The organism is Maricaulis sp. (assembly GCF_017643475.1).
Taxonomy (GTDB): domain Bacteria; phylum Pseudomonadota; class Alphaproteobacteria; order Caulobacterales; family Maricaulaceae; genus Maricaulis.
In genome coordinates this window covers 335682-390100 of record NZ_JAEPNI010000002.1, presented here as the reverse complement: position 1 = coordinate 390100, position 54419 = coordinate 335682, and the positions used below count along the sequence as shown (strand labels likewise).

General features: G+C 61.2%; 58 protein-coding genes (2 of these 58 cut by a window edge). 25 read left to right on the top strand and 33 right to left on the bottom strand.

Translation table 11 applies throughout. From position 1 onward, the window contains the following. Together JJ889_RS09200 and JJ889_RS09195 are read right to left on the bottom strand one after the other, a co-directional pair. Positions 1-1906, bottom strand: the 5' portion of a protein-coding gene (locus tag JJ889_RS09200) for a phosphoenolpyruvate carboxylase (protein WP_291894121.1). 875 nt of this gene lie to the left of the window's left edge; the window shows 1906 of its 2781 coding nt (coding positions 1-1906); it begins with the start codon at positions 1904-1906; its stop codon lies off the left edge, out of view. A gap of 131 nt (positions 1907-2037) precedes the next feature. Further along, entirely contained in the window at positions 2038-2478 is a 441-nt protein-coding gene (locus JJ889_RS09195) for an Rrf2 family transcriptional regulator (protein WP_291894120.1), read from the bottom strand. A 445-nt stretch (positions 2479-2923) separates the two neighbouring features. On the opposite strand from JJ889_RS09195, the gene JJ889_RS09190 reads away from it, so the two are divergent. After that, complete coding sequence (locus tag JJ889_RS09190) at positions 2924-3184, top strand: hypothetical protein (RefSeq protein WP_291894118.1); 261 nt, start codon at positions 2924-2926, stop codon at positions 3182-3184. Between the two features lie 37 nt (positions 3185-3221). On the opposite strand, the gene JJ889_RS09185 is transcribed toward JJ889_RS09190, so the two are convergent. Together JJ889_RS09185 and cutA are read right to left on the bottom strand one after the other, a co-directional pair. Further along, the gene (locus JJ889_RS09185) at positions 3222-3533 is read right to left on the bottom strand and encodes a hypothetical protein (protein WP_291894116.1); all 312 of its coding nucleotides are present in this window, start codon (positions 3531-3533) and stop codon (positions 3222-3224) included. A 52-nt stretch (positions 3534-3585) separates the two neighbouring features. Then, positions 3586-3924 carry a divalent-cation tolerance protein CutA gene (cutA, locus tag JJ889_RS09180; protein WP_291894114.1) on the bottom strand — a complete coding sequence of 113 codons (339 nt, stop codon included), beginning with the start codon at positions 3922-3924 and terminating at the stop codon, positions 3586-3588. Positions 3925-3959: 35 nt separating this feature from the next. Here cutA and queC point away from each other — a divergent pair, with 35 nt between their 5' ends. Further along, on the top strand, positions 3960-4679 hold the full coding sequence (queC, locus tag JJ889_RS09175; protein WP_291894112.1) for a 7-cyano-7-deazaguanine synthase QueC: 720 nt from the start codon (positions 3960-3962) through the stop codon (positions 4677-4679). After that, positions 4676-5308, top strand: a complete 633-nt coding sequence (queE, locus tag JJ889_RS09170; protein ID WP_291894110.1) for a 7-carboxy-7-deazaguanine synthase — start codon at positions 4676-4678, stop codon at positions 5306-5308. The genes queC and queE overlap by 4 nt, the downstream gene beginning before the upstream one ends. A gap of 76 nt (positions 5309-5384) precedes the next feature. On the opposite strand, the gene JJ889_RS09165 is transcribed toward queE, so the two are convergent. The 8 genes from JJ889_RS09165 to JJ889_RS09130 form a co-directional block, all read right to left on the bottom strand. After that, on the bottom strand, positions 5385-5891 hold the full coding sequence (locus JJ889_RS09165; protein WP_291894108.1) for a hypothetical protein: 507 nt from the start codon (positions 5889-5891) through the stop codon (positions 5385-5387). Between the two features lie 116 nt (positions 5892-6007). Then, positions 6008-6208 carry a hypothetical protein gene (locus JJ889_RS09160; protein ID WP_291894106.1) on the bottom strand — a complete coding sequence of 67 codons (201 nt, stop codon included), beginning with the start codon at positions 6206-6208 and terminating at the stop codon, positions 6008-6010. A 68-nt stretch (positions 6209-6276) separates the two neighbouring features. Further along, positions 6277-6975, bottom strand: coding sequence for a pirin family protein (locus tag JJ889_RS09155; protein WP_291894104.1), 699 nt, complete (start codon positions 6973-6975; stop codon positions 6277-6279). 98 nt (positions 6976-7073) lie between these two features. Further along, positions 7074-8432 (bottom strand): mechanosensitive ion channel domain-containing protein, encoded by a 1359-nt coding sequence (locus tag JJ889_RS09150; RefSeq protein ID WP_291894103.1) that lies wholly within the window; start codon positions 8430-8432, stop codon positions 7074-7076. Between the two features lie 59 nt (positions 8433-8491). Further along, entirely contained in the window at positions 8492-10543 is a 2052-nt protein-coding gene (locus tag JJ889_RS09145) for a hypothetical protein (RefSeq protein ID WP_291894101.1), read from the bottom strand. Continuing rightward, positions 10540-13251 (bottom strand): DUF4159 domain-containing protein, encoded by a 2712-nt coding sequence (locus JJ889_RS09140; protein ID WP_291894100.1) that lies wholly within the window; start codon positions 13249-13251, stop codon positions 10540-10542. Before JJ889_RS09140 ends, JJ889_RS09145 begins: the two co-directional genes overlap by 4 nt. 3 nt (positions 13252-13254) lie before the next feature. Continuing rightward, entirely contained in the window at positions 13255-14151 is an 897-nt protein-coding gene (locus JJ889_RS09135; protein ID WP_291894099.1) for a DUF58 domain-containing protein, read from the bottom strand. Positions 14152-14154: 3 nt separating this feature from the next. Beyond that, positions 14155-15153, bottom strand: coding sequence for a MoxR family ATPase (locus JJ889_RS09130; protein ID WP_291894098.1), 999 nt, complete (start codon positions 15151-15153; stop codon positions 14155-14157). A gap of 82 nt (positions 15154-15235) precedes the next feature. Between JJ889_RS09130 and JJ889_RS09125 the strand changes: the two genes are divergently transcribed. From JJ889_RS09125 to JJ889_RS09110, 4 genes are read left to right on the top strand one after another with little or no spacing between them, the layout of a single operon-like run. Next, complete coding sequence (locus JJ889_RS09125) at positions 15236-15811, top strand: DUF1285 domain-containing protein (RefSeq protein WP_291894097.1); 576 nt, start codon at positions 15236-15238, stop codon at positions 15809-15811. Continuing rightward, positions 15798-16415: a CoA pyrophosphatase gene (locus JJ889_RS09120; protein WP_291894096.1), complete on the top strand. Its 618-nt coding sequence runs from the start codon at positions 15798-15800 to the stop codon at positions 16413-16415. The genes JJ889_RS09125 and JJ889_RS09120 overlap by 14 nt, the downstream gene beginning before the upstream one ends. 3 nt (positions 16416-16418) lie before the next feature. Next, positions 16419-16757: a DUF6111 family protein gene (locus tag JJ889_RS09115; protein WP_291894095.1), complete on the top strand. Its 339-nt coding sequence runs from the start codon at positions 16419-16421 to the stop codon at positions 16755-16757. After that, a complete protein-coding gene (locus JJ889_RS09110; RefSeq protein WP_291894092.1) occupies positions 16754-17992 on the top strand; it encodes a CCA tRNA nucleotidyltransferase in 1239 nt (412 codons plus the stop codon). The genes JJ889_RS09115 and JJ889_RS09110 overlap by 4 nt, the downstream gene beginning before the upstream one ends. 75 nt (positions 17993-18067) lie before the next feature. On the opposite strand, the gene JJ889_RS09105 is transcribed toward JJ889_RS09110, so the two are convergent. The 5 genes from JJ889_RS09105 to JJ889_RS09085 all read right to left on the bottom strand — a co-directional run bounded on the left by JJ889_RS09105 (position 18068) and on the right by JJ889_RS09085 (position 22683). Beyond that, positions 18068-18493: a hypothetical protein gene (locus JJ889_RS09105; RefSeq protein ID WP_291894090.1), complete on the bottom strand. Its 426-nt coding sequence runs from the start codon at positions 18491-18493 to the stop codon at positions 18068-18070. A 160-nt stretch (positions 18494-18653) separates the two neighbouring features. After that, the gene (locus tag JJ889_RS09100; protein ID WP_291894089.1) at positions 18654-19361 is read right to left on the bottom strand and encodes a CPBP family intramembrane glutamic endopeptidase; all 708 of its coding nucleotides are present in this window, start codon (positions 19359-19361) and stop codon (positions 18654-18656) included. A 69-nt stretch (positions 19362-19430) separates the two neighbouring features. Beyond that, positions 19431-20243: an AraC family transcriptional regulator gene (locus JJ889_RS09095; protein ID WP_291894087.1), complete on the bottom strand. Its 813-nt coding sequence runs from the start codon at positions 20241-20243 to the stop codon at positions 19431-19433. A gap of 109 nt (positions 20244-20352) precedes the next feature. After that, the gene (gene hemF / locus JJ889_RS09090) at positions 20353-21231 is read right to left on the bottom strand and encodes an oxygen-dependent coproporphyrinogen oxidase (protein ID WP_291894085.1); all 879 of its coding nucleotides are present in this window, start codon (positions 21229-21231) and stop codon (positions 20353-20355) included. A gap of 48 nt (positions 21232-21279) precedes the next feature. After that, positions 21280-22683, bottom strand: a complete 1404-nt coding sequence (locus JJ889_RS09085) for a DEAD/DEAH box helicase (RefSeq protein WP_291894083.1) — start codon at positions 22681-22683, stop codon at positions 21280-21282. Between the two features lie 303 nt (positions 22684-22986). Here JJ889_RS09085 and JJ889_RS09080 point away from each other — a divergent pair, with 303 nt between their 5' ends. Beyond that, positions 22987-23841, top strand: a complete 855-nt coding sequence (locus tag JJ889_RS09080; protein WP_291894081.1) for a hypothetical protein — start codon at positions 22987-22989, stop codon at positions 23839-23841. On the opposite strand, the gene JJ889_RS09075 is transcribed toward JJ889_RS09080, so the two are convergent. Beyond that, a complete protein-coding gene (locus tag JJ889_RS09075) occupies positions 23838-24284 on the bottom strand; it encodes a TrmH family RNA methyltransferase (RefSeq protein ID WP_291894079.1) in 447 nt (148 codons plus the stop codon). The two genes, JJ889_RS09080 and JJ889_RS09075, sit on opposite strands and share 4 nt — an antisense overlap. Before the next feature lie 177 nt (positions 24285-24461). Here JJ889_RS09075 and petA point away from each other — a divergent pair, with 177 nt between their 5' ends. From petA to JJ889_RS09040, 7 genes are all read left to right on the top strand, one after another. Further along, positions 24462-25091, top strand: a complete 630-nt coding sequence (gene petA / locus JJ889_RS09070) for a ubiquinol-cytochrome c reductase iron-sulfur subunit (protein ID WP_291894077.1) — start codon at positions 24462-24464, stop codon at positions 25089-25091. Then, positions 25088-26398 carry a cytochrome b/b6 gene (locus JJ889_RS09065; RefSeq protein ID WP_291894074.1) on the top strand — a complete coding sequence of 437 codons (1311 nt, stop codon included), beginning with the start codon at positions 25088-25090 and terminating at the stop codon, positions 26396-26398. Before petA ends, JJ889_RS09065 begins: the two co-directional genes overlap by 4 nt. A gap of 13 nt (positions 26399-26411) precedes the next feature. Continuing rightward, a complete protein-coding gene (locus tag JJ889_RS09060; RefSeq protein ID WP_291894072.1) occupies positions 26412-27233 on the top strand; it encodes a cytochrome c1 in 822 nt (273 codons plus the stop codon). A gap of 74 nt (positions 27234-27307) precedes the next feature. Then, positions 27308-28180: an S-methyl-5'-thioadenosine phosphorylase gene (gene mtnP / locus JJ889_RS09055; protein ID WP_291894071.1), complete on the top strand. Its 873-nt coding sequence runs from the start codon at positions 27308-27310 to the stop codon at positions 28178-28180. Between the two features lie 72 nt (positions 28181-28252). Next, positions 28253-28651: a lysozyme inhibitor LprI family protein gene (locus JJ889_RS09050; protein ID WP_291894070.1), complete on the top strand. Its 399-nt coding sequence runs from the start codon at positions 28253-28255 to the stop codon at positions 28649-28651. Continuing rightward, a complete protein-coding gene (locus tag JJ889_RS09045) occupies positions 28652-29293 on the top strand; it encodes a glutathione S-transferase family protein (RefSeq protein ID WP_291894069.1) in 642 nt (213 codons plus the stop codon). Between the two features lie 8 nt (positions 29294-29301). Next, complete coding sequence (locus JJ889_RS09040; protein ID WP_291894066.1) at positions 29302-29829, top strand: adenine phosphoribosyltransferase; 528 nt, start codon at positions 29302-29304, stop codon at positions 29827-29829. Positions 29830-30074: 245 nt separating this feature from the next. Here the strand turns inward: JJ889_RS09040 and JJ889_RS09035 are convergent, their stop codons facing one another. Further along, a complete protein-coding gene (locus JJ889_RS09035; protein WP_291894064.1) occupies positions 30075-31550 on the bottom strand; it encodes a peptidase S10 in 1476 nt (491 codons plus the stop codon). A gap of 118 nt (positions 31551-31668) precedes the next feature. On the opposite strand from JJ889_RS09035, the gene rlmJ reads away from it, so the two are divergent. Together rlmJ and JJ889_RS09025 are read left to right on the top strand one after the other, a co-directional pair. After that, entirely contained in the window at positions 31669-32562 is an 894-nt protein-coding gene (gene rlmJ / locus JJ889_RS09030; RefSeq protein ID WP_291894062.1) for a 23S rRNA (adenine(2030)-N(6))-methyltransferase RlmJ, read from the top strand. Between the two features lie 45 nt (positions 32563-32607). Then, positions 32608-33513 carry a PhzF family phenazine biosynthesis protein gene (locus JJ889_RS09025; RefSeq protein ID WP_291894060.1) on the top strand — a complete coding sequence of 302 codons (906 nt, stop codon included), beginning with the start codon at positions 32608-32610 and terminating at the stop codon, positions 33511-33513. On the opposite strand, the gene JJ889_RS09020 is transcribed toward JJ889_RS09025, so the two are convergent. From JJ889_RS09020 to JJ889_RS09005, 4 genes are all read right to left on the bottom strand, one after another. Further along, a complete protein-coding gene (locus JJ889_RS09020) occupies positions 33510-34079 on the bottom strand; it encodes a hypothetical protein (RefSeq protein ID WP_291894058.1) in 570 nt (189 codons plus the stop codon). The genes JJ889_RS09025 and JJ889_RS09020 overlap by 4 nt on opposite strands. Before the next feature lie 43 nt (positions 34080-34122). After that, the gene (locus tag JJ889_RS09015) at positions 34123-35010 is read right to left on the bottom strand and encodes a crotonase/enoyl-CoA hydratase family protein (RefSeq protein WP_291894056.1); all 888 of its coding nucleotides are present in this window, start codon (positions 35008-35010) and stop codon (positions 34123-34125) included. Positions 35011-35034: 24 nt separating this feature from the next. Next, positions 35035-36285, bottom strand: a complete 1251-nt coding sequence (locus JJ889_RS09010; RefSeq protein ID WP_291894054.1) for a multidrug effflux MFS transporter — start codon at positions 36283-36285, stop codon at positions 35035-35037. An 81-nt stretch (positions 36286-36366) separates the two neighbouring features. Next, entirely contained in the window at positions 36367-36801 is a 435-nt protein-coding gene (locus JJ889_RS09005; RefSeq protein WP_291894052.1) for a group III truncated hemoglobin, read from the bottom strand. A gap of 141 nt (positions 36802-36942) precedes the next feature. Here JJ889_RS09005 and JJ889_RS09000 point away from each other — a divergent pair, with 141 nt between their 5' ends. The 3 genes from JJ889_RS09000 (at position 36943) to JJ889_RS08990 (ending at position 41663) form a co-directional block, all read left to right on the top strand. Further along, positions 36943-37488 carry a TetR/AcrR family transcriptional regulator gene (locus JJ889_RS09000; protein WP_291894050.1) on the top strand — a complete coding sequence of 182 codons (546 nt, stop codon included), beginning with the start codon at positions 36943-36945 and terminating at the stop codon, positions 37486-37488. A 144-nt stretch (positions 37489-37632) separates the two neighbouring features. Further along, entirely contained in the window at positions 37633-39390 is a 1758-nt protein-coding gene (locus tag JJ889_RS08995) for an alpha/beta hydrolase (protein WP_291894048.1), read from the top strand. A gap of 701 nt (positions 39391-40091) precedes the next feature. After that, positions 40092-41663: a polysaccharide lyase gene (locus JJ889_RS08990; protein WP_291894046.1), complete on the top strand. Its 1572-nt coding sequence runs from the start codon at positions 40092-40094 to the stop codon at positions 41661-41663. A 53-nt stretch (positions 41664-41716) separates the two neighbouring features. Here the strand turns inward: JJ889_RS08990 and ychF are convergent, their stop codons facing one another. The 3 genes from ychF to JJ889_RS08975 form a co-directional block, all read right to left on the bottom strand. Continuing rightward, positions 41717-42817, bottom strand: a complete 1101-nt coding sequence (gene ychF, locus JJ889_RS08985) for a redox-regulated ATPase YchF (RefSeq protein WP_291894044.1) — start codon at positions 42815-42817, stop codon at positions 41717-41719. Positions 42818-42822: 5 nt separating this feature from the next. Next, complete coding sequence (gene pth, locus JJ889_RS08980; protein WP_291894042.1) at positions 42823-43431, bottom strand: aminoacyl-tRNA hydrolase; 609 nt, start codon at positions 43429-43431, stop codon at positions 42823-42825. Between the two features lie 98 nt (positions 43432-43529). After that, positions 43530-44180: a 50S ribosomal protein L25/general stress protein Ctc gene (locus JJ889_RS08975; protein WP_291894040.1), complete on the bottom strand. Its 651-nt coding sequence runs from the start codon at positions 44178-44180 to the stop codon at positions 43530-43532. A gap of 179 nt (positions 44181-44359) precedes the next feature. Between JJ889_RS08975 and JJ889_RS08970 the strand changes: the two genes are divergently transcribed. After that, the gene (locus tag JJ889_RS08970) at positions 44360-44530 is read left to right on the top strand and encodes a hypothetical protein (protein WP_291894038.1); all 171 of its coding nucleotides are present in this window, start codon (positions 44360-44362) and stop codon (positions 44528-44530) included. A 216-nt stretch (positions 44531-44746) separates the two neighbouring features. Here the strand turns inward: JJ889_RS08970 and JJ889_RS08965 are convergent, their stop codons facing one another. From JJ889_RS08965 to lgt, 3 genes are all read right to left on the bottom strand, one after another. Further along, entirely contained in the window at positions 44747-45679 is a 933-nt protein-coding gene (locus tag JJ889_RS08965) for a ribose-phosphate pyrophosphokinase (RefSeq protein WP_291894036.1), read from the bottom strand. Between the two features lie 70 nt (positions 45680-45749). After that, a complete protein-coding gene (locus JJ889_RS08960) occupies positions 45750-46829 on the bottom strand; it encodes an SAM-dependent methyltransferase (RefSeq protein WP_291894034.1) in 1080 nt (359 codons plus the stop codon). Beyond that, positions 46826-47725 (bottom strand): prolipoprotein diacylglyceryl transferase, encoded by a 900-nt coding sequence (gene lgt, locus JJ889_RS08955; RefSeq protein ID WP_291894031.1) that lies wholly within the window; start codon positions 47723-47725, stop codon positions 46826-46828. Before lgt ends, JJ889_RS08960 begins: the two co-directional genes overlap by 4 nt. Before the next feature lie 105 nt (positions 47726-47830). On the opposite strand from lgt, the gene JJ889_RS08950 reads away from it, so the two are divergent. The 3 genes from JJ889_RS08950 (at position 47831) to proC (ending at position 49589) form a co-directional block, all read left to right on the top strand. Beyond that, complete coding sequence (locus JJ889_RS08950; protein WP_291894029.1) at positions 47831-48139, top strand: accessory factor UbiK family protein; 309 nt, start codon at positions 47831-47833, stop codon at positions 48137-48139. Between the two features lie 95 nt (positions 48140-48234). Continuing rightward, complete coding sequence (locus JJ889_RS08945; RefSeq protein WP_291894027.1) at positions 48235-48738, top strand: YbjN domain-containing protein; 504 nt, start codon at positions 48235-48237, stop codon at positions 48736-48738. 8 nt (positions 48739-48746) lie between these two features. Beyond that, positions 48747-49589, top strand: coding sequence for a pyrroline-5-carboxylate reductase (proC, locus tag JJ889_RS08940; RefSeq protein WP_291894025.1), 843 nt, complete (start codon positions 48747-48749; stop codon positions 49587-49589). On the opposite strand, the gene JJ889_RS08935 is transcribed toward proC, so the two are convergent. Then, positions 49586-50902: an ATP-binding protein gene (locus JJ889_RS08935; RefSeq protein ID WP_291894023.1), complete on the bottom strand. Its 1317-nt coding sequence runs from the start codon at positions 50900-50902 to the stop codon at positions 49586-49588. The two genes, proC and JJ889_RS08935, sit on opposite strands and share 4 nt — an antisense overlap. Positions 50903-50911: 9 nt before the next feature. After that, positions 50912-51613 carry a response regulator transcription factor gene (locus tag JJ889_RS08930; RefSeq protein ID WP_291894021.1) on the bottom strand — a complete coding sequence of 234 codons (702 nt, stop codon included), beginning with the start codon at positions 51611-51613 and terminating at the stop codon, positions 50912-50914. A gap of 465 nt (positions 51614-52078) precedes the next feature. Between JJ889_RS08930 and JJ889_RS08925 the strand changes: the two genes are divergently transcribed. Continuing rightward, positions 52079-53368 (top strand): hypothetical protein, encoded by a 1290-nt coding sequence (locus tag JJ889_RS08925; RefSeq protein WP_291894019.1) that lies wholly within the window; start codon positions 52079-52081, stop codon positions 53366-53368. Positions 53369-53701: 333 nt separating this feature from the next. Here JJ889_RS08925 and JJ889_RS08920 read toward each other — a convergent pair whose 3' ends face one another. After that, entirely contained in the window at positions 53702-54313 is a 612-nt protein-coding gene (locus tag JJ889_RS08920) for a CDP-alcohol phosphatidyltransferase family protein (protein WP_291894017.1), read from the bottom strand. A 3-nt stretch (positions 54314-54316) separates the two neighbouring features. Then, positions 54317-54419: the 3' end of an excinuclease ABC subunit UvrC gene (gene uvrC / locus JJ889_RS08915; RefSeq protein WP_291894014.1), read on the bottom strand. The gene runs 1790 nt beyond the window's last position; only the last 103 of its 1893 coding nucleotides appear in the window; the start codon falls outside the window, past its right edge — the gene reads right to left on this strand; its stop codon occupies positions 54317-54319.

The following is a 54419-nucleotide window of genomic DNA, read 5'->3' as shown; positions in this document are numbered from 1 at the left end:
TTTCGAACAGGTCTTCGTGCCAGTCCCGGATCTCGCGATAGACGTCCCAGACCAGGTTAGTGTCGCTATAAAAGGGGTCATCGGGCAGGGGTGGTGTCGTCAGTGCGTGAACGGCAAGCGTCGCAACGGTGCTGTCAGAGAGCTGTGGCCGTGCGAAATGCAACAGGCCGTCCCCGCCCTGGAAGGACACTTCATTGCGCAGGGCGATTGTCTTGGCGGCGCAGCGGGCTTGTGTCCAGGGGGACAGGACATAATCCAGCCGGTCTTTCAGACTGCCGGGATAGGCGCCGCGGCCGATGGATTCCCCGTGTGTGTTGAAGACCAAAAGCGCGATGCCCGGCAGTTCCCGGGCGAGCGACTGCGCGATCAGGTTCTGGATTCGCTCGATCGCCATTCCGGCGGCAATCTGGCCAATAAAACGTCCAGCATCGGAGAAGCCGAACTGCACACTCAGCTGGCCGCGTGTCTTTACATGATCGGCAAAGGCACTTGAGCGGATAAGGCGGGTGATGAAGCGACCACCGTTTTTAAGGGCGGCCGGCGTCTCGAACAGGGGTGAAATGTCGAGATGGTCGGCAACCCCATACTGTTTGGCCAGGTAAAGCGCGCCCATGACGGTTGCCGGATTTTCGCTCTCTGCAATCAGGAAGCGGATCGGGGTGTGCGCGTCGACATGTTTGAGGATCTGCGCGCACAACATCATCTGGCGCCGAGCGGTGGATTGTTCGGTGACGAGATCACCAAAATTGATCGCGACCGGCTCAATATTCTCGGCGCGTTCATTGAGCGTTTCCAGAGCGACCCGGCCCAGCTGCGCATCATTGGGCTGGATGCCGAGGTCGCGGCGGATGACAGAGCCGATCTGGATGGCGTTGAGCCGCAGATGGATGCGCGCGGTGCCCAGGCCATAACTCTGCATTTCCGCCGCCAGAATAGCACAGTCCAGACGGGCCTGGTCGTCGAGTGTTGCGTCGGCAGCTGCGGTCCTCAATATCTCACGGGCCCGCTCCAGATCGGTAATGCGATCCGGGTGGGCCGTGGTGAGGAGGTTGGCTGCCTCGACCTGGCCAGCGAGGTCGTCCCCGGCGGCATCGAACGCTGCAGCTTCACGGCGCGAAAGCGCGAGTGCCCGGCTGAGATCGTCGCGAAGTGTGCCCAGTTCCGAGCGTGCGGAATGCGCTAGACTGTCCAGCGCGGTGCAATATCGATCGAGCTGCTCGGCTTTTTCTCTCAAGCGATTGGCGAAGGATTTTGACCAGCTGATATCGGAGCGGCCGTCCAGATCATATCCCACCCACGACGCGATGCTCGGTGCATTGGGGCGCAGTGTGTGCCAGTCATCAGGGTAGGCATCCCTGGCCTTGGTGAGCACGCGGGAGAGGTAGTTGCGGGCGGAGGCCTGGGCGTTGGCGATGCCGGCCTGGGTCGCAGAGTGTTCGTCATCCAGAGTGACCGAGGTGCGCGGCCGGGAGGGTTTAAGCGCTGAGTCGGCGCCTAGCTCGCCAACAGATAACGCGGCCAACTGGTCATAGGTCGCCGGGTCATAGGCAAAGGTCGGATGGGCTGTGAAGACCAGACCTCCGAGCGGTTTCTCGACCGTGGCCCGCAGGAGTTCAAAATCCCGGGCAAGCGTATCCAGCTTGCCTTCGAGTGCATGCCAAGGGTCGTCTCTATCCAGCCTGTGTTGTTCGCGCAGCCGCTGAGCGCGCGAACGCGTAAGGTCGCTGCCGATCTCTTGCGCCAGTTCAACCAGCCTGGCAGGTGCGGTTTCATCCTTGCCGAGCCCGAAGAACAGGTCCTGAGCCAAACGAAAAACCGAATTGGTCTGGGGGTTGGTCGCGATGAGGTCGGCATGGGCACGCAGCGTGCTGTAGAGGTTCTGCTTGTTGTCCAGCGAGTTTCCCATCGATCCGTGCCCTCCCGGCCTTGTGCTGGAGCATAGCGTGCCAAAGATGGTTGGCGAGTGCTAGCGTTAACTTGTGCGCTGCAGCATTTTGGTGCGGCCGCCTGTGCTTTCAGTGAAGGAAGCCCTGAATTCTATTCCGCGGGCAGGGCGATGATATCTCGCGCCCGAGCCGGATCCAGCAAGAGATCGACCAGCGTGTACTGGTCCAGGACGGCCTGGAAGGCCCGACCGGCTTCGCTGAGTATTCCGTTGAGGCCGCAAACCGGGAGCAGGCAGCAATTGCTTGTGCGTGGTGGATGGCATTCGGCAAACGAGAAATCGGGCTCGATCTCGCGCACGACTTCGCCCAGGGAAATCTCGCTGGGCTCTCTGGCGAGTTCCAGGCCACCGCCCTTGCCCCGGATAGACCTGACATAGCCAGCCTTCACCAGCGCCTGGGCGACCTTCATCAGGTGATTGCGGGAAATCCGGTTTCGTTCGGCCATGTCGGGAACCGTGACGCGCGCGCCAGGGCGGGCTGCCAGCATCATCAGTAATCGCAGGGCATAGTCGGTGTGCAGGGTCAGTCGCATGGTCAGCTCATTAAAGATGCATATGAAATATTAGTATTGCACGCGACATTTGAAACCGGTAATTAGAATATTAGTTATGGGGGTGGATATGCAAATCCTGATGACGATAGTCAGGCTGTTCGCGGGCGGGTTCACGCTGTTCTGGTTTTTCGCCTATGCGAGCCTGTGACGGGAGAATTTCCGTTTCGCGGCCCGGGCCGGGCACACGCCGGCTGACCGTATGGAAACCGAAATCATTCGGGCTGCCCGCGCGGCCTTTCCGATCGGGTTGGGTACGCTTTTCCTGGCGCTTCTGGCGTTGGCTGTCTTCAACGGGATCTGAGATGAAAAACGAATTCGAACGCTATTTACCGCTGGCCCCGTGGCTCTTTGTCGCCATTGCGGTTCCGGCCCCGCTGTATATATGGGCGGTTTTGGCAGTCACCCTCTAGGCGCGGAGATATTCATGAAAAGCAAGGCAAGCATTCTCTCACTGATTGCCCTGGTCATCGCCATCCTGATGGGAGTTGCCTATCTAGTGGCTGGCGTAGGTCTTTTGCCGGAAATGACCATGAGCCGGCATGGCTGGATCGCGCTCGGCCTGGGTACATTCCTGTCGGTTGTTGTCGGTGGAGGCCTGGCGGCGATCCTGATCATTTCCCGGCGCGACGGTTATGACGAGGCCGCTCACGAGGTTTTCAAGAAAGTCGATGGGCGAGAGGACTAGGCGCACCCGTTGCGGTGCGCCTAATCCGGACACTCATCTAGTAACAGCCGAACCGCGCGTCGCGGCGGTCTTCGCGGCGGTCACGCCGGTCCTCGCGGCGATCGCGGCGATCTTCAGCGCGATCCGCGACATCCTCCAGCAAATCCCCAAGCCCCGTGAAGCGCCGTGCATCGCGGCGATCCTCCCGGCGGTCAGCGATATCTTCCAGCCGGTCGAGCGTGTCCTCGCGCCGATCCCTCACATCCTCCGCACAATCCCTGACCAGGCGGGCCGAGGCATGCGGATGGGCAAAGGCCGGGGTGCTGATGCCGGCAACGAGAATACTTACAGCAATAATGCGTCCAATCATGGCAGCGTCTCCATCTAGGGTCCCACGCTTGCCTTCAACGCATGGCGCGGGATTATCCGTCGCGTGGTGAGGCCTGTTCCGTCAGCCAGGCCAGGAATCCGGGGGCACTGGCATCGCTGATCACGGGCAGGGCAATGATGCACGGCGTCGTGTAGGGGTGGAGTTCGGCGATGCGTTGGTTCAGCGCCGTGGCATTGCCCGCCGGTGCTTTCAGGATGACCACGATCTCGGTATCGTTCTGGACAGTGCCCTCCCAGTGATAGAAGGATTCCACGCCTGGCAGGATATTGGCACAGCCGCACAGGCGTTCATCGACCAGATGCCGCGCGGCGGAACGGGCTGCTTCCAGATCCGGCCAGGTGGTATAGATCCAGTGATGTTCAACGCTCATGGCTATCTCCGCTGCGGGCCTTTATATACCGGCTGATGACTGAAAAGACGCAAGACAAATCGGCACTGGTCCTGTTCTCCGGCGGGCAGGATTCAGCGACCTGCCTGGCCTGGGCCCTGGAACGTTTTGATCATGTTGAGACGCTCGGCTTCTACTATGGCCAGCGCCATGATGTGGAGATGCAGGCGCGTCTGGATGTCCGCGCGGCAATGGCGCAGCAGTCTGCGGCGTGGAAAGCGAGATTGGGCGAGGACCATACGGTGGATATAGCCGGTTATGGCGCCCTGGCCGAGAGCGCGTTGACGGCTGACCGTGCAATCGAGATGCAGGAAAACGGTCTGCCCTCGACCTTTGTACCGGGCCGCAATCTTGTTTTCCTGACCATTGCGTCGGCGCTCGCATATCGCCGTGGTCACGGCACCATGGTCGGCGGCATGTGCGAGACGGATTATTCCGGTTATCCCGATTGCCGCCAGGACACGCTGAGCGCCCTGCAGAACGCCATTTCGCTGGGGCTGGACGAGACGATCGAGATCGTAACGCCGCTGATGTTCCTGGACAAGGGGGAAACCTGGGCGCTGGCGTATGAACTGGGCGGCGATGCCCTGGTCGAACTGATCCGCTCGCGCACTCACACCTGTTACACGGGCGACCGGTCTCGATTGCATGACTGGGGATATGGCTGCGGTGCCTGCCCGGCGTGTGAACTGCGCGAAAAGGGCTGGCAGGCCTGGCGCGAAAAGGGGGCGGCATGACGACGTATTCCGTCAAGGAAATGTTCCTGACCGTGCAGGGCGAGGGCGGCCAAACCGGACGCCCAGCGGTGTTTATCCGCTTCGCCGGCTGTAATCTGTGGAACGGTCTGGAACGAGACCGCGCTGAGGCGGTTTGCAATTTCTGCGACACTGACTTTATCGGCACAGATGGTCCCGGCGGCGGCAAGTTCACGACGCCGAAAGCCTTGGCCGAAGCGGCACGAGGACACTGGCCTGGCGGTGGCAATCCGCTGGTTGTGTTTACAGGTGGTGAGCCGCTGTTGCAGCTCGATCTGCCATTGATCGATGCAATCCATGCGGCCGGTTTCGAGATCGCCGTAGAGAGCAATGGCACGATCACAGCGCCCGCCGGAATCGACTGGCTGACAATTTCGCCAAAGGGTAATTCCACCGTCGTCCAGCGCAGCGGCAGCGAGCTCAAACTTGTCTTCCCTCAACCGGAGCTGGATCCGTCTCAGTTCGAGGACTGGCAGTTCGAGCGTTTCCTGCTTCAGCCCATGGATGGTGATGACATGATGGGCAATGCCCAGGCAGCGTTCGAATACTGTCTGGAACACCCCAAATGGTCACTCAGCCTGCAAACCCATAAATGGATCGGCGCGCCCTGAGCCCGACGACCTTACAAGCGCGCAAAAAAGAAGGGCCGGAAAACCGGCCCTTCCGTGATTGCAAGCTTTCGACGATCTAGCTGTCTGCGCCTGAGCGTTCTGCGACCGTCTCACCGATCTGTCGGGCAAAGCCCTGCATGGTGCGGCGTGCATCGCTCCATGTCGACGCCCCGATCACGTCACGGATATTGTGCGAGCGGCGCGAATACTCGAACCGTTCGAGCACGTCTCCATCGGCGCTGACGAGGACTGCTTCAAGCTCGGCCCCACCCAAGCTGATGCTGGCCATCGACAGGCCAGGCGTGTCCCGCATCTGTTCCATCGTCGGGCGGTTCGGATCGGCATCCACGATCGTCACTTGCAGAACTGTCCCATCAGCCATTTCCAGGCCTTCCAGGCGGTTCTCAAGCTGACGCTCCAAATAGCGAGCCAGACGGCCGAACTCGCGTTCGCCATACTCGTCCGCCTTCTCCATCAATTCCTCGCCAAAGGAAATCGGAGCGATGGTGACCGGTTCGTCGGCCAGTGCCGCGCCCGAAATCATCAGTGATCCTGCCAGTACGGCAGTCATAGTGCGCATCATGGGGGTATCTCCTTACGCTGATAGCCCGCGTCCCTCGTGGGGAAGGCTAACAGAGGTTACGCCGGCCTGTCACGTTACACTCGGGCTTTTCGCAAGGATTTCGAGCGAGCGAGGGTCTAGTCCTCATCCTCGTCATCATTGCCGCCCGGAAGGACAGCGCCGACCGCCGCACCGCCGACCTTTCCAGCCGTACCGACAACTGTGCCGGCGGTTCCAACCGCGACATCGGTGACCAGGGCTGCAGCGCCGATAGCCAGGCAACCGCTCAGCGAGGGTGCAATCAACAGGGTCAGAAGAAAGAGGCGAAGCCGGCGCATGATGATCTCCAGGAGTTCTATTGCGCAGACTTCGCCGATAGGCGTTTCAGAAGTGTGAAACCGGCTGACTAGTTTGTCTCAACCAGGACGATTTCCGTATCTTCCAGGGCGGTGATGGTGATCTCGCCGATATCACGGATGGCGGCGCCGTCGCGCGCATCCAGCTCGACATTACCGACTTTGGCCTTGCCCTCGGCCAGAACCAGATAGGCCTGGCGGTTCTGGGGCAGGGGGTGGCGAACGCTTTGACCCCTTGTCAGGGTGGCGCCCAGGACCCTGGCGTCCTGGCGGATCATCAGTCCCCCATCGCGCTCGGGATTGCCCGACGCAAGGACGATGAAATCACCGGCTCGGTCGGCCTTGGGGAACTCCATCGCATCCCAGCGTGGCTCTCCGCCCTCGGTTTCCGGCACGATCCAGATCTGGAAGATCCGTGTCAGCTCGTCCTCGCGGTTGAATTCGGAGTGCATGATTCCGGACCCGGCCGACATCACCTGGACATCGCCTGCTTCCGTCCGGCCTTCATTGCCCAGATTGTCGCGGTGAGTGATAGCCCCATTGCGGACATAGGTGATGATTTCCATGTCGCGGTGCGGGTGGGGCGCGAAACCCTCGCCCGGCTGGATTTCGTCATCATTCCACACGCGCAGCGCGCCCCAACCCAGGCGGGCCTTGTCGAAATATCCCCCGAAGGAGAAATGGTGTTTGGCATTCAGCCAGCCATTCTGGAAATGGCCGAGGCTGTCGAAAGAGCGTTTCTCAATCATTTTTTGGCTCCCTTGTATTGCTGTGTTGAGGGCAATGTAGGGAGTGGCAGGCGCGGGATTAATCGGCCTGCTGGATTGTCATTAATTCCAGATGGGAATTAATCTGGGTTGGCTATTTCCACCTTGATCGTATCGCTGCCAACCAGATGAACATCGCGCTGTGGGAAGGGGAATTCGATACCGTGTTCCTGGAAGGTATCCCAGATCGCCAGCAGGACTTCGGATGTGACGTTATAGACGCCGTTCTCCGGATCGCGGATCCAGAAGCGGATCTGCAGGTCTACGCTGTTGTCACCGAAACCGATCAGGTGGCAGCGAGTGGCGGGCGACGCCGCGACACGTGCGACGCTTTCTGCAGCCTTGACCACAAGCTCCCGGGCGAGGCGAACATCGCTGTTGTAACTGATACCAATGGTTCGCTTGATGCGGACAGACGGGTCGGAATAGGACCAGTTGATGACTTTCGAGGTGATAAATTCCTCGTTCGGGATCAGGTGTTCGTGCCCGTCGCGTGTCTTTACCGAGGCAAAGCGCATGCCCAGGGTCGAGACCTTGCCATAGGTCTCATCCACCGTGACCACATCGCCCGGCTTGATCGAGCGGTCGAGCAGAAGGATCACGCCGGAAACGAGGTTGGAGAAAATCTTCTGCAGGCCAAAACCGATGCCCAGACCAATGGCGCCACCAAAGATCGCCAGGGCAGAGAGATTGATACCCAGCGCAGACAGGGCCATCAGGCCTGCTGTGGCCATCAGGACGATCTGGGCCGCCTTGGTGATCAGGATGCGCGCCGATGGGTTGAGGCTGGGCAGGTGCTCGACACGCGTTGACAGCAGGCGGGAGAGAAAGCTCGCCACCCAGTAGAACACCGCCAGCACGATCGCGGCCCGGATGACGGTGAGGGCAGAAATGCGCCGGTCATTGCCCTCTGTGTCCGCCCCAAGGGAGAAGCCCAGCCCGTCCAGGAACAAAGCTGTCGGGTCCAGCCAGCCCAGAATGTTCAGCGCCGCGAGTGTCCAGGCGATCAGCGCGACCGTGCGTGACCAGAAAGGCTCTGAGATGAAGCTGGAGAGCAGGCGGATCGCCGCCCAGGCGCCCATGAGATTGCTTGCGGATCGCAGGAGATAGACGTCGAAGCCGGTCGTGCTGTCGAGCACGGCAAGCGCGGCTGACAACAGGATCCACGCCATGGCCGGCCCGGCGATGGGCTGGATGAAACGCACGGCCTGGCGCTTGAAACGCTGCAGAGCGTCAATGTGGAAGATACGCGCAAAAACCGCTGTAGTCTGACGCTTGGTTGCAAAGGCCAGCAGCATCGCGGCCCCGACCAGCACAAGCTGGAGCCCGAAATCGACGCTCAGCGCCTCGGCGCGGGCCCAGTCGATTGCCGCCTCGATCCGCGACTGGATGGCAGCAAGATCAAGCTCGAAACCGGCGGCGGGCTGGGTCTGGGACATCGAATCTCCTGTTAGAAGAAAACGAGCCTATCGCAATCGGCGGATGTGGGGGAAGAGGCTTAGCGCCCCTCGCGCCACCAGCCCAGCCCCAGAAGGCCGGTCAGGATCAGGACGATCAGCAGGCCCGGCAGCAAAGGCGTGCGGGTCGTCGCACGGACGACATAACGCTCGTTTGATCTCAGGCCCATCCAAGAGCGGCCGGAATGATCTGCATTGGCGCGGGTCCGGCGGATGCCGGGCAGGCGGGCATTCTCACCTTCACCAATCGTATAGACACCGCCACCACTGGCATTGACGAAAGGATCGAGGGTCGCGTCTGTCGGGCGCAGGTCGGCATATTCCAGCGGGTTGAGCGGCCCCAGGGCCGCAACGGTCGTCAGCGCTCCGGAGCGAAGGCGGACAAGGCCAGTGCCTTCAGCCGGCAGGCGTGCGGAGAAACGCCCGGATTCATCCGTGCTCATGCTGGCGACTTCCTGGCGGCCATCGGGCCAGGTGACCTGTAGCGGCGGCGCGGTATCGGCCAGCGTAACGCGATCCACCAGTAATTCACCGTCCATGGCCACGGCCGTCAGACGTTCCTCGTCGAGCTCCGGCTCCTTCATCAGCCAGTGCGCCACACGGCGGAACATCTCGCCATAGGGGCCACCGCCCTCGAAACCTCGCGACCACAACCAGGTCTGGTCACTCATCACCATCGCCGTACGGCCTTGCTGGGAGTGCTGCAATACCAGAAGCGGATCACCGTCCTCGCTTTCCAGCAGAACCTGGCCACCCAGGGTGATGCCCTCGATATTGCGCATCCAGCGACCCCATTCCGGATCCTCGCCGCCGCCTTCCAGCCCGGCGGTGACCGGGTGGCGCAGGCCGAGATCGGACATTTGCGGTGTGAAGGCTTCTTCCGACAACGTACCGGACGGACGTACCGGCAGAACGCTGGACAGTTGTGAGCGGAACAGGCTTGGCGGGCCGGCGAAGGGCGGCCCCGTGGTGACCAGTAGTGCGCCGCCATTTTCAACATAGCGCGCCACATTACCGAAATAGCCCTGCATGATATTGCGGCGGCGATAACGGTCAAAGATCACGAGATCGAATTCCTCGAGGCGCTCGTAGAAGAGTTCCTGGACCGGGAAGGCAATCAGCGCCAGCTCGTCGGTCGGCGTGGAATCGCGACGGTCTGGCGGACGCAGGATGGTGAAGTGGACCAGGTCGACGGACGGGTCGGACTTCAGCAGGTCACGCCAGGCGCGCGCGCCATTGTGCGGTTCACCGGTGACCAGCAGCACACGCAGGCGATCCCGCACACCGTTCACGGAGACAGCGGCCCGGTTATTGATCAGGGAAAGCTCCTGTGGACCGGCCTCGACTTCGATCTCGACGACGTTCTGGCCACGCTGTTCAACGGGCACGTCAATGCGGATGGAGCGACCGATCGGTATGCGGTGCACTTGCGGTTCACCACCTTCGAAGCGGAAGGCGACCTGGGCATTGCCGGTCACGGCCGTGTCCTCGACACGAATGGTGAAGCTCGCACCCTGTCCCACAATGCCGTAACGCGGGCTTTCTTCGATGATCAGGCGACGATCACCGGCGGATGTATCGCCGGGCATGATCTGGTGCAGTGGCGCATCGATATTCAGCGCATCAATAGAGGCGGGCGCGTCATGGATCTGGCCGTCGGTGGTGACGACAATACCGGCCAGGCGATCCTGGGGCACGCTGGCAAGCGCTGAGCTGACAGCGGAAAAGACCTCCGTGCCATCCGCGCCTTCACCAGCTTCCACCTCGACAAGATCAAGCAACGGGTCATTCTCGGCCTGGCGGCGCAGGGCCTCGGCCATGGCGTCGGCCGCTTCGGAGCGACCGCCAATATCCATCGAAGAGCTGGTGTCCGTGACCAGGATGGCGACATCGGCGAGCGGATCACGCTCTTCCTCGACCAGCGATGGATTGGCCAGGGTCACGCCCAGGGCCGCCAGCCCCAGCCCGCGCCACAGCCAGCCGGACAGCTTCTGGATCGCGCCAAAGATGAGCACGGCATAGCCAATCGCCAGGAGCGCAATCAGCGGGCTCCAGGGAATGAGCGGCGAAAAGTCGATCGAGGCGGCCGTCATTGTCCGAGACGCTCCAGGATATCAGGGATGTGGACCTGGTCGGCCTTGTAGTTACCGGTCAGGGCGTACATGGCGATATTGATGCCGAAGCGCAGGCTCAGCTCGCGCTGGCGCTCGCCACCATCAACAGTAGCCACCGGACGTCCGTTTTCATCGACCGCCCAGGCGGCTGCCCAGTCGTGGGCGCCGATAACGACGCCGGAGGTTCCGTCACGCGATGCACCGTCCGGATTGGCTTCAACCCAGACCGGGTCGCCGCCGAAACGGCCCGGGAATTCCTGCAGCAGGTAGAAGGAGCGTGTCAGCACATGATCGCCGGGGATACGTGCCAGGGGCGGTACATCAATGCTTTCCAGCACCGTGACCAGCCCGCGATGCGGTTCGCCTGCGCGCAGCATGGACACGTCAGCATCCTGGGTGTCGAAAATGATGAGGCCACCGCTTTGCAGATAGGTCGAGACACGCGCTGAAGCCTCTTCGGAGAGTGGCTGGGCGTCGTCGATGATCGGCCAGTAGATCATCGGGAAGAAGATCAGCTCGTGCTGTTCCGGATCAACCGCCATCGGATTGGCCGGTTCAATCGCCGTGCGTCGGGTCAGCTCGTTGGCCAGACCGATCAGGCCCTGGCGGGAGCGGTTGTCCAGATTGCTGTCGCCGGTCTCGACATAACCGAAATGCAGGTCCAGCGAGGCTTCCAGCACAAACGGGTCAACCTCCTGCGCCTCCAACCGTCCGGCCAGCGGCACGAGGGCGAAGGCCAGCACGACCGCAGCAGCGGCGCGGCCCGGCAGGGGCAGGCGGCCGGCCAGACCGAGCGCGATGAGGACGTCGAGGATCATCATGACAAGGGCAATCACCAGCAGAGGTGTCTGGAACAGGATCGGGCGGATGCCGTCAAAGCCCTGATAGATCACCGAGGGCAGGTCGCGCGGCAGGGCTTCGACCGTGGTGTCCGCAGCGATGACGTTCAGCGCGGCGCTTCCCGTGCCCAGGCGATAAAGACCGGCCGGCACACTCGGCGACACAACTGCGGTTTCGAAAATCTCGGCCGGGACGGGGCGGGCAGTCGAGGGCGGGCTGGTCAGCTGACCCTGCCAGTCGAGCGCCTGATCAACGACCCAGGCCCCCGTGGCAGGTCCGGTGGCTTCGCCGTTCTGGGCCAGGCCCATGACACGTTCCAGCATGCGCGGGAACAGGCCGGAGAGCGGCAGGTCGGACCAGGTCGGGCCGGCGGTCACGTGGAAGAGCACGATCCAGCCACGACCCCGACGCTGGGCGGTGACCAGCGGGGTGCCGTCCTCGAGACGTGCCCAGACACGGTCAGGCGTCGCTGTGCCCGGCTGGGCGAGAACCTGGCGGTCCACCGTGGCTGTTGGGTCGGTGGGCAGGCCGGCAAACGGACTATCGAGCGAGAAACCGACAATACGCTGGGGTTCTTCCCAGTTCAGAGCGCCACCAAAGAGGCGGCCACCTTCGCGCAGGTCTACCGGCAACAGCTCGTCACCGCGCGCTGCGAGGCGTGGTCCGGCGAAACGCAGGAGCAGGCCGCCATTGGCGACAAACTCACCGATGCGCTCGTCATCCGTGCGTGCATCATCGACCATGACCAGGGCGGCGGGTTCTTCCTCAAGCAATTCCTCGAGTGTGCCGCGGCTGGGCGTGGAGATCGGATTGATCGCGCTTTCAACATAATGCAGGTCAGAGAGCAGCGGCTGGCCGTCTTCGGATGTCGCCTCGATCAGGCCGACACGCGGACGACGCCAGCGATCGCCCATCAGGCGCACAGAGGCCGCGCTTGAACGCCCCTCGATGCGGATGCTGGCAATGCGATTGCGAAGATCCAACGGCAGACTCATCTCGACACGTGTGCGGCCCTCATCACCGGCAAACCCGGCATCGGCGCGGGCGATGGCGCGGCCATCTGAACCCAGGGCCACAATGCCGATGGTCGCCGGCAGCTCCCGCATGGAGCGCAGGACATCAACCGCCAGACCGTCTGTGGTGACTTCCGGCGGGGCGAGGGCATAGGCACTGCGTCCCGCATCCGGTTCGATCAGGCGGACGGTGCCGATATCGTTGAGCGTGTCTGCCAGTGCGCGGGCACCGGAACTGTCCGTGCCGTCGCTGAGCCAGGTGATGGCCAGGTCATCGGCCAGGGCGTCCTGGGAGATGGCATCTTCCAGGCGCTCGGCGGCAGAGCTTCGATCCACCGGCCAGGCTTGCGGGCGGGCGCTCTCGAGCAGGCGGCGGGCGGTGTCGGCGCTATCCAGGCGGATTGGCGCAGGCGCGGTTTCGCCCGGCGCTGTAAACAGGAGAGCGACGAGACGGTTGTCCCGCTCCGCATCGCTGATCAGTAGTTCGGCACGACGTTCGGTTTCCGGCCAGGAATTGGCCGCCGCCCAGCCATTGTCGACGACGATCAGCGCCGGGCGCTCCTCGTCTTCAACCGCGGGCGGTGTCCAGATCGGGCGCGACAGGCCAATAATGATCAGCGAGGCAATCAGCAGGCGGAAGAGGATCAGCCACCAGGGCGCGTGATGTGGGGTCTCGGTGTCGTCCGGTGCACCCAGCAGCAGGCGCAGCGGCGGGAAAATCGCGCGTTTCGGTGCCGGCGGTGTCGCCCGCAGCAGCAGCCACAGCGCCGGCAGTGCCAGCAAACCGGCCAGCGCCAGCGGTGCGCCAAAGGAAAGGGGCCCCAGTCCAAACATCAATCAGACATCCCTTGCCAGTGCACGATAAAGCGCCAGCACGGCACTCGTTGCGGTCTTGTCGGTGCGGTGGGTGACAATCGTCCAGCCATACTGGCGGGCGAGGTCGGCGAGTGCATCACCATGTTCCCGCCAGCGCTGGCGATAGGTCTTGCGGGCTTCCTCGGCACGACCGAACAACAGGCTGTCATTGGAATGCGGGCGCTCGAAACGGGTGCGGCCGGAATAGGGGAAATCCTCTTCCGCCGGATCGACGATGCGCAACATCACACCTTGGGCTTCCAGCACGGCAAAACGCGACAGCCGGGCGGCCCAGGTCTCGATCGGATCGAGGAAATCACTGGCCAGGACAACCCGGCCAAAACGGCTGATCTCCGGCGCTTCCACGGCGTTTTCAGCACCCGGTCCCAGCACAAGGCGACGGGAGACGCGTTCAAGGCCAAGCGCGCCGGTGCGTGGAATCGCGCTTTCACCCAGCACGGAGACGCGTTCACCGCCCTGGGTCAGAAGGGCTGCGACGGCGATCTGACACACCGCTGCGCGGTCCAGCTTGCTGGGCGTGTGTTTGCCCGACGTGTATTGCATCGACGTGGAGCCATCGCGCCACAGCCAGATCGTATTGGCGGCTTCCCACTCGTTCTGACGCACAAACAGCTGATCGGACCGCGCGGACTGGCGCCAGTCGATGGCGGCACGACCGTCTTCTGGACGGTGATGGCGGTATTGCCAGAAGGTCTCGCCAATGCCGGACCGCCGACGGCCATGCACACCCTGGGCGACGGTCGCAGCAATGCGCTCCGCCTCCGCCAGCAGGGAGGGCAGGCTGGCCGCCGCCTCTTCGCCTTCATGGCGCAAAGAGACGATGCGGACTTCCTTATGGCGATCGACGCCCTGGCTCATGACCTAGGCGGCCTGGTCCGCAAGGGTCTGGATCAGACCTTCCAGCGTGTGGCCATCCGCACGGGCCGCGAAGGACAGGGCCATGCGGTGCTTCAGAATGGGTTCGGCCAGCGCCGCAACATCCTCGGTGGACGGAGCCAGGCGGCCCTGCAGCAGTGCACGGGCACGACAGGCCAGCATCATCGCCTGGCCGGCACGCGGTCCTGGCCCCCAGGACACACCTTCACGAACCGCCTCGATCTCGCTTTCATCCGGACGGGCCAGACGCAGCAGGTCAAGAATGGCTTCAAGGACTTTTTCGCCTACCGGAAGGCGGCGAACGAGGCTTTGCAGCTTGATGATCTCTTCCGCGTTGAGGACTTCGATAGCTTCCGCAGAGGTCGCGCCGGTCGTGGCGAGCAGGACCTGGCGTTCCGCATCACGATCCGGATAGGGCACGTCGACACGCAGCAGGAAACGGTCGAGCTGGGCTTCCGGCAGTGGATAGGTGCCTTCCTGCTCGATCGGGTTCTGGGTCGCCAGCACGTGGAAGGGGTGCGGCAGGTCATGGCGCTCACCGGCGACGGTCACGTGACCTTCCTGCATGGCCTGCAACAGCGCGGCCTGGGTGCGCGGGCTGGCGCGGTTGATCTCGTCAGCCATCAGCAGGCGACAGAAGATCGGGCCGGGCAGGAAGCGGAAATGACGCTTGCCGTCATCACTTTCTTCCAGGATCTCCGAGCCGAGAATATCAGCCGGCATAAGGTCCGGTGTGAACTGGATACGCTTGGTGTCGAGGCCGGTTGCAACGGCGATGGTTTCCACCAGGCGTGTCTTGGCCAGGCCGGGCGCGCCGACCAGCAGGGTGTGGCCACCGGACAGGAGTGCGGTCAGGCAAAGCTCGACCTCTTTTTCCAGGCCGAAAATGACGCGTCCGATACTGTCTTTTACGGCCGCCAGGCGCTGGGTCGCTGCATCCGCTTCGGCGATCAGGTCTGCACCGGGTTCAATCGTGTCGGTCATCGTCCTAAATTCCTCTCCGAAACAGATGACTTATATGTCTTTCAACGTGCGTCGAGCATGGCGTTGCAGGAACGAGGTGTCCATGCCTACCGATACCGAAATGGCCAACGGATTACAGTCGCTGCTCAAGGCAGCAGAAAGCGCCGGCGAGGGATTGCCTCCCGTCGATCGCTGGAATCCGGAGTATTGCGGCGAGATGGACATGGTCATCAAACGGGATGGCTCCTGGTGGCATGACGGCACGCGTATAACCCGGGAACGTCTGACACGCTTGTTTTCGACAATCTTGCGTAAAGATGACGACGGCGTTCATTATCTCGTCACGCCGGTCGAGAAAATCGGTATCCGGGTCGAGGTCGCGCCTTTCCTGGCGGTGCGAGTCGACCGGGTCGGCGAGGGCCGGGACCAGCAACTGCTTTTCACAACAAATTTCGGTGATGTGGCCGCTGCAGGTCCGGATCATCCCATTGAAATCAGCTGGGATGGCGATCGCGAGGAGCCGGTGCCCCTGGTGAGGATTCGCGGACAGCTCGATGCGCTGATGTCCCGACCGGTCTTTTATGAGCTGGCTGACATCGCCGTGGAACATGACGGCGTCACCGGTGTGTGGAGCCAGGGGGAGTTTTATCCGCTGGAGGTTGATGGTGCAGACGCCTGAAGCCTTTCTCCAGCGCCTGCAGGACCGGCTGGACCCGGTCGACAGCCAGGGCGCCCTGCCTGTGCGCGGGGATGGTGACCTCAATGGCGCGCCTTCACCGACGGGGCGGGAACTTCGGTCTGCAGCCGTGATCGCGCCGTTGTTATTGCATGACGGTCCGCCGCGTTTCCTCTTCACCGAGCGCGCTGCCCACCTCAGCCAGCATGCGGGCCAGGTCAGTTTTCCCGGTGGTCGTGTTGATCCGACTGATCTGACACCCGCCGATGCCGCGGTGCGCGAGCTGCATGAAGAGGTCGGGATTGATCCGGTTTATGTCGACATGATCGGCCGGTTCGACAGTTATGAGACGGTCACGGGATATGAGGTCCAACCCTTTGTGGGAATTGTGCGTCCCGGATACCGCTTGTCGATTGACCCGAACGAGGTTGCCCTGACCTTCGAGGCGCCGGTGGATTTCCTGATGAATCCGGTCAATCACGAACGTCATAGCCGCACCTGGCAGGGGCGGGAGCGGCATTTTTATGCGATGCCGTGGAATGGGCACTATATATGGGGAGCGACAGCAGGCATGCTGAAGTCGCTTTACGACAGGCTTTACGGGTAGATCATGGTCCGCATCACAATTATTGAAATCCTGTCCTTCCTGTTGCCCTTCGGCCTGTTTTTCCTGTGGCGAACGGTCAGCACATCGGAAGCCGCAGCCAAGCCGGCCCCGGTTCTGAAACTGGCTGCTGCCGGTGCTGCGACCGCGGTTGTGGTCATGATCGGTCTGGTTCTCCTGGACAGTGCCCGCGGTGGCCATGAAGGGGACCAATACGTCCCACCGCGCCTCGTGGATGGTGAAATCCAGCCGGGTTACTTCATCCGCTCCGATGAGGCTGCGGACGACACAAATGAAGATGCGGGTGAGGAAGCGGAAGACCCGCCGAGCGATGATCAGGAATGACTCCGGTCTCGCTGAACCCGGCTGAACACAGCTGGATGAGCGCGCCTGAGACGCGCGCTGTTATCGACATGCTTGAGAAGGAGCGTCCCGGCGGTTCGCGCTTTGTTGGTGGCTGTGTACGCAATGCCTTGCTGGATACGCCGGTTGCGGATGTTGATATTTCCACGCAGATCCTGCCGCAACGTGTGCTGGATATTGCCCGTTCGGCGGGCCTAAAAGCCATTCCTACCGGCCTCGAACACGGGACCATCACTGTTGTGTCTGGCGGTGTTACCTATGAAATCACCACGCTGCGCAAGGATGTCGCCACCGATGGTCGCCGCGCTGTTGTCGAGTTTTCCGAAAGGTGGGAGGAGGACGCACAGCGACGCGACTTCCGCCTGAACGCGCTCTACGCAGATTTCCACGGAAAAATTCACGACCCGACCGGCGGTCTGGAGGATCTGGAAGAGCGCCGCTTTGTTTTTGTCGGTGATGCCCGCAAGCGCATTCGGGAAGACTATCTGCGCACGCTCCGGCTGTTCAGGTTTCAGGCCTGGTATGGCCAGGGTGATCCTGATGAGGTCGCCATTTCAGCGGCTTATGAGCTGCGTGACGGTCTGTCGACATTGTCAGTCGAGCGCGTCTGGTCTGAATTGAAGAAGCTTCTCGCCGCTCCGGATCCGGGGCGGGCGATTGAGCTGATGCAAGCCGGAGGAATATTGAATCAATTGATCGGAGTGAACGGATCCTTAAGAGTCCTGAGCGCAATCATTGATCAAGACAATGATTATGGATTAGCGCCTGACGCCCTGTTGCGATTCGTGGCGCTCGCCGATGGCGGACCGGAAAGGATGAGGACGATGGCTGCAAACCTGAAAATGTCCAATGCTGAAGTACAACGCCTGCAGGGCGCGGTAGATCCGTCTGCCCGCGAGGATGTGCATGGCGCCTTTGGTGATCTTGCCGCTGCCGAACGTGCCATCATGGCGCTGGGTGCACAGGCTTTTGAGGACCAGGCCCGTCTGGCGGCAGCCGGCGAAACCGCTCCGCCGCCGCGTGATTGGCGCCTGCTGGCCAAGTTTGCGGCCGAGTGGAAACAGCCGGATTTCCCGGTCAATGGCGGTGATCTCATCCTGATGGGTTACGAGCCGGGTCCTATGCTGGGTGATGCGCTTGATGAGCTGAAGGCCCACTGGATTGCCGAACGTTTCGAGCCGAGCAAGGACGAGCTTCTGGCGCGTCTGAAACAGTAGATCGCTCTACACGCCAACGAGAAAAGCCCCGGTCATCGCCGGGGCTTTCTTGTATCCGCTGTCCGGGTGATGGGCCTAGCGAAGTAATGCGTTTGTCTGCGTATAGGCGATGCCGGCCTGGAGCGCGGTGTCCGCGGTGCTGGTGCGAGCCGGTTGTTTCTCCTCACCCCCAAGCAGGTCGCGAATGCGTTGCTCGATTTCGGCCTCGATCGCCTCGCGCTCGTTTTCCGGCATGGCCTTGAGGCTGTCCTCGCTGAGCCCCCGGCTTTCCAGGAACTGGGCGCGGATGCGTTCGGCAGGCGACATCTCCGCCCAGCGCAGGAATTCCTCCACGGCTGACTTTTTCGACACCATCGCTTGCGGCGCCTTGTCGATCATGTCCTGGGAGGCGGGCGAGGCGGGAGCTGGTAGCGTCTTGTTGGCAGCGGTCTCGCCCGGTCTCTCGGCGCCGGTCACATGGGGCAGGGGTGCCGGGCCGATGCCAAGTGCGGAAATACTCATCTTCGGTCTCACTCGTGATGGTTGTCCGATAGGAAGCTGCAAGGGGCGGGCCGTCTGAACGGCCCAGCCCTGGCTGGCAAATCCACGCAGTCGAGGCGGCGATGGCGGGATCTGCCGGGTAAACCTTTCCGGGTGCCGGAAGATTTTGCCCGTTATGGATCTACCAGTCGGCGTCCAGATAGAAGGCGGTCATCGCCAGGGTGTCCACTAAGCCGTGTGCCAGGATGAGCGGCCAGAGATTGCGCTTGTAGAGCAGGTAGAGCGTACCCAGGGCAAAGGCGATGGTTCCGGTTACCACGAGACCGCGCACACCCTGGTAATACATGTGGGCAAAACCGAAAATCAGGGCGGGGATGAAGACTTTCAGCAGGGCGCGCATCGGGATACCCGCGAAGATGCGCTCGACCCGGCTGACCAGCACTGCGCGGAAGAACATTTCCTCGCCGAAGGCCGCACTGGTCCAGACAATGGCAAGCCACATCAAATAGACCGGCAGATTGCCTTCGATATCGCCCCAACGGGCTTCCACACCCTCCGGCAGGGCGTCCGAGCTCCAGAGACCGGCCGCGTCACCCAGATAGGCCATGGCCACGCCGCTGCCCAGGATAGCCACGATCGCCAGTAAGGTCTGGGGCAGGATCAGGAGGCCGGATTTCCAGCCGCGCGGCCGGGCGAGGCCCAGGCCCGTCCAGGTTTCACCGCGATGGTGCAGATAGACGGTGGCGACACTCAGGACGATGAGCAGGGAAGCTGGTCCAGCGAATTTCCAGATGAACTGGTCCAGTACAACTTTCGAACCAAAGGCGATGGTCAGGGCAGCGAGCAGTTCCAGCGCGGCCCGGGAACGGGAGGGGGAAGTATTGGTCATGCTTTTTCTCTTCGGAACGGGCAGGGCCCAACAAAACTTTCCATCGAGATAGAGCGCGGCGGACCTGATTTATTGAATGATCGTGCCGTTGGTGCCGGTGTCGAGCAGTTTCAGCCAGACCTTCGGGGTGACGCCGAAATTGCCCTTGAACTGGCGGGTCAGATGGGCCTGATCGGAAAAACCGGTCGCACAGGCTGCGCTCGCCAGGGACGTACCATTGGCGATCAGCACGCGGGCGGCATCGAGGCGGCGCAGGGTGACGTAACGATAGGGGCTGGTCCCCATCAGGGCGCGGAAATCACGGGCCAGGTTCCAGCGGGACCGGCCCGTCACGTTTTCCAGCGCCTCCATGGTGATCGGCTCATCCAGGTGGGCCAGGATATAGTCGCGGGCGCGATAAACGGCCTGGTGATCGATCGGGCGATCAATGTCCTGTCCGGTTTCCACGGCACACAGACGGTCGACCAGCTCGGTCATCACCGCGCTCCAGTCCAGCGCGTCCACCGGCGTGGCGAGATCCCGGACGAGGCCGTGAACCAGTGAGATCAGTTGTCGGTCCGTACTGCGACCGCCTTCGATGAAGGGCAGGGCGCGACCGGCCAGGGCGTGTTCGAATTCCTCGGGACGGATATTGATACCGCGATAGCCGAACGCCTCGTCGGTTCCGGCCATGCCGTCATGCAGTTCATCGGGGTGCAGGATGACCAGCTCGCCCGGCAAGGAGTGCCGGCAGGCGCCGCGATACTCGAAACTCTGCACACCCTTCAGGGTCAGGGCAAAGGTATAGGTATCATGCCGGTGCGGCGCGAAGGCACGACCGCTGAACACTGCTTCAAACCGCTTGTGCGGCCCGGCGGCTGTGGTGACTCGTCCGTTTCGCATCTGTACTCGCCCTTGTCTCATCAGTGATGAGATGTTTCCCGGGGCGATATCGGATGCATCTGTTGAACAGCCAAGCGGGAACACGCCGCTGGGTGTCCCGTTTGTGCGGCTACGGCCACTTCGCCTCGGGCGGCATGGAGGACAGGATCGACTTTACATTGCCACCGGTTTCCAGGCCGAACTTGGTGCCACGATCATAGAGCAGGTTGAACTCGGCATAACGACCACGACGAACAAGTTGTTCCTCGCGCTGGTCGGCGGTCCATGTCTCGTTCATGCGGCGGCGGACAAGCGTTGGGTAGATGTCGAGGAAAGCCAGACCGACATCCCGGGTAAAGGCAAAATCCTCGTCCCAGTCGCCGGTATTGTGGCGGTCGTAGAAAATCCCGCCAATGCCGCGCGGTTCGTCCCGGTGTGGCAGGTAGAAATACTCGTCGCACCATTTCTTGAAACGCTGGTGGTAATCCTCGCCGTGTTTGTCACAGGCCGTCTTGCAGGCAGCGTGGAAGTCCCTAGCATCGGGATGAGCCTGGGTGCGGGCGCTGTCGAGCACGGGGGTCAGGTCCATGCCGCCGCCAAACCACCACTTCGTCGTGGTGATGAAGCGCGTATTCATGTGCACGGCCGGAACATTCGGGTTCCACATGTGGGCGATCAGGGAAATGCCCGACGCCCAGAAACGCGGATCTTCCTCGGCGCCGGGGATTTGCTTGCGGAATTGTTCGGAAAACTCGCCATGCACGGTGGAGACGTGCACGCCGACCTTTTCGAAAAGCCGACCGCGCATGATGCCCATCTGGCCACCGCCCTGGTCCTCGCCGCGTGACCAGTCCTCGTATTCAAAACGTCCGGCCTCGCCAGGATAAAGCTCAGCCGGGGCCTCGTCTTCCAGGCGTTCAAATTCGGCGCAGATCTGGTCGCGCAGGTCTTTAAACCAGGCCCGGGCAGAGGCGCGGGCGAGATCGATATTGAGTGCTTGTTCCGTCATGGCGACATGCATACGCGCTGGGGCGCGTCTGGCAATAGGCAAGAGGTGTTACGAACCGACGCGGGTCGCATTGGACTTGCGGCGGCGCACCCGGCGTCGCCCCTGTCCGGCTCCGGCTGGTTTGGACTGGCCACTCTCGCCGCTGGCCGGTTTCGCCTTGGGCTTTCCACCCGGCTTGCCATTGCCCTGCCGTGGCTTGTCACCACCGGACTTCGCCTGGTTGCCAGCAGGGCGCCGACGACGATTGCCACCGCCTCCACCGCCACCGCCGCGCTTGCCGCCGCCTCCGCCACCACTGCCGGGGCGTTTGGCGTCCTTGGGGATTTCCAGTTCGGCACCAAAAGCGGAGAGGTGACGACCAATCAGCTTTTCAATATCGCGCAGCAGGATGCGATCGCCCGGCTCGACCAGCGAGATGGCGACCCCGTCCGTTCCGGCCCGTGCCGTACGGCCGATCCGGTGCACATAGGCTTCGGGCACATTGGGCAGGTCGAAATTGATGACATGGCTGACGCCGGGAATATCGATGCCGCGCGCAGCGATATCCGTCGCGACGAGGATGCGCACAGAGCCTTCACGGAAGGCTGCCAGGGCTTTCTCGCGCTGGTTCTGGGACTTGTTGCCGTGGATGGCGACCGCCTTCAGCCCGTCCTTTTCCAGATTGCTGACAACCCGGTTGGCCCCGTGTTTGGTGCGTGTGAAGACGATGGCGCGTTCCATTTCGCGTGGCGCCAGGAGGTCGCGCAGGGCGGCGCGCTTCTCGCTTCGCTCCAGCAGCTGGACGTCCTGTTCGATGCGTTCGATCGGTGTGGATTGCGGTGCCACCGAGACTTCGACCGGCCTGGTCAGGAAATCCTCGGCCAGCTTGCGGATCTGTTTGGGCATGGTGGCGGAAAAAAGGACGGTCTGGCGCTTGCGCGTCAGCTTGGCCATCAGCTGGCGGATGGTCGGCATGAAGCCGAGATCCAGCATCTGGTCAGCCTCGTCCAGCACGACCATGTCGACCCGGTCAATGCGCAGGGCGCCGGTGGAGATATGGTCCATCAGGCGGCCCGGCGTCGCAATCAGCATGTCGACGCCCGGTTCCAGCGCCTTGATCTGCGGGCGCGGTTTCACTCCGCCAAACACCGTGGTCAGACGCAGCTTGGTGTTCTGGGCATAACGCGCGGCGTTTTCCTCAATCTGGGCGGCTAGCTCTCGAGTCGGGGCGAGGACCAGGGCGCGACAGCGACGCGCGCCGACCGGTTCGTCATAATCCAGCAGCTGATGCAGCAGGGGCAGGGTGAAGGCCGCGGTCTTGCCGGTACCGGTCTGGGCGATGCCCACGAGATCGGATCCGGTCAGGAGTTTCGGGATGGCGCGCGCCTGGATCGGGGTCGGGGTTGTGTACCCGGAAGCGTCGATGGCCTTGATAAGCGGTTTGGCGAGGCCAAGGTCGTGAAAATGCGTCAAAACAATACCTGTTCACACCAGACTGCAGCGCAGGCTGGTTGGGGTGGGTGAACGTGTTGAGCGTGGGTCAGCCGTCCGGCGGAGGTGAATTCGCCGAGCGAATTCGAGAAGGCGCGAGATTGCGCAAAAATGAGCCACGAACTTTGAGATCAAAGGTCCACGCCGTGGCGTTGCGCGCGGTATGCTCGTTTTTGCAGCAATCCACAAGTGATTTCCGTTACGGCGCGCCGGGCCAACTGAGCGCCCAGTCTTGTTCTCGCCCGCCTGCCCGCCCTAGTCTGCGCCCGAAAACAGGGGCACGAGATGGACATCACAAACATTATCCTGGCCGGAATTGGCGGCGCTCTGGGCGCGGGCCTGGGGATTCTTCTCGGCGCGCGCATGCCGCGCCGCGGAGACGGTTTTGGCCTGCCGCAAATCATCGCGATTGCCCTGACCGTGGCCGGCGCCCTGATTGTGCCGCTGGCTGCCGGCCCGCTGCTTTCCGGTGAGCGAGAAGCCCATGGCGGACGCGATATGGGCGCCGAAGTAGATGCGATGTTTGCCGAGAACCAGATGCTGCAGGCACTCGCGACCGTTGATCCCGACGCCCAGCAACGCATGCGGGAGCGGGCGATCGAAGCTTATCGCAGCGGAGGTTCCGAGCAGGCCGAACAGGTGATGTATGAAGAGGCCTTCGTGCTTGGCCAGACGGCTGTCGTGATCTATGGGCCGCGGGCGACAGATGAAGCTCTGCTAGGCCTTCAGCGCACCTTGCTGAGTGTGGCGCGAAATCTGATGAGCGAACCACAATATTGTTACACGCTGCTCTATTCCGGTATCGCGCCGCAGAACATCTCCTCGCGGCAGGCGATGGAAGCGGGGCGGCATGCGGCCTACGCACCGATGCAGGACGCCATGGTAGCGCTTGTGCTGGCGGCCGGCCCCGAGGCGATTCCGTACGATCTCGACCGCGCGACCCTCGGGACGGGGGAGATGCAGGGATTTGTTTTCAACAATTATGACGAGAACCGTCTGCGGTATTTCTCGGGCTATGAGCCGCAGAATGATGCAGAGTTCGCCGCGGCCTGTGATGCGATGGCGGATCTGCTGGAATTCCAGCTCAATCACGAATATGCCGCCGACATGGTCCGGGCGGGACTGATGTCAGGCGGCTAGCGCAACTGCCTCTGGGCCTCGGCGAGGGCGATGCCGGCGGAAACAACGACGTTGAGTGACCGGGTTTCCGGACGAATCGGGATGATGACGCGTGCATCGGCCTGATCATGAACCTCGTCCGGAACGCCTGCACTTTCCCGACCAAATAGCAGTCGGTCATCCGGACGGAATTTGAAGTCCCATAGGTTGTCTGCGCCACGCGTTGTAAACAGGACGAGGCGACCTTTTGACGCGGGCTGGACCGTCAGATACTGGCTCCAGGAGCTATGTCTGACAGGGGAAATGGTCGCCTCATAGTCCATGGCTGCCTTGCGTATACCCTTTGCAGTAAGGGGAAAGGCGCAGGGTTCGATGACGTCGAGATCCGCCCCGAAACAGGCTGCGACGCGCATCGCTGCCCCGAGGTTTTGCGGAATATCTGGTTGAAAAAAAACGATCCGCATTTTAAGCCGCGCTCAAGCCAAGAGTCCGGAAGTGTGTGCGGCAACGCGCCGCGTACGCGATCCGCCTTACGGCGATAGGTTATGGTCGTCAAACCTGTGAACGCAGATTTGGCGATTTTCTGGGGCAGGGACACGCACTTGCGTGGACCCGTAAACACGAAGAGAAGAGGTCGGCTCGTGACGGAACACAACGGCGCGCCCGACGGACACGGTCAAGAACCGTCCCGTCGCGACTTCATCTATATCGCTGCAGGCGGCGCGGCCGCTGTCGGTGGCGGTCTTGTAGCTTGGCCGTTCGTCGACCAGATGAACCCGGCAGCGGATACGCTTGCACTGGGTTCCATCCGTGTCGATGTCTCGCAGGTTTCTGCGGGATCGGAAATCACAGTGATGTGGCGCGGGGCGCCGGTCTTCATCCGTCACCGTACGGAAGAGGAGATCGCCGACGCCCGTGACGTTGACCTGTCGGCCTTGCCGGATGAAGACGCACGTAACGAGAATGCGGGCATGGAAGGTGCTCCGGCCTATGACGCGAACCGCGTCCTTCGCCCGGAATTCCTGATTGTCAAAGGCAATTGTACTCACCTCGGCTGCGTTCCGACGAGCCAGGAAACCTCTCAGGGTGGCGAGTACGAAGCCTGGTACTGTCCGTGCCACGGCTCGCACTACGACAAGTCCGCACGCATCCGTCGCGGACCGGCTCCGGAAAACCTTCCGGTTCCGGATTATTTCTTCGAAAGCGAGACGGTCGTTAAGCTCGGCCTGTCTGGCGAAGAAGCAGCAAACTCGGGGTGGGCAGTAGCATGAGCGGACCTTCGACCTACGAGCCGAAATCCGGCTTCACGCGTTGGCTAGATGATCGCCTGCCGATCATCCGCCTGGGCTGGGACAGCTTTGTTGACTTCCCGACGCCGCGTAACCTGAACTACTGGTGGACATTCGGTGGCATTCTCGCCGTCTTCCTGATGATCCAGATCATCTCCGGTATCATCCTCGCCATGCACTATGTACCGCACGAAAGCATGGCTTTCGACAGTGTCGAGCGCATTCGTCGCGACGTGAATTTCGGCTGGATGATCCAGTCCATGCACGCCAATGGCGCGGCCTTCTTCTTCGTTGCGGTCTATCTGCACATGTTCCGCGGTCTCTATTACGGTTCCTACAAGGCGCCGCGCGAGATCCTGTGGATCCTGGGTGTCGTGATCTACCTTCTGATGATGGCCACGGCCTTCATGGGTTATGTCCTGCCGTGGGGCCAGATGTCCTACTGGGGCGCTATGGTGATCACCAACCTGATCGGTGCGCTGCCGTTTGTCGGTGACGCGATCCGCGAATGGCTGTGGGGCGGTTTCTCCGTTGGTCAGGCCACGCTGAACCGCTTCTTCTCCCTGCACTACCTGCTGCCCTTTGTTATCGCCGGCGTGGTTGGCCTGCACATCTGGGCCCTGCACGTGCCGGGCAATGGCAACCCGGTCGGACTGGACGTCCGCAAGGGCGATTCCGGCAAGAAGGACACGCTGCCCTTCCACCCGTACTACACGGTCAAGGACGGCTTCGCGATCATCGTCTACCTGATGGTCTTCGCAACCTTCGTCTTCTTCATGCCGAATGTTCTGGGTCACGCGGACAACTTCATCGAAGCCAACCCGCTGTCGACGCCGGCGCACATCGTACCGGAATGGTATTTCCTGCCCTTCTACGCGATCCTGCGTGCGGTCACCTTCGACATCGGTCCGATCGACGCCAAGCTGGGCGGTGTCCTGGCCATGTTCGGCGCCATCGCGATCCTGTTTGTCCTGCCCTGGCTGGATACGTCCCGCGTACGCTCCATGCGTTACCGTCCGCTGACACGCTGGTTCTTCATCTTCTTCGTACTCGCCTGCCTGGGTCTGGGCTGGTGTGGCGCGAAGAACCCGGATGATCTGGTGTTCGTCATGGGGCACGACGCGGAAGGCCATGAAGTGGGCTTCAAATTCCTGTGGTTCGGTCAGCTTTTGACCCTCTACTACTTCGCCTATTTCCTGGTGATCCTGCCGATCATGGGCATCATCGAAAAGCCGAAGGAACGTCCGGCCTCCATCGAGGCGGCGGTCCTGGGCACAGATAAGTCCTAAGGGAGCGACGATCATGAAAATGGTTCACATCATCGCCGCTGGCCTGGCCGCTCTGGGCCTCACTGCTACGGCTTCTGCCCTTGAGGGCGATGCACACGCGCCGGAAAAACGCGAATGGATCTTCTCTGGACCGTTCGGCACGTATGCTGACGGCGACCATGGCGAGCGGTATCAGCTCCAGCGTGGTTTGCAGGTTTATCAGGAAGTCTGTGCGTCCTGTCACTCGCTTGACCTGATCAGCTTCCGCAATCTGGGGCAGGCTGCTGGTCCATTCTGGGATGAGCGCTTCGAGAATCCGAACGACAATACGGTCGTCATGCAGATCGCGGCGAACTACCAGATCTGGGACGGCCCGAATGACGATGGCGACATGTTCCAGCGTCCGGGTATCCCGGCGGATTATTTCCCGGCTCCGTTCGAGAATGAACAGATGGCGCGTGCCGCCAATGCCGGTGCGCTGCCGCCGGATCTGTCCCTGATCGTCAAGGCCCGTTCGCATGGTGCAGATTACATCTACGCCCTGCTGACAGGTTATGGAGAGGCTCCGGAAGGCACCGATCTCAGCCCTGGCCAGTACTACAATGAGTACTTCACCGGTGGTGCGATCGCCATGGCTGCCCCGATCTCTTTCGACGGCCAGGTCGAATACGCTGACGGTACCGAAGCTACGGTCGAGCAGATGGCCGAAGACGTCACCGTCTTCCTGGCCTGGGCCTCCGACCCGCACATGGAGGCACGCAAGTCCATGGGCCTGATGGTTCTGCTGTATCTCTTCGTGTTCGCCATCCTGGTCTATCTGGCCTATCGCCAGGTCTGGGCGAACGTCGAGCACTAGGCGTTACCAGCACTTGCAAGATCTGAAGGCTGTGGGCATATGCCCGCAGCCTTTTTCTTTTGGGGGATGATCCCATGAACAACTGGAAACTCGGAATTATCGGCGGCTCCGGCCTGTACAGCCTGGATGGGCTTGAGAATGTGCGTACGCAAAGCGTGGAGACGCCCTGGGGCATGCCCTCTGCGGATCTCACGATGGGCACGCTGAACGGGATCGAACTGGTCTTTCTGCCGCGCCACGGCACTGCCCACGCCATCCCGCCCTCAAAGGTTCCCTATGACGCCAATATCGCGGCTCTGAAAATGGCAGGCTGTAGCGATATCATCGCCATTTCCGCCTGCGGATCCCTGCGCGAGGAATATGCGCCAGGCCATTTCGTTGTCGTGGACCAGTATGTTGATCGCAGCCAGGGCCGTCCGCGAAGCTTCTTTGGTGAAGGCTGTGTCGCGCATGTGCCGATGGCTGACCCGGTGTGTTCCCGCATGAGCCGGCTGGTCTATGAAGCCGGCGAGGCGGCCGGGATCGGGATCACCAAGGGTGGCACCTATCTGGTCATGGAAGGCCCGCAATTCTCCACCCGTGCGGAAAGTGAACTCTATCGGTCCTGGGGGCTGGATGTGATCGGCATGACCAACATGCCCGAAGCAAGGTTCGCCCGCGAGGCGGAACTGCCCTATGCCGCCGTGGCGATGGTGACGGATTATGATTGCTGGCACGAGGAGGAGGACAGTGTCGACGTGGCCGCTGTGCTCGCCGTGATGCGTGGCAATACCGAGAAGGCCAAACGCCTGCTGACAGGCCTCACAGAGCAGCTGAGCGCCGTCGAGCGCACTCCGAGCCCGGATGACATCGAAACCGTGCTGGACGCCGCTGTGGTAACGCCGCCGGCCAGTCGCGATCCGGAAATTGTCGACCGTCTCAAGGCTATCGTACCGCGCGTGTTTTGATATTCCCGATTTGGGGGCTTTTGAAATCCCTCCAGCTCGTCCATAAAGTCGGACCCATTATCGGAGTAGACGATGATCGAGTTCGTTTTCGCCCTGGCGGCGGCCTCTGCCACCCAGGACCTGGCCCTCGCGCCGCGCCGTCCGCTCGTTGAATGTTCCCAGCACCTGACCAATGACCGCGCCAGGCATAATTGCCTGCGTGATCTGTTGCGGGATGCGGAACGGCAGCTCGACACGGCGCTGGACAATGCCCGCCAGGAGGCCGGGGAGGCCGATCTGGACAGTGGGGGCATGTTCCGCGCGGCGGAGATGCTGGAAACGGCGCATCAGCACTGGCAGACCTATCGCGATGCGGAATGTGGTCGCCGGGGCGCCCTGATGTTTGTCAGCGAGGCCTCTCGCACGGATATCACGCTGGACTGCCAGGTCGCGATGACACGCGCCCGCCAATCGGAGCTGGAGAGCAACTAGTTGAGCCTGCCCGTCCTTTATATCGGTAATCGCCGTTTTTCGAGCTGGTCGCTGCGCGCCTGGCTTGTGCTGCAGAAATCCGGCATCGAGTTCGAAACACGCCTGATCCCGCTCAATGAGGGGGAAACCCGCTCGGCCATTTCCGAGATTTCTCCCGGTGGCACCGTACCCGCGCTGCATACTGCCGATGGCGTGATCTGGGACTCGCTGGCGATCTGTGAATGGGCGGCCGAACGCAAGCCAGACCTCTGGCCAGCCCAGGACATGTTGCGAGCCCGTGCCCGGGCGGCTGTCTCATCCATGCACGCCGGTTTCCTGTCGCTGCGCGAACACTGTCCGATGGATCTGTGCCGGGAGGGTGTCTACAAGGATCTCGACGACGTCACCCAGATGGATATCGCTGTCATGCAGGCACTCTGGCATGATGTCATGACGCCCGCCGGCGAATTCATGTTCGGCGAGTGGTCGATCGCGGATGCTTTCTTCACGCCCGTGGCCAGCCGTTTCAGAAGTTATGCCGTCGAGCTGCATTCCGAAGCCCAGTCCTATTGCGACACCCTGCTGTCGGAGAAAGATTATCTGGACTGGCATTCCAAAGCCCAGCTAGAAGACTATACGAATCCCTACGAAAACCCTCTCTAGAGGCTCTCATGGACCTGAAATCGGTTATTCGCACCATTCCCGACTATCCCAAGCCGGGGATCATGTTCCGTGATGTAACAACCCTGATTGGTGATGCGCGCGCGTTCCGCGTGGCAGTCGACCAGATGGTCCAGCCCTGGGCCGGCGCCAAGATCGACATGGTCGCGGGCACCGAAGCGCGGGGCTTCATCCTGGGCGGCGCTGTGGCGCATCAGCTCTCCGTCGGTTTCACGCCGGTGCGCAAGAAGGGCAAGCTGCCCTATCGCACCATCGCCGAGGATTATGAGCTGGAATATGGCACCGACACGATCGAGATCCATGTCGACGCCATCAAGGAAGGCGACCGCGTGCTCCTGGTCGACGATCTGATCGCGACGGGTGGGACGGCTGAGGCGTCGATCAAGCTGCTTCAGCGTGCCGGTGCAACAGTGGTCGGCGCAGCCTTTGTTATCGATCTGCCGGACCTGGGCGGTGCCAAGCGTATCGAAGCGATGGGCGTGCCTGTGTCTTCGCTCGTGGAGTATGAGGGCGAGTAGGGCGTGCCGAAGGCGCGGTTTCAAGTCGGCCCTTTCGGGCCGCACCCTATCCGCCCGCTTCGCGGACACCTTTCCCATTAAGGGAAAGGATGAAGACAACTGCGCCTTCTACCCCCGTCATCCCTGCGAAGGCAGGGACCCAGTTCATTAGGCTGGGTCCCGCTCCAGAAAGCGCTTGTTCCTGAAACGCCATCGCCCTTCGAACTGGGCCCGGACCTTCGTCAGGGTGACGGTGAGTGTGGAAACTACTCCGCGATCATCTCGCGCACATCCTGTGCGAACGTCTCCAGGGAGGGTTCGTGGATGTACATCATGTGGCCGGCTTCATAATAGGTGAAGGTTACACGGTCCTGGACGAAGCCGGGCTGGTTGAACATCAGTTCGGCGGCGAAGAAGGGGGTGGCCAGGTCGTAATAGCCCTGGGCGACCAGCACTTCGAGATCTGAGTTCTGGCGCATGGCGCGGGCGATCCACGGACCGACATTGATGTAGTTGTTATTGCCTGACCTTCCGGCATTCCAGTTCCAGCCGCGCACGCCGCCAATGGTGGAATAATAGTCCGAGATATCAACGCCCAGCGTGCGTGTGAAATAATCCAGCATGGAGGCCGTGAAGCTGGCATCAATGCCGTAAAAGCTCGGATCGGTTTCCGGACCTTCGCCGACACCGTCGACCTCGAGACCGGTGAAACGGCTGTCGAGACGGCCTACGGACAGGCCCTCATCGCGACGCGGCTCGCGCTGGAAACGCTGCAGCGAGATGCGCAGATTGGCGCGGTCGATGAATTGCTCGGACAGGCCGATATAGTCGGACAGCTCGGCGACGATGCGGGCGCGACGACCCTCGTCCAGCATCACGCCATACAGCAGGGCCGGCATGTATTCCTCGATGGCAAAGGTGCGCGCATCGGCCAGGAAGGCTTCCAGATCACCATTCCAGCGGGCCTGGTCGACCTTGCCGTGATACCAGGCGGTCGCGGCAAAGCCCGGCATCAGGCCGACATAGCCGATATCATTGCCCGGCGAGGTATCGTCATAGCGGAAGTCCACGACAGTGGAGATCAGGGCGACACCATTAATGGCCACGTCGGTATACCCCCCTTCCAGCTCGTTCAGCAGGGCGCCGATGCGCAGCGTGCCGTAACTTTCACCCAGCAGGTATTTGGGCGAATTCCAGCGCTGATTGTCGGCCAGCCACTGGCGAATGAAGGTCGCGAGGCTCTCGGCATCCTCGGTGACGCCCCAGTAATCGCTCGTTTCGCCTTCACCCAGCGTGCGGCTCCAGCCCGTGCCAACCGGGTCGACAAAAACCAGATCCGCCACATCGAGGATGGAATGCACATTCTCGACGACGTCAAAGGGCGCGGCGCCGTCATCCATCGCGTCGGGCAGGGCGAGGCGCTGCGGGCCGAATACGCCCATGTGCAGCCACAGGCTGGCAGAGCCCGGTCCGCCATTGAAGACAAAGGCGACGGGGCGTGTGCGCGGGTCTGTCATGCCGTCCGCGATATAGGCGGTGGAGAAAATGGAGGCGACCGGATTGCCTTCATTGTCTTCCAGATAGGTCTCGCCCGCGGTGACGCTGTAGCGGATACGCTGGCCGTCAATGCTGACCTGGCCGCGGCTCTCGTAAACGCGTGGTTCCGGTGTGTTGCCGTCCTGGGCCAGGCTGGACACGGACAGGCAAAGCGCAGCGAGCGCGGCGCAAAGTGAACGGATCATGTTTCTCTCCCCGAGATCTGGGACCCAAACTAGAGCGGTGAACCCGCGGCGCAAAGTGAACTCGTTGTGAGTCCGCTCTTCGATTGCAGGACATGCAGGCGCGCGCTATAGCCCGCCCATGAATTACCGCCACGCTTTTCACGCCGGCAATTTTGCCGACATTCTCAAACATCTTGTCCTGGCCAAGTGTGTTGAGCATCTCAACGCCAAGCCCAAACCCTACCGCTATATCGACACGCATTCCGGTATCGGTGGCTATGACCTCGCCGGTGACGAAGCCGCGCGGAGCCCGGAATGGAAGGACGGCATCGGACGCCTGATCAACGCGGAGCTGCCTGACGCGGTTGAAAGTCTGCTGGCCCCGTATCTCGGCATTATTCGCGATATGAATGAAGGCGACACCCTGCGCCATTATCCCGGTTCGCCGGAGATCGCGACGCGCCTGATGCGCGAGGGCGACCGGCTGCATTTGTGTGAACTCCATCCCCAGGACAGCGAAACGCTGGATGCGCGCTACAAGCGCGATAAGCGGGTGAGGGTCGAGCAGCGCGATGGCTACAAGGCGCTCAAATCGCTGGTGCCGCCGCCGGAAAAACGCGGTCTTGTGCTGATCGACCCGCCGTTCGAGGACAAGGATGAGCTGGCGCACATGGCTGAGGCCGTCATGGCGGCGCTGGACAAGTGGCCGACAGGCACATTCGTGTTCTGGCGTTCGCTGAAAAATCTCTGGGCCGCCGACCGCTTCGACAACGGCCTGGCGGAGTGGCTGATCTCGGAGAAACAGCTGGCACCAGAAAAAATCCTGCGCGCTGATCTGTGGATCCGAGACCTGGCAAGCGAGGGCAAGCTCGCGGGCGCCGGCGTGGTGGTCATCAATCCGCCCTGGACACTGGAAGAGAAGCTGGTCCAAGGCCTGCCCTGGATCGCTGACACGCTGGCCCAGGGGGATGGGTATGGCTGGCGCGTCGATGGCGCGTTGACAGACGAGGACCTTGAAGACCTGGCCGACTGATCCGAAATGGTCGCCTGAGACTTCTGCTCGAACCGCGAGGACCGCATGCCCCATCGTTTTGAAACTTTCGACGTTTTTACCGATACGCCGATGGCGGGTAATCCCCTGGCTGTCGTTTATGAGGCGGATGATCTGGACGATGCGGCGATGCAGGCAATTGCTGCCGAGTTCAACCTGTCTGAAACCGTGTTCATTACCGAGCCTCGCGGCCGTGACGCTGACTGGGGCGTGCGCATCTTCACGCCCAAGGAAGAACTGCCCTTTGCCGGCCACCCGACCGTGGGGTCGGCGATCGCCCTGGCCCTGAAGGCCGGTGGTGAGCCGGGCACGCGCAAGCGTTATGTGCTGGAAGAGACTGTGGGGGATATCACTGCGGATGCGCGCATCAATTCAGCCACTCATGGCTCTGCCCGCTTTTTCCTGCCACGCCTGCCCGAACGCGTCGCGGATATCCCGAGCCCGGACCGGTTATCCGAGGCGTTTGGCATCGAGCCGGATTGTTTCCTGAATACGCCGCTGGATATGGGCGTCTGGTCGGCCGGTGTGCCGATTGGCATTGTTCCGGTGCGTTATGCCGAGGACCTGGCGCGGATCCAGCTGAACATGCCCGCGTTTGAAGCCGTGTTTGGCGGAGATACCCCAATCCAGGCCTATCTCGTCGCCAAGGCCAGCTCGATGGAACACACCAATGACTGGCGCGTGCGCATGTTTGCGCCGCACCTGGGAATTCTCGAGGACCCGGCTACAGGCGGAGCGGCAGCGGCCTTCATGGGGCTTCTCGCCGAGCAGGGCGGGTTCGGCGAAGGCGAGACGGCATTGTCTGTCTACCAGGGCATCGAGATGGGGCGCCCGAGCCTGTTGCGCCTTGTCCTGAAACTGGGAAACGGCCAGCTCACCGACGCCATGATCGGTGGGGATGCCGTGATGATTTCCCGCGGTGAGTTGCTCTAGAGCAGGCGGATGTCTGCAGCGCGCAAGGCCCCGTCAGAGAAGACGATGGCGGTGATCACGGCATTGATCAGCACATAGGCGCCCAGGTTGTGCGCAAAGCCCGGACGCAGTCGCCGGGCCGCATCCCAGAGCAGGATGAACAGGAAACCCACCACGCCCAGGGTGATCGGGTAGATGCCGATGCCCAGTGCAAGACCCGCCGCGGCCTCATCATTGGGATGCTCGCCGAGCAGCGAGATGCCGCCGGCAAGGCCGCGCAACAGGAATTGGATGTACAAGATGCCGTACGCCACGACCGAGCGGAACATGATTGCGTAGAAATAGGCGAAAATCCCGATGGCGACCGTCACGGCAGGGCCGGCGAGAGAGACAAGGATAGAGATCTCCTCGCTGGGATAGGAGCGATCAACTGGCCCGGCCTTGTTGAGGGTCATCCACATATCGACCCCCAGCATTTCACCGGCCCCCCAATGACCCAGCTCATGCAGGAGATAGGTCACGGGCACCATCAACAGGGTCAACAGGTAGAAATCGGCGCCAATGCGCACGCGTGATTGTTCAGACATCAAACCTCGTCCCTCGCGTCAAACGCCCCCAGCGTTTGCAAACTCAGCCCGCAGAATAAGCGTCTTCCGCCTCAGCCCACCAAGGGTACCAGTCCGGCAAGTCTTCGGAAACCTTCATTGGGAAGTTTGGTTGCCGTTTCTCCAAGAAGGACATCACGCCTTCCTCGGCATCCTTGCCCATGCCGGCCTTCAGAATGCCCCGGGTTTCGATCCGGTGGGCGATCATGGGGTGGTCAGCTCCCTGCATTCGCCAGGCCATCTGACGCATCAGGGCGAGCGAAACCGGCGCGCAGTTCTCCGCCATCAGGCGCGCGCGTTCACGGGCCTCTGCCATCAGGTCCTCGTCCGGGACGACGCGTGAGACGAGGCCGTTCTCGAAGGCCTCGGCGGAGCTGAAGGTCCGTCCGGTCAGGCCCCAGTCCATAGCCGTTGAGATTCCAACCACACGGGGCAGGAACCAGCTGGCACATCCATCCCAGACAATGCCGCGCTTGGCGAAGGGAAAGGCGAATTTGGCGCTCATCCCGGCCAGACGGATATCCATGGGCAGGATCATGGTCGCGCCAATGCCGACCGAGGCACCGTTGATGGCGGCGATGACGGGCTTTTTTGAATTCCAGATGCGCAGGTTCAGCACGCCGCCGCGATCACGCCATTTCTCGTCCATCGGGTCGAACGTGCCGTCATGCTGGGTCTGGGCGACCATGTCGAAGGTCTCGGCGCCGGTGGACAGGTCTGCTCCCGCACAAAACGCCTTGCCCTCGCCGGTGATGATGATCGCGCGGACCTCATCATCGGCATCAAGCTGGTCGAAGATATCGATCAGCTCGTCTCCCATTTCATAGGTGAAGGCGTTGAGCCGATGCGGACGGTTAAGCGTGATCGTGGCGATTTGTTCGTCGATATCGAGGCGGACGGTGTCAAAGCTCATGAAATCTCCCCTTTTGGGAGAAGCTTAGCCCGCCTCGCTGTCCTCGCCTACGCCAAACAATTGTCCGCGCTCGGTGATGAACACTGCGATCAGGCTTAGCCCGCCCACGACGGCCTGGCCAGCGATCAGCGGCACCGCGGTGCCGTCATACAACTGGCCGATAAACATGCCGACCATGGTGGCGCCAATACCGCTGACGAAGCCATAGGCCGCTGAGGCGGTGCCGGCGATATGGCCCATGGGCTCCATGGCGATAGAGCTGAAATTGGCCGCGATCAGGCCTAGGAAAGCCAGTGCGACTGAAAGCAGGAAAATGAAGAGGTAGAGATTGTCGATGCCCGCCAGCAGGATGAGCGCGTGCAGGGCGCTGATGCCGGTGAAGCCGATCAGCGCACCATGCGCCAGCCGCCTCTGCCCCAGCCGGCTCACGAGTTTGGAATTGGCATAGCTGGTGAAACTCATGCCTGTGGCAAGGACGGCAAAAGCGATCGGGAATTGATTGTCGGTCAGGCCGAAATGCTCGACGAAAATCTGCTGTGAACTGCCCAGGAAGGCGTAGAGACCGCCAAAGAAGGACAGGCCTGCGATCGTGTAGCCCAGCATGATGCGATTGCTCATCGCCTCGGCAAATGACTTGGCGACCACGGGCACATTCAGCTCGGTCCTGTATTCCGGGTGCAGGGTTTCGGGCAGGCGGATCTGGATCCACGCGGCCAGGGCCACGCCGAACACGATCAGGAAACCGAAAATCGCTCGCCAGTCGCCAAAGATCGTCAACACGATCTGACCGATACTGGGGGCCAGGACGGGCACAGCCATGAAAGCGGTCATGACCATGGACATGATTTCGGCCATGCGACGGCCGGAGGTCAGGTCGCGGGCAATGGCCACCGTGATCACGCGGCTGGCCGCAGCGGCACCGCCCTGCAGGAAGCGCGCGAGCAAGAGCAGCGAGAAGCTGGGCGTGAAGGCACAGATGACGGTGACCAGCAGGAACAGCGCGATGGCCGTCAGCATGACGGGCTTGCGCCCGAACCGGTCCGCCAGCGGCCCGTAGAAGATCTGCAGGGCAGAAAAACCGGCCAGATAGGCGGTGATCACATATTGCTGGTCATTGGCACGCTCGACGCTGAGTTCCCGGGCGATATCGTCCAGGGCCGGCAGCATCATGTCGATGGCCAGGGCGACCAGTGCGGTCATGGCTACAAACAGCGCAACCAGTTCCCACACCGGGAGCGGCAGCTCCTCGGCTGTTTTGGTGTTTGACGTCGTCATCGGGGCAATCCGTCGGGGTTGGAGGGGCAGACTGCGCCTCAAAATGCGTTACAGCAAGCGGCCAGGCGGAAAAACTTCAGTTCAGCGTGGCGTGTAATACATCTGCAACTGGAAGGAATTGGCGATGCGATTGGCGCGCTCCAGGAACCAGTTCCGCGCCTCCTCGGTGGCACCGATTTCCTGCAGCGACTGGTCGAACAGTGCCAGCCAGGTCTGGAAATGGCCGCGGTGGACACGGTGCTTCAGTTTCATGTGCGCCGGCATGGGGCGGCCGGAATACTGGCCGTCATGGAAGACCAGTGAGCCCCAGAATTGTTTCATCGTCTCCAGGTGCGGTTCCCAATTGTCCTGGATCTGCCCGTCAAAGATCGGCCCTAGCGCCGGGTGAGCGCGCACATTTTCGTAAAATGTATCCACGAGGTCAGAGATCAGTTCTCGGTCAATACCGGCTCGATCTGCGTCCGCATGGGCTTTCTCGCGAGCTTCGGTGACGCGGGGCGGGTAGGGCGTGCTCATCTGGGTATCCATAACTGGTATTCAAGATGCATGTAATTGACCGGGCACATAACGCAAGCCTGAGGCACGCTGCAAACTGTCGCAGGCTTGCTGCAACAGGCGAGCCCTCCTATCTATCAGCTGATAGAAGAGGAGCGTGCCATGCGGGCGCAAAAGGCCGAAGAGATACTCGATGCCGCTGAAAAACTGGCGCGTTCCGGCGGGTATGGCGGGTTCAGTTTCCGTGATCTTGCCCGGGGCGTCGGGATCAAGTCGGCCAGCGTGCACTATCATTTCCCGACCAAAGAAGATCTCGGGATCGCGATGACCCAGCGCTACAACGAGCGTTTCATCCACGGTCTGGGGGATCCTCGAGGCGAGGGTACGGTCGACGAGAAGATCGCGCGTTATATCAATGCTTTCCGCACCTCGATGATCGAGGATCGGCTGATGTGTCTGTGCGGTCTGTTTGGCGCCGAGGTAACCAGCCTGCCCGGCAATGTTGCCGAGGAAACCCGGGTCTTCTTCGAGAGGAACCGGGACTGGCTGATGGCGGTACTGGCGGATGATACGCGCTTTGCCGATGATGACGCGCGCGAACGCGCCGCCCTGACCCTCATCGCCAAGCTCCAGGGCGCCATGATCATGGCCCGCACCATGATTGATGTGGGTGTATTCGAGACGATCCTGGAAGACCCGCTGGGTTAAGCCGGATATCGCTCGCTGCGCCGGGTAAACTCTCTGCCAGATTCGTGAAAAGCCGATCTTACCGACGGAATATGATTATTCATTCCGTTTCCAGTCCTGAGGGCGGTCTTTGACGGTCGTCTTGTGTGGTGCTTTGGGATGGGGATGACATTGAATATCAAGGCAGTTGTTTTGAGTTTTTTGGTCGCGGCAAGCTTGAGTGCGTGCGGTGGTGGTGGATCGTCTGGCTCCGGTGGAGGCTCTGTTCCCTCGCCGCCAGCGCCACCGCCACCGCCACCGCCGCCTTCTTCTCCTCCGCTCAGTATGACGGATGTTGTATATGCGACGGGCTCAGTAGACGGTGGTAATGCGGAGGTCGAACTGCTTCTTGATGTTTACCAGTCAGGACAAACCTGTGGGGTGCCTCGCCCTGTTGTTTTACTTGTCCATGGCGGCGGCTTTACGGGCGGGTCCAAATCCGCTGAGTTGTGGAGGGAGATAGGTGCCGCCGTTGCAGACCGCGGCTTTGTTGGAATCTCAATAGACTATCGGATTTTCAGCGATGATCCGGAAATCAGCTCACCCTACGGCACACTTAGGGATTTGATCCTGGAAAACAGTGACGTCTCCGATCCTACCACAGAACAGCTTCAATATGTGGATACAGTTGTAAGTTCTGTCGAAGACGCGAGAAAGGCGTTGGATTGGGTCGTTGATCACTCTGACGAGATTTGCGCGGACGCAGATCGCATAGCCATTTGGGGCGCGTCGGCCGGCGCCACCATCGCTATGACACTTGGTTACGTGATGGACGACGCAGAACTCGAGGCCACAAATCAATTAGCCGTTATCGACTACTATGGCTCACTAATCGTCCCGGACACAATTCGGTCTGATGATTCTCCGTTGCTCATTCTACACGGCAATGCTGACCTCACCGTTGAATATTCCGAGGCATTATCGATACAGGACGAGCTCGAGCTCGCCCAATTACCATATAGCTTCTACACAGTAGACAGGGCCGGACACGGTAAAGATGAGGTAGGGGTTTTCACAAACGGAGTTGATGGCAAGAGCTTCTTGGAAATTACTCTGGATTTTGTTGAAGATCATCTCACCGGAGGTAGCCCTCATTATGAGCAAAGAACCGTGCCGTCGCTTGGGCGCAACTTTGTGCAAGACTTTGAAAGTGCTCAACCGGGGGTCGTGTCCCCCGAGGCCCTAGATAGTCTTTTTCCTGATTCACGCGATATTAACGGCGTCTCGGAGGGTCGTGTATTTGTAACAGAATTGGAAAATTTAGCATCGGAGCGGGTATTGGAGATACGCGTTGATGCTCTAAACGTCGGGGCCGATAACAGTGGCGCCTCTTGGATCACACCGATTTCCAGGCGCAATGAATTTTATCTTTCTTATCGCGTACAGTTTGCAGACGGATTTGATTTTGATGCTGGTGGTACTCTCCCTGGCCTCGCAGGCGGTAACCTGAATACCGTAAATTCGTGGTCGGCACCGATTGTCTGGCGGCCTAGCGGGACCATTGCCCAGCGACTAACTTACTTCGAACAAACAAACCCGACAGGTGACATCTTTCTCCCGAACGTACCCGTCTCAGGTCCATGGAATTTTGACACTGGGGAGTGGTATTCCGTTCTTCAGTTCATTCGAATGAACACTCCAGGGGAGGCCGATGGTTTGGTTGAAGTTTCGGTAAATGGCGAAAATATCATCCAGATCGACGGGATAAATCTACGTGAATTCGACAATCTCTACATAAATAAACTCGTCTTTTCTGCATATTTTGGCGGCGGCGAGGCGCATGCTCAGCCGATAAATGATAGCGAAATTTTGTTCGATGATCTGATTATGTCTACCCAGCCAGTCGAGGAGGCCAGAAGCGAGGCTCGAGGCATCTGGCCTTGACCAGCTATTGTGTGGGTGGAGGCGAGGGCGGACGGGTCTCAAGTCTGATTAAGCCGGGTCGGCACTTAAGGTATGACCTGGGCCCCTCCAGTTCCTCGTTTATTTCGAGAGTCTGATCCTGTCATAGTCGATGATTTGGCCGGGCAAGCGTGCCGGGAGCGATGAGCGAGGATCTACGCTGGCGGGTTGAACGTCTGGTCGCAGAGGAGGGTTTGTCCACGCGTGAGGCGGCGCGGCGCATGTGCGTCGGCATTTCGAAAGCGGGCAGCTGGATTCGACTTTACCGGCGAACCGAGGGGGCACGCCGCGCAAGAAGGGCAATCCCGGCCTGCTCATGGCCCGCACCATGATTGATGCGGGTGCATTCGAGACGATCCTGGAGGACCCACTGGGTTAAGCCGAGATAGCAACGCGCGGTGCTGAGAAAATTTGCGGTCTGGTCGCAAAAAAACGATCTTACCGACGGAATATGATTATTCATTCCGTTTCCAGTCCTGAGGGCGGTCTTTGACGATCGTCTTGTGTGGTGCTTTGGGATGGGGATGACATTGAATATCAGGGCAGTTGTTTTGAGTTTTTTGGCCGCGGCAAGCTTGAGCGCGTGCGGTGGTGGTGGATCGTCTGGCTCCGGTGGAGGTGGCGTTCCCTCGCCGCCAGCGCCACCGCCACCGCCACCGCCGCCTTCTTCTCCTCCGCTCAGTATGACGGATGTTGTCTATGGCAGCGCCGCTGTTGACGGCGGCAACGCCCAGCTTGACCTGTTGTTGGATGTTTATCAGTCCGGCGAGGCATGCGGTGACCCGCGGCCCTTTGTGGTCATGATCCATGGTGGCGGTTTTACCGGAGGCTCGAAGTCCGTCTGGCCGGAAAGCGGTGAAGCCTTGGCCGAACGCGATTTCGTGGGTGTCGCCATCGATTATCGGCTTTTTGGTGATGACCCCGAGCCCGGTCCCGAAATCGATGCGCTGTACCAGCTCTTTCTCAGCCTGGTCGATGAAAACACCGAGCTCACGCCGGAAGACCTGCAATTGCTCAGGACCATTGCCAGTTCGGTCGGGGATGCGCGCAGCGCGGTTGAATGGGTGCAGGAGAATGCGGATGAGCTTTGTGTGGACCCCGACCGGTTCGCCCTTTGGGGACGGTCTGCCGGTGCGTATATCAGCCTTTTGCTCGGCTATGCGCTCGACGATGCCGGCCTGGCGCCGGTCGGACAGTCGGTAGTGATTGACTACTGGGGAGCGCAGATCGTTCCCGACGCCATGCAGGCCGGCGATGCGCCTCTGTTCATCCTGCATGGGGACGAAGACCCGACGGTCGATTACGACAGCGCGCTGGCGCTGCAAGCCGATGCCGACCTAAATCAGGTCCCCTATGCTTTCTACACCGTGGACGGCGGCGGGCACGGGGTCGCGACCACCCGGCTGGGGGTTGATGGCGTGACGTTCTTCGATCTCACCCTGAACTTCATCGAGGCCCATCTTCGTGATGGAACGCCGCTTTATGAGACCCGAACCATCCCGGCGCCTGGCAGCAGCAATGTGCAGAATTTCAACGGCAGCGTGACTGGCAAGCTGTCCGCGGCCGAACTGGAGCCGCTTTTCAGCAATGCTCAGCGTGTGAGCGGCGTGAACGCAGGGCGTGCGGAAATCGTCAGCTGGCCAGAGGCCTTCCAGGGGCAGGCCCTGGCGATTTCACTGGACGCGCTGGCGGTCGGGGAGCGGTATAGCGGCGCTCACTGGATCACGAGCCTCCCGGCGCGGGATGAGTTGTATCTGTCTTACAGGATCCGGTTCGAGCCGGGCTTCGACTTTGGCGCCGGCGGTACGCTGACCGGCCTGGCGGGTGGAAACCCCGACAGCCTCGCCAACGGTATGGACTGGTGGTCGGCACCGGTCGTCTGGCGACCCGGCGGTGATGTGGCGCAGCGGCTGTATCACCCGGCACAGCTGTCGGACACGGGAGATGTCCTGCCTTGGGACTACGGCGATTCCGGCACCAGGCAGTTTCGCGTCGGTGAATGGCATACGATCGAGCAACACATCCGCCTGAACACGCCCGGCCTGTCCGATGGTGTCATCGAGGTCACCCTGGACGGAGAGCTTGCGCTCATCGAGCAAGGCGTTCGTTTTCGCGACACGGAAAGCCTGCGTCTCAACAAGCTTGTGTTCGCGTCCTATTACGGCGGTGGAGATGCGATGCTGCAGCCGGTCAATGATGGCCGCGTGGTGATCGATGATGTGGTTATCTCCACACACCCGATCAACCATGATTAAGGCATTGCCGGTTCTGCGGGCCGCCACCGGTGTGTGCGGCCCCGCCTTCAGGATCAGACGTTGAAGCGGAAATGCATCACATCGCCGTCCTGGACGATGTAATCCTTGCCTTCTGCGCGCATCTTGCCGGCTTCCTTGGCCGGGCTTTCACCGCCACAGGCGACATAATCGTCATAGGCGATGGTCTCGGCGCGGATGAAACCCTTCTCGAAATCACCGTGAATGACACCGGCAGCCTGCGGCGCGGTATAGCCCTCGCGAATGGTCCAGGCGCGTGCTTCCTTGGGGCCGGCCGTGAAATAGGTCTGTAGGCCCAGCAGCGCGTATCCCGTGTGGATCAGGCGGTCGAGGCCCGGCTCTTCAAGGCCGATGGTCTCGAGATATTCCGCGCGCTCTTCCTCGTCTTCCAGGAGGGCCAGCTCACTCTCGATCTTGGCCGAGATGACAACCGCTTGGGCGCCTTCTTCCTCGGCGCGCTTGAAGACGATTTTCGAGTAGTCATTGCCGTCAGCAGCGCTGTTTTCATCGACATTGGCGATGAAGAGAACCGGCTTGGTGGTCAGAAGCTGTAGGCCCTTCCAGGCTTTCTCGTCATCCTTGTTGACCTCGGCGAAACGCGCCGGCTTGCCATTGTTGAGCTGTTCCAGCGCCAGGTCGACCAGGACGATGGTCGCCTTGGCGTCCTTGTCACCGGATTTGGCTTTCTTTTCGAGATTGGTGCGGCGTTTTTCCAGGCTCTCCAGGTCGGCCAGCATCAACTCGGTCTCAACCGTCTCGAGATCGGCCAGCGGGTCGATCTTGTTGGCGACATGGGTGACGTCATCATCATCGAAACAGCGCAGCACATAGGCGATGGCGTCGGTCTCGCGGATATTGGCGAGGAACTGGTTGCCCAGGCCTTCGCCCTTGGACGCGCCCGCCACCAGGCCGGCAATGTCGACGAAGTTCATGCGTGCCGGCAGGACTTCCTTGGACTGGGCGATCTCGGCCAGCTTGGCCAGGCGCGGTTCCGGCACAGCCACATCACCGACATTCGGCTCGATGGTACAGAACGGATAATTCGCCGCCTGGGCCGCAGCGGTCTGCGTCAGAGCGTTGAAGAGCGTGGACTTGCCAACGTTGGGCAGGCCAACAATGCCGCATTTGAAACCCATGAGATCTAGTCCTCTTTGGCGGGCGGGCCGCGCTTGACCGGCTCGGGGGCCGGTGCCTTGTGTGTCACTTGTGTCTGGAAGGCGTCGAGTTCGCCCTTGCCGAGCAGGTCAATACTGCCTGCGATCGCATCCAGCAAATCGATCAGCCAGTTTTCCTCAGCCTTGGAGAAGTCCGAGAGCACATAGCCGGTTACGCGATTGCGGTCGCCGGGATGTCCGACGCCGATACGGCCGCGCAGGAAGTCCGGTCCCAGCTGGCTGGTGGTGGATTTGATGCCGTTGTTTCCGGCGGCGCCGCCGCCCTTCTTCAGACGGAACTTGCCCGGCGCCAGGTCCAGCTCGTCATGGAAGACGACGACCTTGGACGGATCGACCTTGAAGAAATTCGCCGCCTCGCCGATCGCGTGGCCGGAGTTATTGTAGAAGGTCTGGGGTTTGAGCAGGAGAAACTTGTTCGACCCGATGACCAGGTCCGTCGCCAGTCCCTGGAAACGCTTGCGCCAGGGGCCGCAATGATAGGCCTGGGCAATGACGTCCAGCGCCATGAAACCCACATTATGCCTGTTGCGGAGATATTTCGCCTCGGGATTGCCGAGACCGGCGAGGATCATCATGGCGTTCTCGTGCCCCTCTCAGCACAAGGCCGCGAACCCTTGCGAGATCGCGGCCTTTGAATTCAGCTCGACGGCTCCCACTAGGGAGCAGGGAGGACCTAGTCCTCGTCGCTCTTCTGCTCGGTCGCTTCGACCGCGTCAGCAGCCACGTCAGCGCCTTCTTCCTCGTCAGCCGTGAGAACGGCACGGGAGCCCTGCAGCGTGGCAACGGTGAAGTCGCGATCGGCGATCGCCGGCTTCGCGCCGTCCGGCAGCTTGATTGCGGAGATGTGCACCGAATCGCCAATGTCGAGGCCGGTCAGGTCAGCTTCGATTGCGTCCGGAATGTTGCCAGCCGGAACGACCAGCTCGACGGAGTGACGTACGACGTTGAGAACGCCGCCGCGCTTCATGCCCGGAGAGTCGCTTTCGTTGACGAAACGGACCGCAACTTCGACGTTGATCTTGGTGTCTTCGTCAACGCGGAACAGGTCAACGTGCATGACCTGGTCGGAAACCGGGTGGAATTGAACATCGCGAGCGATGACTTGCTGGCGCTTGCCTTCGTGGTCCAGCTCCATCATGGAAGAGATGAAGTTGCCGGTCAGCAGGGCCTTGCGGACTTCATTGCCACGCAGGTTGATCGCAACCGGGTCCAGCTTGCCGCCATAGAGGACGCCCGGGACCAGGTCTTCACGGCGGGCAGCGCGAGCCGCGCCCGTGCCGGTGCCTTCGCGAACGTCTACAGTGAGAACGATGTTGGAGCTCATCGGTCCAGTTCCTTAAATATGCGCGCCGCCTCTACGAGGGGGGCAGCGTCTTTGCTTTGGCGTCGTGCCACGTAATCTTTCGAGCGGCGGGCTATAACCCAACCCCGCGCGAGGCGCAACCACACGCGCGCGTAAGAGTCAGTGCTAATACAGTAGGTGAGGCGTGTAAGGAGAGGTGAATGTCAGATCGCAACCAAGGGACGGGCCGTGATCCTGATGATCGGGACTGGTTCAATGCGCTCGACCTCAGGCGAATTGCAGGACTTGTCGCCATGATTGCGGTGGCATTTGTTTTATTCAGCCTCATCTTTGACGTCCCGCTCCTGGAGGGGGGGCGTTTACTGCACTGATTTTCGCCAACCTCATCGGCGCTTTTTTTGTCTCGGGATGGGCAGGACATTATGCCGGCCGGCAGATCGAAGGCGCCCTGGCACAGCGTGTCTTCAGCACGTCCGTGTTGATCGCTTACGCGCTGACGATGTTTTTCGTCATCAAGGCCATTTTGAACATCTAGCGGGGCGCAGCGCCCGAAAGAGCTGCAGCGCACCCGCCTGGGCATTCATGCCCTAGTCAAACAGTTTCGATACCGACTCATCATTGGCGATGCGTCGAATGGCTTCACCGAGCAGGGGGGCGACTGGCAGGCGCCGGACTTTATCCGTCTGCGTCGAGCCGGGGATTTCCGTAATGGAATCGGTGACCACGATCTCGCGCAGGGCAGACTTGTGGACACGGCCCTGGGCGTCATTGGACAGAACGCCGTGGGTGACATAGGCAGAGACTTCCACCGCGCCTTCCTTGAGCAGGGCATCAGCCGCGTTGCACAGTGTGCCACCGCTATCGCACATGTCGTCAAACAGGATGCAGCGACGGCCTTCGACATCACCGATAATATTCATCACCTCGGACACGCCGGCTTTGGGGCGACGCTTGTCGACGATTGCGATCTCGGCATCGAGCAGTTTGGCCAGCGCGCGGGCACGGACCACACCGCCGACATCCGGCGAAACGATCATCAGGTCGTCGGTCTTGTAGTTCCGGCGGATATCATCCTCGATCACGCGGGTGGCGAAGAGATTGTCTGTCGGGATATCGAAAAAGCCCTGAATCTGTCCGGCGTGCAGATCGATGGTCAGAACGCGGTCGGCACCGGCCTTGGCGATCAGATTGGCGACCAGCTTGGCGGAGATCGGTGTGCGGCCGCCGGTCTTGCGGTCCTGGCGGGCGTAACCGAAATAGGGAATGACAGCTGTGATGCGACGGGCGCTGGCGCGGACCAGGGCGTCGATACAGATCAGCAATTCCATCAAATGGTCATTTGCGGGGTAGGAGGTCGACTGGATGATAAACACATCCTCGCCGCGCACGTTTTCGTCGATCCGGACAAAAATCTCGCCATCCGCGAAACGTTCGATCTCGCTGGCGGTGAGAGGTGCGTCGAGATAATCGGCAATCGCCTTGGCCAACGGTTCGTTGGACGTGCCTGACATCAGTTTCATGGATTTTGCCCCGGCTGCAGTGATCTCGCGCTGCTTATCAGAGGGCGTATCCAGATTGAAGCCAAAATAATCAGCGTGCGGTGAATCCCGGCGGGGCGGGCATGCTCTCGTGATCAAGCACGATCAACTTGAACAGTTCACCCATTTCTTCCGGGTCCGTCAGGCGCCAGAGCTGGCGCGCGATTTGTGCCCTCTTTTCCGGGGCATGCTGGGAGAGCGCGGCAGCGCGTGCCTCGATGCCCAGCCCGTTCAGGAAATCGCCCTGGGTGACCGGACCAGCCACACGCAAGCCCAGCGTTTGTGCATGCCGGCTGAGCTGGCCGAAATCCACCCGCGCCGTCAGATCCGCGGTTCCGGGCTGATCAAGCGGTTCCACCTTCTCGTGCTGGCGAATCGCCTGCAGCGTATCGCCGGTTTCACTGTCGGCCGGGCCGTAGTCGATGAAGAGCGCGCGTCCGGGTGAGGTTTCAAAGTGTGCAACGAGCTGGTCCAGCACCTGTTCGTCACCCGGGCGAAGCTCAACCAGCGCGCCATCCGGCGCGTCCAGAAGGCTGGCCGGGATGGGTTCGATATCGGTGTTGAGCTGGGGGCCGCGCACGAAGCTCAGGGCCTCGTCGACCAGGCCAACCATGCGTTCATACCATTTGCCTTCGATCTTGATGGCCTGGCGGATGGGAAGGCAGTCGAGGAATTCATTGCCGATGATCAGGCAGGGGCCCTGAGGCACCTGGTCGAGGCGCTGGATCCAGCTGGCCTGGACGCCACTGGTGCCGAGCGATTTGGCCTGGACGGATTTGAGTGCGGCACTGGCCTCGATCAGATAGACGTGTACGGCTTTGAGAAAGTCCGGCAGGGCGCGGCCGGTGCGCAGGATGTCGAACATCATCGTGCCGCGACCCGGGCCCATCTCGACCAGGTTGAAACGTTCGGGGCGACCCATATCGTCCCAGGACTGCATGATCCACAGCCCCATCAACTCACCGAACATCTGCGAGATTTCCGGCGCGGTGATGAAGTCTGACCCGGCCCCGATCGGGTCCTTGGTGGCGTAGAAACCTTCCGTGGGATCGAACAGGGCCTCGGTCATGAAGCTGGCGATGGAGATGGGACCATTGTCCCGGATGCGGTCGCGAATGCTGTCTGCGATCATGCTTTGCCGGCCGGAAGCTTGAGGTCATCCTTGACGTTGCGCCAGATCAGCCACGCACCCAGTCCGATCATCGGCAGGGAGAGCAGCATGCCCATGGTGACGATGCCCTGCAGGGCTTCGGGCATGTGAGCATCGGGTTCGCGCACGGTTTCCATCAGCGCCCGGAACAGGCCGTAACACAGAAGGAAGAGGCCGGCATTGAGACCCGGCTTGGCCAGCGAGCGGAATTTCCACGTCGCAATATTGATGATGGCAAACAGGGCCAGGCCTTCCAGTGCGGCTTCGTAGAGCTGGCTGGGATGGCGCGGCACACAATAGGGATCATTGGCAAAGGTCATCGCCCAGGGGCCATCCCAGGGGCGGCCCCACAGCTCGCCATTGATGAAGTTGGCCATGCGCCCGAAGAACAGACCAATCGGTGTGACGACGGCCGCCGCGTCGGCGATCTGCCAGAGATTGAGCTTTTGCGAGCGGGCGAAATACCACAGCGCCAGGCCAACGCCGATCAACCCGCCATGGAAGGCCATACCGCCATCGGTGATGCCGAAAATGATGTCCAGCGGCCGTTCCCAGATCATTTCGGGCATGTAGAAGACGACATAACCCAGTCGGCCACCCAGAATGACGCCCAGCGTCGCCCAGATCAGCAGGTCGTCCACCTGGGCCTCGCTGAACGGTGCCTTGCCTTTCTTGTCGTCGCGCGGATGCCACATGTTGGCGCGACGCGAGAGAGAGATCATGTAGCGCCAGCCCAGCATCAGGCCCGCGATATAGGCCAGCGCATACCAGCGCAGGGCAAACCAGGCCGGCTCATGGGTTCCCAGGGTGAAGCCATCCGGTCCGATCGTGAACAGGATCGGGTCGATCAGGTCGAAACTGGCTGGGCAGGTCTGCATGGCGGCTACTCATTTCGAGATGCATCTGTGACGGAACAGCGCGTTGCGCTTTTCTCTGTCCCGCCGCATATAGGAGAACGAACTTTTGATAAATGGCTTTCTTTGATGCAAACGCGCAACCCGCTTCTCAATGATTTCGCAGATTTGATGACTGATGCCGTCGGGGCAGCCCAGGCTGTCGGCGAGGAAGCGCAGGCCGTTTTCCGGGCCCAGGCGGATCGCCTGGTCGCGGATATGGACCTGGTCAGCCGCGAGGAATACGACGCTGTCAAAGCCTCGCTCGCCGATGCGCATGACCAGATCGCAGCCCTGGAGGCCCGGCTGGAAAAGCTTGAAAAGGCAAAGAAACCAGCAGCGACGCGAAAACCGCGTGCCAGCAAGGCCAAAACGGCCGCGACGAAATCCACAGACTGATAGCGCGAAAGCCGCGCTTTTTATTGCACCCGCCCGGGCAGAGGCATACCGTCATATGGCGGTGTGAATCGCCAGCGGATGAGGGAGACGACCCCATGGACCTGCTTTCCGACGATGTCACGCTCAGCGTGACTGATCCGCTTGACGCGGTCGAACAGGCCGTCATCGCTGAACAATTTCCCTATGATCGTGACGAAGGTGGCGAGCTGCATCTCAGCGCGCCGGGCAATTGGCGTGATCACCAGATCTGGTTCGCCTGGCGTCCGGAGCTGGATGCGCTGCACATCTGTGCCAGCCTTGACCTGAAAATCCCGGCCAATCGTTTCAGCGAGGTCTGCGAGCTTGTCGCGCGCCTGAACGAAAAGCTGTGGATGGGCCATTTCGATGTCTGGGCCGAGGATGGTTCCATTCTCTACCGCCATGCCATTGCCGTTCCGGGCGGTGAAAGCGTCTCTCCGGCACAGGCTGCAGCCATGCTGGCCGCGGCACGGGAGGCGGGTGAGCGTTTCTATCCGGCGTTTCATTTCCTGGTCTGGGGTGGAAAAAGCCCGCAGGAAGCTGCCGCCGCCGCTATGTTCGAAACCGCGGGTGAGGCATAACAGTCTCGATGAGCAACGCGCAAAAGATCGCCCTTCTGGGCGCGGGACATATGGGTGGAGCCCTGCTTGCGGGCTGGCTTCGCCGTAAATCCACCGGCATCAAGCCTGAAAACGTCATCGTGCTGGATCCCAGCCCGAGTGACGAGGTCCAGGCCCTGATCGAAGAACATGGCCTGGAACACGCGCCGGCGATGACGCTGGCCATGTCCACCCAGGTCGCCACCGTCCTGGTTGCGATCAAGCCGCAAATGCTCGACAAGATCGCACCGACACTGGCGCCGGTCCTGGCGCCGGAGACCGCCGTGATCTCGATCATGGCCGGCACCACGATCAAGCGACTGGAAACCGTCTTTGGCGATCGCCCGATCGTGCGTGCCATGCCGAATACGCCCGCTGCTGTGGGCGCGGGCATTTCCGTCTGTGTCTCCAACCTCGCCGGTGAAGCGATCGAGAAGAGCGCGACCAAGCTGCTTTCCGTTGCCGGAGAAGTGGAATGGGTCCGTGACGAGCGCCTGCTGGGCGCGGTTACTGCTGTATCCGGTTCCGGTCCGGCTTACGTCTTCCTGCTGGCCGAGGCGCTGGCAGGCGCGGGCTTTGGCGAAGGCCTGCCGCGTGAACTGGCCGACAAGCTGGCGCGCCAGACGGTGATCGGTGCCGGAGCCTTGCTCGCAGCGTCCGAGAAAGATCCGCAGGCCCTGCGCCGCGCGGTCACATCGCCGAACGGGACGACCCAGGCGGCTCTGGACGTGTTGATGGGTGCAGGTGGCGGTTTGCCGGAACTTGTGCGCATGGCCGTCAACGCCGCCGAGCGACGTTCCCGCCAGATGGGCGCAGATCCGGACAATAACTAGCCCGGCAGACTCAGCGTCGCCTTCAGGCCACCCAGATCGCTCTTGCCCAGCCGCATTTCACCACCGTGATTGCGGGCGACATCGCGTGCGATGGCCAGGCCCAGCCCGACACCCTTGCGGTTCTGGTTGCGGCTTTCATCCAGGCGGTTGAACGGCTTCAGCGCCTCGTCATACTGGTCTTCCGGAATGCCGGGACCATTATCCTCGACACTCATTTCGATCCGCGAACCCGCGCGTGCGACCGTGACACGAACGCTGTTGCCGAAACTGGTGGCATTGCCGATGAGATTTTCCAGAGCACGCTGGACGGTCACGGCGCGGACCTCTGCAAACAGGTCCGGTTCGCTGACAAATTCGATATCGACATCCCCGCGCCGGGCATTGTCGACGACCTGTTCGGCCAGCTGGCCCAGGTCGAAACGCTCGGTGGCCTCGACCAGCTGGCCACGCGCAAAGTCGAGATACTCGTCCAGCATCTCTTCCATCGCGGCGATATCCGCCTTGGCATCATCCCGTTCCGGACTGGCCGGCATGAGGGCGAGTTGTAGCTTGAGCCGGGTGAGGGGCGTGCGCAGGTCATGGCTGACGCCGGCGAGAATGGCCGTGCGCTGTTCGAGGTGGCGTTTGATCCTCGCTCGCATGCCCAGGAAGGCATGAGCGGCCTGGCGCACCTCGGTGGCCCCGGAGGGACGGAAATGGGCGACATCCTGGCCGCGGCCGAATTGCTCGGCGGCATCGGCGAGGCGTCGGATGGGTTTGACCTGGTTGCGGATGAATACGACCGAGACCGCTGTCAGCAGGGTCGAGGCCCCGATGATCCATAACAGGAAGATATGCCCGGTCGTGGCGAAAACCCGTTCGCGCAGGGCGATGAAACGCAATACGCCTTCATCCACCTCAACCCGGACGTCCACATAGCTGGGATAGCGCGTGGTATCGAACCAGAAATCATTGGTGATCTGGTCGGACAGCGCGCTGTTGAGGGTCCGGTCCAGTGTGCGGAAAAAGGAGGAGCGCCGCGAGGTTGGCAGCGTCTCTTCCGGTCGGAAGTCCACGGAGAGGCGCATCGTCTCGTAAGCTGTGTCCGCCAGTCGATCGAAGCTTTCGAGGTCGTCGCCGGATTGTTCGTAAAGCGCCGTCATCATGGCGATATCGCCAGCCACCCCTTCAGAAAGGCGGCTGGTCACCGTCTCCCAGTGTTCCTCGAAAAAGGACCAGGCCACCGCCACCTGCATCAGCGCCACAGGCATGACGATGATCAGCAGGGTGCGGGCAAACAGGCCCTTGGGTGTGAGGCGACGGATAAGGTTCATCGGCTCGGATCAGCTCTCGAACACCGGGTCAGCGGCCAGGCGATAACCCTCGCCCCTGACGGTCTGTAGGTGAAGCGGTTCCTTGGGGTCTTTCTCGATCTTGCGGCGCAGGCGGGTGACCTGGACGTCCACAGCCCGTTCGCCGGCACCGGTGCGTTCCGACAGGGTCAGGCGGGATACGGTCTGGCCGGCACTGGCTGCCAGCGCTGCGAGCAGGGCGCTTTCACCACCGGTCAGGCGGGTGGTTTCGCCGGCACGGGTGAGTTGTTCGCGCTCGACATCGAAACACCACTCCCCGAACTCCACCCGCTTGATCACCGTGGACTGGACTTTCGTGCGGCGCAGGATGGCGTTGAGACGCAGGACCAGCTCCTCCGGCTCAAACGGTTTGGCCAGATAATCGTCCGCCCCCAGGCTGAGCCCCTCGATCCGGTCCTGGGCCTCGCCCCGGGCGGTGAGCAGGAGGATGGGCGTTTCCTGTTTCTCGCGAATGGTTCTGGTCAGCTCGAACCCGTCCATGCCGGGCATCATCACGTCGAGCACCAAGAGATCAAACTCCAGCGCCTTCATGGTCGACAGCGCCTTTTCGGCATTGGCCGCCGTTGATACGCGATATCCGCGCTCCTGCAGGAAACGTTTCAGCAAGGCACGGATGCGGTCATCATCATCAACGACCAGAATGTGCGCGTCTTCAAAAGGCGTGTCGTTCAAGGGGCGGGGTCCTCCCTGGTTCGGGCCGGGTGGTTGTCGCTGGCCGGGTGCCGGTGGTCGTCAAACGGGAGCATAATGCGCTCTGTCGGTTTTGCACCAGTGCCGATATCGGGTGAGGCCGCGGTTTTTGCTGTGGGATGAGAGATGGAGGCGACCTGCGCGTGCCCAATCCCGTCATCCCAACGAAAGTTGGGACCCAGTTCATCGAGCGATATTGTCTTAGAACAGGTCACGACCACCGAGCCCTTTGAACTGGGCCCTGATCTTCATCAGGCTGACGATGGAGCGGAGCGGCAATCTCCGCAACTTTTCCCCGGCCTCGTGCCGGGGCCCGGAGGTTGGAGCGTTTTGGTGGATTGGGCGTGTCACCATTTCTTCTTGTTGGTGCATCCTTGTTCTATTGACCTGCTCGGTCGTATACGGCTTGATCAAACTCAACGTGACATTGCGAGTTGAGGGGTGAAAATGCGCGCTGGGTTTGCGATTGCGGCGATGGTGTTCGGTGCATCGAGCGCTACTGCGCAGGGGGCCACCTGCCAAATTCCTCCGGACTTGGAGTCCACGGTCAATGCTGGCGGCGAGTATTGGAGCCGTTTGATTGAAACAGTCATTGTCGACGAACCGAGCAGCCTCGCTGTGGACAATTCTGGAAGGATCTGGGTGGTCGGCCGCGGTTGCGAAGCGAGCGGCGGAGCTCGTATCGTTCGATTGAGTCAGGCTGGGGAAATTCTGGACGATCATGGTTATGGGCAAGGCGTGATCGCCCGCTGGGGCCGCGTATCTGTTGCTGCAGACGGGCAGGTTTGGACAGCAGGGTTTTACAGTGACTTTTACTCGCAGCCACGAGGACCGGAGGGGCTATTTGTCTATAGCTTCACCGAAGCCGAACCCGAACCGGACCGCGGTTTCCACGAAAGTATGACTTACAACGGAGCTGAGGCTCTATTGCCGCTAGAGGGCGGCGGAATGTTCGTCGTTCAGTCGGTTGGCAGCGCCAGGGGGGCAGAGCAGCCGACAGGCCAGGATGTTGAAATCATCCGTTTCAGTGATTCCTTGAATCCAGTTTGGACCTACCGATCACACTCGCCTGGAGATGATATGGCGAGAAGTGCAGCATTGACACCTGACGGAGAAATCTGGGTCGTAGGCAAGAAATCGACAGGCAATCCGCGTACAGGGATCCGAGCATGGATCGGGCGCTTTGATCGCGAAGGTAACCCGTTGTTCGAGCGGTTTTTTGGTACGGGCAGTTATAGTGCATCGTTCGATGCAGTATTGGCGACTGAAGACGGTGGTGCGTGGATGGCTGGGGCGGTTGGAGGCCTAGCGCAAACCGTGCTCATTCGTGTCGATGCTGATGGAGAGGTCCTCCACGAGGTGGAGCTTGATCTATCGCTACCTAGTCGAGGCACAAACCCGGTTGCCTTGGGTCTCGGTATGCAACGCGTGACTGGTCTGGCGGCAACTCCGGAGGGCGGCGTCTTCGCTGTTGGTCATACCAGCGACCCCCAAAGTGGTGAGCTCGATGCTCTGCTGGTCTGGATCAGCTCAGACGGAGAGTTGATCCGGGTCGAAACGTTCGGGTCGTCCGGTTCCGATCATGCTCGAGCTGTTTACATGCTTGAGGACGGTTCCGCACTTGTCGCCGGAGCAACCACGAACGGTGAACCCGTAATGGACCGAAGAGGATGGTATGGTTGGCTGTTCCGCGTGGGGCCAAACGGAGAATTACCAAGCTTGGGCAGCGCCGGGTAATCCGGTCTCTCAAGACATCAGACATCAATCCTGAAGGCATCGACTTGAGCGGCGAAGGCGGAGAAGGAGTGGGTGCGCGCCGCAGGCGCCAACAAGAGTCTCTTTTCGGCCCTTCGGGCCGCACCCTATCCACCCACTTCGTGGGCACCTTTTCCATCAAGGGAAAGGAGGAAACAAAATGAGCTCTCTCATTTCCGTCATCCCACGGTGGTCGCGCAGCGATCATCCGGGGGACCTTAGCTAACCTGGCAGCAGGATGGTCGAGGTCACCCGGACAAGCCGGGTGATGACGGTGTGTGGGGAGGGGCGCTAAAAACGCGGAGAGACCCAATACTACCCCGCCCGTTTCTCAATCAGATAGTTGAGCCCGGTCAGCAGGGTCATGGATGCCGTCAGCCACAAGGCACCGATCCAGACGAGCAGGGCCCAGTCGGTGGATTGCCATCCCATCACGAAGGCCAGCAGCGGGAAGCCGGCGGTCAGCATGGCCAGGACGGTTTTGAGTTTGGCCGAGAGCGAGACCGGCAGGGTCTCGCCGGCGGGCTTGTCGCCGGACACACGCAAGATGGTCACGATGATATCGCGGCTGACGATCGCCAGGATCGGGACGATGATCTCGACAGGGAAGGACAGGATGGCCGCATAGGCGAGCAGATAGCCGTTGACCAGCACCTTGTCGCCGATCGGGTCGAGAAAGGCGCCCAGCGTGCTCTCTGCCTTGAGCTTGCGGGCGAGGAATCCGTCGAGCCAGTCGGTCAGCGCGGCAAAGACGAAGGCAAACACCGCGAAACTGGCCAGGCCGGTGATCACGGCGACCGGATCGCCCAGGCCTGCCGGGACCTCACCGCTCGCTTCCCAGCGCCAGGAGAGCCAGAGCGCGATTGCGCCGGCGGCGCCGACAAGAATGCGCAGAAGGGTCAGGATGTTGGGCAGGTGTCGGATCATGTCTCAGCTCTGGAACCAGTCATGTATGCGTTTGGCCATGGCTTTGGACACGCCGTCAACCGCTTCCAGGTCCGCCAGCGCCGCATTTCGCACTGCCTTGGCCGAT

What these genes read in the sequence shown, in the direction of transcription:
- JJ889_RS09195 (WP_291894120.1), bottom strand. Translation starts at nt 2,478, where the DNA reads ATGCGACTGACCCTGCACACCGACTATGCCCTGCGATTACTGATGATG.
- JJ889_RS09190 (WP_291894118.1), top strand. Translation starts at nt 2,924, where the DNA reads ATGAAAAGCAAGGCAAGCATTCTCTCACTGATTGCCCTGGTCATCGCC.
- JJ889_RS09185 (WP_291894116.1), bottom strand. Translation starts at nt 3,533, where the DNA reads ATGATTGGACGCATTATTGCTGTAAGTATTCTCGTTGCCGGCATCAGC.
- cutA (WP_291894114.1), bottom strand. Translation starts at nt 3,924, where the DNA reads ATGAGCGTTGAACATCACTGGATCTATACCACCTGGCCGGATCTGGAA.
- queC (WP_291894112.1), top strand. Translation starts at nt 3,960, where the DNA reads ATGACTGAAAAGACGCAAGACAAATCGGCACTGGTCCTGTTCTCCGGC.
- queE (WP_291894110.1), top strand. Translation starts at nt 4,676, where the DNA reads ATGACGACGTATTCCGTCAAGGAAATGTTCCTGACCGTGCAGGGCGAG.
- JJ889_RS09165 (WP_291894108.1), bottom strand. Translation starts at nt 5,891, where the DNA reads ATGATGCGCACTATGACTGCCGTACTGGCAGGATCACTGATGATTTCG.
- JJ889_RS09160 (WP_291894106.1), bottom strand. Translation starts at nt 6,208, where the DNA reads ATGCGCCGGCTTCGCCTCTTTCTTCTGACCCTGTTGATTGCACCCTCG.
- JJ889_RS09155 (WP_291894104.1), bottom strand. Translation starts at nt 6,975, where the DNA reads ATGATTGAGAAACGCTCTTTCGACAGCCTCGGCCATTTCCAGAATGGC.
- JJ889_RS09150 (WP_291894103.1), bottom strand. Translation starts at nt 8,432, where the DNA reads ATGTCCCAGACCCAGCCCGCCGCCGGTTTCGAGCTTGATCTTGCTGCC.
- JJ889_RS09145 (WP_291894101.1), bottom strand. Translation starts at nt 10,543, where the DNA reads ATGACGGCCGCCTCGATCGACTTTTCGCCGCTCATTCCCTGGAGCCCG.
- JJ889_RS09140 (WP_291894100.1), bottom strand. Translation starts at nt 13,251, where the DNA reads ATGTTTGGACTGGGGCCCCTTTCCTTTGGCGCACCGCTGGCGCTGGCC.
- JJ889_RS09135 (WP_291894099.1), bottom strand. Translation starts at nt 14,151, where the DNA reads ATGAGCCAGGGCGTCGATCGCCATAAGGAAGTCCGCATCGTCTCTTTG.
- JJ889_RS09130 (WP_291894098.1), bottom strand. Translation starts at nt 15,153, where the DNA reads ATGACCGACACGATTGAACCCGGTGCAGACCTGATCGCCGAAGCGGAT.
- JJ889_RS09125 (WP_291894097.1), top strand. Translation starts at nt 15,236, where the DNA reads ATGCCTACCGATACCGAAATGGCCAACGGATTACAGTCGCTGCTCAAG.
- JJ889_RS09115 (WP_291894095.1), top strand. Translation starts at nt 16,419, where the DNA reads ATGGTCCGCATCACAATTATTGAAATCCTGTCCTTCCTGTTGCCCTTC.
- JJ889_RS09110 (WP_291894092.1), top strand. Translation starts at nt 16,754, where the DNA reads ATGACTCCGGTCTCGCTGAACCCGGCTGAACACAGCTGGATGAGCGCG.
- JJ889_RS09105 (WP_291894090.1), bottom strand. Translation starts at nt 18,493, where the DNA reads ATGAGTATTTCCGCACTTGGCATCGGCCCGGCACCCCTGCCCCATGTG.
- JJ889_RS09100 (WP_291894089.1), bottom strand. Translation starts at nt 19,361, where the DNA reads ATGACCAATACTTCCCCCTCCCGTTCCCGGGCCGCGCTGGAACTGCTC.
- JJ889_RS09095 (WP_291894087.1), bottom strand. Translation starts at nt 20,243, where the DNA reads ATGCGAAACGGACGAGTCACCACAGCCGCCGGGCCGCACAAGCGGTTT.
- hemF (WP_291894085.1), bottom strand. Translation starts at nt 21,231, where the DNA reads ATGACGGAACAAGCACTCAATATCGATCTCGCCCGCGCCTCTGCCCGG.
- JJ889_RS09080 (WP_291894081.1), top strand. Translation starts at nt 22,987, where the DNA reads ATGGACATCACAAACATTATCCTGGCCGGAATTGGCGGCGCTCTGGGC.
- JJ889_RS09075 (WP_291894079.1), bottom strand. Translation starts at nt 24,284, where the DNA reads ATGCGGATCGTTTTTTTTCAACCAGATATTCCGCAAAACCTCGGGGCA.
- JJ889_RS09065 (WP_291894074.1), top strand. Translation starts at nt 25,088, where the DNA reads ATGAGCGGACCTTCGACCTACGAGCCGAAATCCGGCTTCACGCGTTGG.
- JJ889_RS09060 (WP_291894072.1), top strand. Translation starts at nt 26,412, where the DNA reads ATGAAAATGGTTCACATCATCGCCGCTGGCCTGGCCGCTCTGGGCCTC.
- mtnP (WP_291894071.1), top strand. Translation starts at nt 27,308, where the DNA reads ATGAACAACTGGAAACTCGGAATTATCGGCGGCTCCGGCCTGTACAGC.
- JJ889_RS09050 (WP_291894070.1), top strand. Translation starts at nt 28,253, where the DNA reads ATGATCGAGTTCGTTTTCGCCCTGGCGGCGGCCTCTGCCACCCAGGAC.
- JJ889_RS09040 (WP_291894066.1), top strand. Translation starts at nt 29,302, where the DNA reads ATGGACCTGAAATCGGTTATTCGCACCATTCCCGACTATCCCAAGCCG.
- JJ889_RS09035 (WP_291894064.1), bottom strand. Translation starts at nt 31,550, where the DNA reads ATGATCCGTTCACTTTGCGCCGCGCTCGCTGCGCTTTGCCTGTCCGTG.
- rlmJ (WP_291894062.1), top strand. Translation starts at nt 31,669, where the DNA reads ATGAATTACCGCCACGCTTTTCACGCCGGCAATTTTGCCGACATTCTC.
- JJ889_RS09025 (WP_291894060.1), top strand. Translation starts at nt 32,608, where the DNA reads ATGCCCCATCGTTTTGAAACTTTCGACGTTTTTACCGATACGCCGATG.
- JJ889_RS09020 (WP_291894058.1), bottom strand. Translation starts at nt 34,079, where the DNA reads ATGTCTGAACAATCACGCGTGCGCATTGGCGCCGATTTCTACCTGTTG.
- JJ889_RS09015 (WP_291894056.1), bottom strand. Translation starts at nt 35,010, where the DNA reads ATGAGCTTTGACACCGTCCGCCTCGATATCGACGAACAAATCGCCACG.
- JJ889_RS09010 (WP_291894054.1), bottom strand. Translation starts at nt 36,285, where the DNA reads ATGACGACGTCAAACACCAAAACAGCCGAGGAGCTGCCGCTCCCGGTG.
- JJ889_RS09005 (WP_291894052.1), bottom strand. Translation starts at nt 36,801, where the DNA reads ATGAGCACGCCCTACCCGCCCCGCGTCACCGAAGCTCGCGAGAAAGCC.
- JJ889_RS09000 (WP_291894050.1), top strand. Translation starts at nt 36,943, where the DNA reads ATGCGGGCGCAAAAGGCCGAAGAGATACTCGATGCCGCTGAAAAACTG.
- JJ889_RS08995 (WP_291894048.1), top strand. Translation starts at nt 37,633, where the DNA reads ATGACATTGAATATCAAGGCAGTTGTTTTGAGTTTTTTGGTCGCGGCA.
- JJ889_RS08990 (WP_291894046.1), top strand. Translation starts at nt 40,092, where the DNA reads ATGACGGATGTTGTCTATGGCAGCGCCGCTGTTGACGGCGGCAACGCC.
- ychF (WP_291894044.1), bottom strand. Translation starts at nt 42,817, where the DNA reads ATGGGTTTCAAATGCGGCATTGTTGGCCTGCCCAACGTTGGCAAGTCC.
- pth (WP_291894042.1), bottom strand. Translation starts at nt 43,431, where the DNA reads ATGATGATCCTCGCCGGTCTCGGCAATCCCGAGGCGAAATATCTCCGC.
- JJ889_RS08975 (WP_291894040.1), bottom strand. Translation starts at nt 44,180, where the DNA reads ATGAGCTCCAACATCGTTCTCACTGTAGACGTTCGCGAAGGCACCGGC.
- JJ889_RS08970 (WP_291894038.1), top strand. Translation starts at nt 44,360, where the DNA reads ATGTCAGATCGCAACCAAGGGACGGGCCGTGATCCTGATGATCGGGAC.
- JJ889_RS08965 (WP_291894036.1), bottom strand. Translation starts at nt 45,679, where the DNA reads ATGAAACTGATGTCAGGCACGTCCAACGAACCGTTGGCCAAGGCGATT.
- JJ889_RS08960 (WP_291894034.1), bottom strand. Translation starts at nt 46,829, where the DNA reads ATGATCGCAGACAGCATTCGCGACCGCATCCGGGACAATGGTCCCATC.
- lgt (WP_291894031.1), bottom strand. Translation starts at nt 47,725, where the DNA reads ATGCAGACCTGCCCAGCCAGTTTCGACCTGATCGACCCGATCCTGTTC.
- JJ889_RS08950 (WP_291894029.1), top strand. Translation starts at nt 47,831, where the DNA reads ATGCAAACGCGCAACCCGCTTCTCAATGATTTCGCAGATTTGATGACT.
- JJ889_RS08945 (WP_291894027.1), top strand. Translation starts at nt 48,235, where the DNA reads ATGGACCTGCTTTCCGACGATGTCACGCTCAGCGTGACTGATCCGCTT.
- proC (WP_291894025.1), top strand. Translation starts at nt 48,747, where the DNA reads ATGAGCAACGCGCAAAAGATCGCCCTTCTGGGCGCGGGACATATGGGT.
- JJ889_RS08935 (WP_291894023.1), bottom strand. Translation starts at nt 50,902, where the DNA reads ATGAACCTTATCCGTCGCCTCACACCCAAGGGCCTGTTTGCCCGCACC.
- JJ889_RS08925 (WP_291894019.1), top strand. Translation starts at nt 52,079, where the DNA reads ATGCGCGCTGGGTTTGCGATTGCGGCGATGGTGTTCGGTGCATCGAGC.
- JJ889_RS08920 (WP_291894017.1), bottom strand. Translation starts at nt 54,313, where the DNA reads ATGATCCGACACCTGCCCAACATCCTGACCCTTCTGCGCATTCTTGTC.